A 57,376-nucleotide genomic window follows, 5' to 3' on the forward strand; every position below is an offset into this window, starting at 1 on the left:
GGGTGAAAGCCATTATCAGTTTTACGGAAACCGGACGTACACCGCTGTACATGACCCGCATTGATTCAGGCTTGTCTGTCTTTGCTTTTACCGACCATAAGCGCACGGAAAGTCGGCTGGCGTTGTATCGCAGCGTGGTACCCGTAACCTTCGACACCTCAAGCATTGCACCTGAACAGCTGAATCAGGCCGTTGTGGATGAGTTGGTAAGACGTGAAGTGGTTACCCAAGGTGACTTGGTGATCATTTCCAAAGGGGACTTTCTGAACGTCCATGGCGGGACGAACACGATGAAAATTGTTCGCGTTGGGGACATGATTCGATAATCGGTTCGGTGTGATCCAATTGAAGAAACCAGCCTGCAGATATTGTCTGGAGATTCCCAAAGCCCATCAGTGATGGGCTTTTTTACTCTCTTTCCAGCGCATCGACAGTCTCGGCAAACCCGAAGAACGGGTTGAATGACTTCAAAAGTAGAGTGTATAGCCTTATGGGTGGCCGGGGTTTGGCCTTTAATGACTTTAATTTGCTCGTTTGTGTATCTGAGGCAGGCGGCAACGGTGTCACTTACGGTAGACTGGCTGCATAACCTGTACAAATAGTGATCCAAATCGGGTAGAATACCCGCCACGGAAACAAGGCTGATTTTAATAACCAAAAAAGCCCACCATAAAGTTGTGGGCTTTTTTGTGTCCAAAATTCAAGACCCTGCTGGTAGTTTGTTTGCAAGAATTGTTCAGGAGCCAAAAATGCGTAAGGTTGTAAAACTCGTGATTTTTAACCACCGGGTGGTCACTAAAGGGAAGATCGGTGGGAGGATGAATCTTGAAGGCCAGCGTTCAGGAGCTTTTTGGTTCTAGCCGTCTTGTTTGAGGTACATATCTATCTCAAAAGAGCTGAACGTTGACATACAGTAAAATAAAAAAAGCGAGGGCGTAAGCACCTCGCTTTTTTATGGTGTCTGCATTCAGAGATTTCGCAGAGCTTTCTTAAAATGTATAGGCGGCACCGACAGAGAAGTAGTCGATATCCCCGTCATCCAGATCAAACATTTCATATTCACCACGGATGGCGAAAGAGCCGAGCTGGAACTTCATTCCGATTCCATACATAGGGTCTGTACCTGATTCCGAGTCATCAAAGCCCAAACCGTCTACGTCACCATCCCAGTCGATAACACCCAGTTTTCCAAAAACGCCTATGGGCCCAAAGTTAAAGCCCACCAAGCCGGCTGCGCTCCAGCCAGTGGTGTCAATATCAACACCTTTGATGTTGTTGATTTCACCATTTTGAGAGCCAAAATCGATATAAGAGCCTTCTACAGCCAAATCTATCAGGGGAAGCAAGCCAAAGTTATAGCCAATAAAAGCCTTGTAAGCGGTGTCATCGTCATTGATATCAACTTCAATATTTCCGAATTCCGGAAAATCATTGGAGTAATCCACATCGGCCTGGCCAACGGAGCCACCGATATAAATCCCGCTGTCTTTGCCTGCGTAAGCCATTCCTGCTGAACATGCCAGAGCAGTAGCAGATAGAAGAGTGAGTAAGCGTTTCATTCTTGTCGCCTCAATAATACTTTAAGGTAGGGGTTAATACTTGGATGCTAAAAGGAGTCCCAGAATATTTTATGGTTGTAGCCGGGGTGCCAGTGGTTGCCCGGACGGTTTCATGGTAAATCCTGCCAGCAGACTGAATCACTCGATGTCCTGTGGTTCCAAGAGTAACAACGATCCTGGAAGTGACATTGGTTGTAGAAGTGACAATAAGTCTCTCATTGAAAATAGACACCTTTTATAAATATGTCTATAAATGGCACGACTATTATCTTCAGGTTGAGACTTGGGTCATTTTGTCATCTATTTCGAGGGTGATTTGATAGACTATCCCAAACTCTGGGTGTTAAAGCGAAGTTAGCGTTCCAGAGAGTAAGTGTGGAGTAAAGGGTGGCTGTGGATCGCTAAATCGGAGAATTTCCCCCAAAAAGCCTCTGTGGCAGGATTGAGTGGAAAAAATGAGTGCAGCTGTAACTCGCCAATGGCTGCATTGCGTTCCGGTTCTATGCCGGTCACTAACGTTCGGCTGGCAAAGATTTCTTCATGCTCTGTTGTCTGATATTGAATGTCGTAGAGGGACAGGCTGTGCGCCCCCATGGCACGTTTGGCCCAGTTTGCCGGCAACCCGGGGTATGCCTGAAGCCAGGTGCTGAGTTCTGCAAGTTTGGGGTTTCCGGTCAGCAGGTGCTGTTCCTTGATACGCAACAGTAAAAAACAGGCCAGATCTTCCCAGTTGGCAATGTGTTGTCTTAATCCCGCCTCAGAAAAGTAGAAATCGAACAGGTTGGCTCCCGGTTGGTTAAACTTTTCCTCCAGGCCTGCAAACTGGACCATTGCCAACCAACTGCGGTTGCACAATAAAACATCCCCTACGCTGTTCAGGATCAGCGCGGGGTAGGGATCGTGCTTTTTCAGCATCATGCCAAGGCTGCTTTTCAAGGCTCTGTTTTCGGCGGCATGCAAGTTTAATGGTGAAGGTTCGTGAGTGAAACCGGTGGAAATCAACAGGGTGCCAGTGTCTCTTTCTCCCAATTGCAATGCTTCTGCCAGCCGTAAAACCATTTCACGAGTGGGGTTGGAACGACCCGTTTCAAGAAAACTGATGTGGCGGGGCGCGGCTTCTACTCTGTCAGCCAGTTGAGCTTGGGACAGTCCCTGGGTTGTACGCCAGAAGCGCACCAATTGTCCAAACGCATTCTCACTGGGTAGTGGCAATGCGGCGGACATTTCAGTTTTGCCCGTTTTGTTGGACGAATCTTTGATAACAATTATCCCGGCAGGTTGTTTTTTAAACGATGCTTATTTAGGCGACGTTGATTGGAGTCTGGAGTGTCAATTGAAAACGGCGTCTGTTTGAAAAAACCGTTTGGTTTGGATGCATAGTCTCGCGATGCTTCCCTGTGAGGTAATTGCTGCTGATTATAGGCTGTGTCAAACTGAGGCTCAATCGTCATATGACAGACCTAGGGAATGGGCTTGGCCCATAAAATTGCCCAATGACAGCACCAGAAGAAATACCAGAAAGTTTGTTGTTGAACTCCGAAAAACCTTTAAACATCTGTCTGCTGGGTTACCGCAGCCACCCGTTTGTTGGGGGGCAGGGTGTGTACCTCAATTACCTGAGTAAGGCGTTGGTGGATCTCGGACATCGTGTAGACGTTATGTCAGGTCCACCCTATCCACAGCTTGACCCGCGAGTCACTTTGATCAAAGTGCCCAGTCTGGATCTGTTTGAAGCTCCAAACCATGTTACAGCTCTACGCCCCAGGCATCTCACATCATGGTCGGATTTCTTCGAATGGTGGTCGATGCTCACGGGAGGTTTTGCCGAGCCTTATACCTTTAGCCGTCGGGTTGCCAAGCTGATGAAGCAGCGTGGCCAGCAATACGATATCGTGCACGACAATCAATGTTTGGGATACGGCCTGCTGGAACTGCAAAAACGAGGCATTCCAACGGTGGCGACAGTCCATCATCCGATTACTCGGGATTTGAAACTCGCTCTGGATGCTGCACCCAACTGGCGGCATCGCCTGCTGGTTCGACGCTGGCACTCGTTTTTGGGCATGCAGAAAAAAGTTGTGCAGCAGTTGAAACACATTGTCACGGTATCTGCCTGCTCACGAAATGACATTGCCGAAGCCTTTGAGCGACCAGTGGACACCATCAGTCTGATTCACAACGGTATTGATACTGACACGTTTCAGCCAAGGCCACATATCAGAGCCAAACCCTACCGGGTAATGACGACAGCATCGGCTGATCAACCTTTAAAGGGGCTGCGTTATCTTTTGGAAGCTGTGGCAGAACTGAAGTCGCGTTTCCCTGAGATTGAACTATTGGTTGTTGGCAAGTTGAAAGAAGGCGGCCAAACCGAAAAACTGTTGGCCAAACTGGATCTGAAAGACAGTGTTCAATTTGTCTCGGGGATTAGTACAGAGGCTCTGGTGGATCATTACTCAGAGGCTTCTGTTGTGGTATCTCCTTCTCTTTATGAGGGCTTTGGCTTGCCCGCAGGAGAGGCAATGGCCTGTGGCTGTGCGGTGATATCATCCGATGGCGGGGCTCTGCCCGAAGTGGTTGGTGATGCTGGTTTGGTGGTTCCCGCCGGACACAGTCGTGAATTAGCCAAAGCCCTGGAAAGAGTGTTATCTGACGATGGCCTGAGAAAATCCATGCAACTGAAAGGGCGGCAGCGCATTCTTGAGCAGTTTTGCTGGAAGGTCGCTGCTCGTGAGTTCACTGAGTATTACCATCGAATTCTTGGGACATCAGGAACTGATAACGCTGCTTCGGAAGTTGATCTACCAGTTAAACCATTGAATGCTGAAGGAGGACTGGTTCGTGCAGACCATTGATTTTGATCGTCTTCAGTTGCGCAGCGGAGACCGCATACTTGACGTGGGGTGTGGCGAGGGACGTCATACCATTGGTGCGTATCTCAGCGCCAATGTTGACGCCATCGGGGTAGACTTGAGTGAGAAAGACCTGCAGACCGCGAAAGAGCGCTCTGCGGATTTTGAAGAGAAAGGTAATTCTCTCAAAAGCCTGACGTTTCAAAAAGCCGATGCACTGGCGTTGCCTTTTGCTGATAACAGTTTTGACAAGGTCATTTGTTCAGAAGTATTGGAGCACATCCCAGATTATCAGGGCGTGTTGGCTGAAATTAACCGTGTGTTAAAGCCCGACGGGTTATTGGCAGTCAGTGTTCCCCGTGCCTGGCCGGAAGAGATTTGCTGGCGCTTGAGTAAGGCTTATCGAAAGGTTGAGGGTGGGCACATCCGTATTTTTAACGCCACCCAGCTGCGCAACGATGTGGAAGACTTGGGGTGGAAACGCTATTCACGCCATTGGGCACATGCCTTGCATGCCCCGTTCTGGTGGTTGAAATGCTGGTATTGGGAGAAAGAAGACGCCAGATTGGTGCAGTGGTACCACAGTTTTTTGGTCTGGGATTTGATGAAGCGCCCGTGGCTGACACGCAGTCTGGAATGGCTCCTGAATCCGGTGATGGGAAAGAGCGTCGTTATGTATTTTGAGCGGGGAAAAGATCTTGATTAATCACCACAGGAGCGGATTGCGTTATGGATAGCCTGCTGCTCAGTAAGGGCATATTTCCGCAAAAGTTTCTGCGTAAAACAGTGGATTATATTCTATCTGTGCAGAGAGAAGACGGTTGTATACCCTGGTTTGAAGGGGGAAAGGCTGACCCCTGGGATCATACCGAAGCCGCCATGGGGCTCAGTATTGCCGGAGAGTATGCCGCAGCTGAAAAAGCCTATGAGTGGCTGCAAGGCACACAGTTGCAAGACGGCAGCTGGTATGCCAATTATCAGGATGGAATGCCTCTTTACTGTGATAAACGGGAAACCAACTTTATTGCCTACGTTGCGACTGGTGTTTGGCATCACTACCTGATTTCCTCCAATCGCGACTTTCTGGCGCGTAGCTGGCCCATGGTTGAAAAAGCCATTGAATTTGTTTTACGGCATCAGTCTCCCACCGGGGAAATCTACTGGGCCGTCAGTGAAGACGGAAAGCCGCTTAAAGATGCGTTGGTCACCGGATGTTCTTCTATTTATAAAAGTCTGGAATGTGCAGTAAACATTGCTGTTGTGCTTAAAAAAGATAAAACCCATTGGCGCAAAGGCTATTCCAGTTTGGGTAATACCCTTCATCATCATCCAGAATGTTTTGATCGCACCTGGGAAAGCAAAGAACGTTATTCAATGGATTGGTTTTACCCAATTCTGGCGGGTGTCTATAAAGGCAAACAGGCAAAGGATAGGATCCAGCAACGCTGGGATACCTTTGTGAAAAAAGATATGGGGTGTTTGTGTGTCAGTGACGAACCGTGGGTCACTGTCGCAGAGTCCTGTGAATTGACCATGGCTTTGCTGGCGGCTGGCGAACACGCCAAAGCGATCCGTTTGTACGGCTGGTTGCATCAGTGGCGGGACGGTGAAGACGGCGGTTACTGGACAGGTTATCAATATGTAGAAAATATAATCTGGCCGGAGGAAAAAACCACCTGGACGGCAGGAGCGATTCTGTTGGCAGCAGATGCGATTACCGAACATACACCCGCAGCGAAGTTATTTTTGGAAAATCGATTGTTGTCTGAAATGGACGAAGCAGAAAGTTCGCAGGAGGTCAGGGCGTAAACCGATTGTGAATTTTTTCTCACAACCGGTTTGCTGATTTCATTTTCGACGAAACAGCCCAAGAGTGTTTACTGTCGGCAGTTCTTCAAAAAGGCCTGAGGCTTTGGCGAGCTTCCATATGTTGTAAGGAGCCTGGCCGCCGTCTTCGGGATTGGGAAAGATGTCGTGAATCGCCAGAATGCCGCCGGGCTTGATGAATGTAGACCAGCAGCGATAGTCAGTTTGAGCCGCTTCTTCGCTGTGGCCGCCATCGATAAAGACCATACCCAGCGGTGTAGCCCAGTGACGTGAAGCAATAGCAGAGGATGAGACGATCGGTACTACAGTGTCTTCGAGCCGGGCTTCACGCATGGTGGTGCGAAAGGTTTTAAAACTGTCCATTAATTCTATGCTGTTGTCGTACAGATCCGGATCGTGATATTCCTCGCCCAGTTGATGTTCTTCTGAGCCGCGGTGGTGATCCAGTGCATACAAAATACTGTCGTTCTGCTTGCAGGCGGTAGCAAAATAGACCGTTGATTTGCCGCAGTAGCTGCCGATTTCCAGGCATGGTCCCAGTTTGGAAGCTTCCAGAGCATATTGATAAAGTGCCAGCCCTTCGTCAGCGGCCAGAAAGCCTTTAACGTTATTGATATCGATAGGAAGATTTAATTCAGTGGACATGATCCGACCCGTTTAATGTTAATGCGCAAGGCCAGGATAGCGGCCAACAAAAGTGACGACATTAGCGAGGGCGTCAAAAAATAACAAGGCTTAACTGCCGGTAATTGTAGATAAAAAGAAAGGAAATTGGATTTGCGTCGTAACCATAGCCCCTATGCTGTCAAACGGATAAAAGGATGGTGGAATGACCTGTTGGTCAATCACTTTTTTGTAAAGCATTTTGATCGTTTGGGGCAACACCCAATGGTGGTTGAGCCTTTGTCGGCAGAAATCTTTGGTCGCAACATCGAGGCCGGTGATTATCTTCACCTGATCAGCTCCAAAGACAATCCTGTTCGTTTAACCACTTGGAGTGGTAAGGGCATGGACGGCAAGATCACGGTGGGGAATTACTGCTTGATGTCTCCGGGTACTACCATCACAGCGGCTGACAGCATCACTATTGGCGATAATTGTATGTTTGCCGCCAGTTGCTACATTGCCGACAGCGACTGGCATGGTGTTTACAACCGGCTGCGCCCCTTTCGCTGTACAAAACCCATTGTACTGAAAGATAACGTCTGGATTGGTCATGGCGCAAAGGTCGGTAAAGGTGTGACTATTGGTGAGAACAGTGTGGTAGCTGCAGGTGCGATTGTGGTTAAAGACGTGCCAGACAACGTGGTTGTCGGTGGCAATCCTGCCCGGGTTATCAAAACCATCAACCCAAACCGACGAATGTTAAAGCGGGAGCGGTTGTTTGAAGATGGAGAGTTCTATTTACAAAACCAAAGAGATCTTGATCGTTACGTGCTGAGTGGCAACACCTGGTGGGGGTGGCTGCGATCAATGCTGTTTCCAACCCGGGAGGATTAACGGTGGGAGTACTTCCCTGGCTTTGTCAGTGTCCAAGTTGGTGCTTGAACGCTGTTTCAAACTCGATAGCCAGCCGCAGCCGTTTAATGTCATTAAAGAACTCTTCTGCAGCCGGGTATTCCCGTCGTAAATAAGATAGCCACTGTTTGATACGATTACCCAGAAATTTATGCGGGTAGAGATCTTTGGTCGTTTGATAGTAAGCAAATAACATTTCAGCTATCTGAAGCCAGGTCATGGCCTGGTGTTCGTCTGTCTGATGTTGCTGTGAGAGGTATTCCGCGCGAATGGCCAGAGCCAGATCCGGCCGTGCCAGCAGGCCTCTTCCCAACATAAAGTCTTCGCAGCCGGATTGTTCACGGCATCGGCGCCAGTCTTCAACGCTCCATATCTCTCCATTGGCGATCACGGGTATGGAAATAGTCTCTTTGATGCGACCAATATAGTCCCAATAAGCTGGGGGCTTGTAGCCGTCCGCCTTGGAGCGGGCGTGAACGGTGAGTTCATCGGCTCCGGCCTCAAAGATGGCCCGGGCATTGTCCAGATAGGCGCTGCGGTCTTCGAAGCCCAAACGGATTTTGGCGCTGACCGGAATATGGTCGGGTACCGCTCTCCGAACAGCCTGCACAATATTGAAAACCCGCTCGGGCTCGCGCAACAAGCTGGCTCCGCCATCGCTGTTGTTGACAGTTTTGGCGGGGCAACCGAAATTCAGATCAATGGCTGTAGCGCCAACCCGAGAGGCTTTGGCGGCGTTTTGTGCCAGCGCTTCCGGGTTGCCTCCTAACAGCTGCAGGCGCACAGGCGTTCCAGCCGGAGTTTGGCAATGGTTTGCCAGTTCCGGACAAATTTTCTGAAACACCCGTTCTGGCAGGGTTTGAGGGCCACTGACTCGAACAAATTCGGTGACACATATGTCGATTCCACCAATTCGGGTTAATAAATCCCGTACATGGTGGTCAACAACACCCTCCATTGGAGCAAGAAACAGTCGCATACGATGAGTCAAAAGTCGGGTAAGTGGTGGCCAGGAGCCTATCTGAGCGGTTAAAGGTCAGCGGAAGTGGCGTTTAATGCACGATTAAATGCGAGGTATCTGATAAAATCGCCCCAATCGGCAGACATTTTAGCTGTCTGGCAGTGCGGAACCAAGCGGTTCCGTCTGTATTTCGGCTATCAATTCGAGCGAAATTGCCAGACTAGCAGTGCGAGATTGGTAGACCCGGCAAAGATAGCCATAATCAAGTAGTGGCAACAGCAGCCTGAATGGGCAGCTTGAAATAGTTGGCTAGTATGTAGATTGGGACTGTCTGACACGACATTAATCAATTAAATAACTACGGAAATTTGCCTGAACAGCGGCGGCACGATACATTCCCGCCCCAGCTAACAGGTGATGGACATATTGATCATGCAAGAAAGTATTATCCAGCAGGGTGTCGACCTGCTGATCTTTGGAATGGGAACCGTTTTTGTGTTCCTGACGGTTTTGGTTATCGCGACCTTGGGGATGTCGTCGTTCATACGGCGTTTTTTTCCGGATGCTGTCGCACCAGTAACTGAGCCGGCACCGACAACACCTTCCAATTCGGTTGATCCCAGACATTTGGCGATCATAAAAGCAGCCATTGAGAAGCACCGAAACAAGCAGTAGCTTCTCATCCCTGCAACAGCGGGGCAGACAAGCTGCCGGCAAAAGTGAGTTATTCAGCCACTTTGCCCTCTGACGAACACTTTTTCTGACAGATATAAATCAAGGACTTTCTCATGAGTGAGAATAACAAACCCCTAGGCATTACCGATGTTGTATTGAGGGATGCGCACCAATCTCTGTTTGCGACCCGCATGCGCCTCGACGACATGCTGCCAATTGCGCAAAAATTAGACGATATTGGTTTCTGGTCATTGGAAACCTGGGGGGGCGCTACCTTTGACGCCTGTATTCGTTACCTGGGGGAAGACCCTTGGGAGCGTATTCGCGAACTTAAAAAGGCCATGCCCAAGACTCCGATGCAAATGCTGTTTCGAGGTCAGAATATTCTGGGTTATCGCCACTATGCAGATGATGTGGTTGAAAAGTTTGTCGAGCGTTGCGCCGTTAACGGTGTCGACGTCTTCCGCGTATTTGACGCGATGAATGATATGCGCAATATCGAGACAGCGTTGAAAGCCGTTAAAAAGCAGGGTAAGCACGCTCAGGGCACGATTGCCTATACCCTCAGTCCTGTCCACGACATTGATATGTGGGTAGAGCAGGGCAAGCGCATCGAAGACATGGGTGCCGATTCTATCGCCATTAAAGACATGGCGGGGCTGTTGAAGCCTTATGTCGGTTACGAGCTGGTTTCACGCCTTAAAGCCAGCTGTGATATTCCAATCCACATGCAATGTCATGCCACCACCGGTTTGTCCACGGCTACCGCCTTAAAATGCATCGAGGCTGGGATCGACAATATTGATACCGCCATCTCTTCGATGTCCATGACGTATGGGCATAGTCCCACCGAATCCGTTGTTGCCATCTTGCAGGATACTGACCGTGATACAGGTTTGAATCTGGAAAAGCTGGAAGAAATTGCCAATTACTTCCGTGAAGTGCGCAAAAAATACGCAAAATTCGAAGGGTCTCTGAAAGGCATTGATGGTCGTATTTTGACCGCCCAGGTTCCTGGCGGCATGTTGACCAACATGGAAAACCAGCTGCGCGATCAGGGCGCTGAGGATAAATTTGGTGAGGTTCTGGCCGAAATTCCACGAGTCCGTGAAGATCTGGGCTTTATTCCTCTGGTTACACCCACCTCGCAAATTGTGGGCACTCAGGCCGTTCTTAACGTATTGACCGGCGAGCGCTTCAAATCCATTTCCAAAGAAACTCAGGGCATTCTCAAAGGGGAATACGGCGCTGCACCAGCACCGTACAACAAAGAGCTGCAAGCGCGTGTACTTGATGGAGCAGAAGCGATCACCTGTCGTCCCGCAGATCTGCTCGAGCCGGAAATGGATAAATTAACGGCTGAGTTGCAAGAGCTGGCTCAAGAGAAAAACATCAAGCTGGAAAGTGGCGAGCGAGAAATCGACGATGTACTGACCTATGCTCTGTTCCCGCAGGTTGGCCTGAAGTTTCTGGCGAATCGCAACAACCCTGACGCTTTCGAAGCGGCCCCGACGGGCAAAGAGAGCGCAGTAGTCACCAATGATGCGGGTGAAGAGGTTTACACCGTTGAAGTGGAGGGTGTTTCCTATACGGTTACCGTCTCCAGTGGTGGAGATCTGACGGGTATCGTTCCCGTGGGTGGCGCCGTGAGCGAAAGCTCGGCACCTGCTGCCGGAGCTGTTCCAACCGGTGGGGATCCGTTGCCAGCTCCTTTGGCGGGTAATATCGTCAAGGTATACGCAACTCCAGGTCAAGCTGTACAGGATGGTGACCTGCTGTTGGTTCTGGAAGCCATGAAAATGGAAACCGAGGTGCGCTCACCGAAAGCGGGTACCGTTGGAAGCGTGAATATCAAAGAGGGCGATTCTGTCGCTGTTGGCGATACTTTATTGACCATTGCTTAAGTCCGGGAGTGCAGATACATGGATAACTTACTAGGGCTTTGGCAAGAATCAGGTTTGTACCTGATGACTCCAGGGCAGATGGTCATGATCGCAGTGGGCTTACTGCTGCTGTTTTTGGCGATTAACAAAAACTTTGAACCCCTGCTGCTGGTTCCTATTGGCTTTGGTGGCATTCTGGCGAATATTCCCGGTGCCGAACTGGCCTCATCGGCTGTCGATGCGGCGCTGCATGGTGCTCACCCCGATGTCTTGGCAGCCTTTGCACACACTCTGGGGCTTGAGATTGGAAGTTCACTGGAGGCGGTAAAGGATGCCTATAACCATGCTTCGGTCAGTGTGCAGTCTCAACTGTCGCTGCAAGCGGCGGATTTTGGTTACTCAAACGGCATGCTCTATAACTTTTACAGTGTGGCCATTGCGTCCGGTATTGCTCCTCTGGTGATTTTCATGGGCGTTGGGGCGATGACTGACTTTGGTCCATTGCTGGCAAATCCCAAGACCCTGTTCCTGGGAGCTGCAGCCCAGTTTGGTATCTTCGCCACCATCATGGGGGCAGTGGGTATGAGCTATCTGGGCTGGATGGACTTCTCCATCGCTGATGCCGCTGCCATTGGTATTATCGGTGGCGCTGATGGCCCGACGGCCATTTATGTGTCTTCATTGCTGGCGCCTGAACTTTTGGGTGCTATTGCAGTCGCAGCTTACTCGTATATGGCTCTGGTACCACTGATCCAGCCCCCAATTATGAGGGCTTTGACGACAGAAGAAGAGCGCAAGATCAGCATGACTCAGTTGCGTGTTGTGTCCAAGCGGGAGAAAATTGCATTCCCGATTGTGGTGCTGATTCTGGTTGCGATGCTGTTGCCTTCTGCTGCACCGCTGCTGGGTATGTTCTGTTTCGGTAACTTGATGAAGGAATGTGGTGTTGTCGACCGCCTGAGTGACACTGCTCAGAATGCGTTGATCAATATCACCACCATCTTCCTGGGGCTATCCGTAGGGTCAAAACTGGCGGCGGACAAGTTCCTGGACCCCAAAACTCTGGGTATTCTGGCTCTCGGTATTGTGGCCTTTGGTATTGGTACGGCGATGGGGGTCCTGATGGCTAAGCTGATGAACAAATTCAGCGAGCACAAGCTCAACCCTCTGATTGGTTCTGCAGGGGTTTCGGCTGTACCGATGGCTGCCCGGGTTTCCAATAGAGTGGGGCTTGAAGCCAACCCGCAAAACTTCCTGCTGATGCATGCCATGGGCCCAAATGTGGCCGGGGTTATCGGGTCGGCGGTTGCTGCCGGGGTTATGATTTCCATGGTTCAATCTATGGGTGGATAACAAGAGGTGCACTGTGCTTAAGTACAAAGCCGAATTACTGGCTGGAACGAAGTCACAGGATTGAGAAATAAAAGCCCTGCCGGCGACGACAGGGTTTTTTCTTGTATTTCAAAGACTTATAGTGTGCCGTTGGGCACCGCTGGATGTTGAGGAGTTACAATGGCTTATAAGGTACTTGGTATTGGAATCAGTATACTGTTCCTGACCGGGTGTGAGACTTTCTTTGGCTCTCAGCAATCAACACAAGCGCCCCCTGAGACGTTGCAGTGTCCAGTTGTGGAGCCGGTTGTTTGTCCTGAACTTCCTCCCGCTCCCGAAGTAAAACCTGAACTTCCAAAGCCTGAAGTGAAACCTCCCGAGCAGGTTGTGGATTGCACAAAGCCTGTGGAGTACAACAGTAAATACCACCGTTTGGGGCAGGTCGAATATGTGGACATCATGCCCATGGGGTTTCGTCAGAAAGCGCGAATAGACACCGGCGCCGAGACGACGTCCATTGATGCCATCAATATCATTGAGTTTGAGCGGGATGGCCGTGACTGGGTACAATTTTCGGTCAAAGACCGCAATACTGACGAAAGTGTGATGATCAAAGCCCCCATTAAGCGGACCGTTTTGATTAAACAACATGGCAGTAAGGATATTCGCAGGCAAGTGGTGTTGCTGACTTTGGCCATTGGTGAACTCAAAGAGGAAGTGGAAGTGACTCTCGCAGATCGGGAAAACTTTGAGTACCCCGTACTGATCGGACGTAACTTCCTTCAAGGGCGTGCACTGGTGGATGTCAGTCGCAAGTTTTTGTCCTTAGAATAGTGTTGTCATTGAGACAGTAATGGGTTGCGTCATGGAGAAATGGCATGCTTTCATCTGCTAGACAAATTCAACTCCTGGTTGGATTGCTGTTTGTTGTAGGGTTTGGTGCAGCCGCATACAAGCATTTTGCGCTGGGCTTTCCGTTATTGGCTTCCGAAACAGAAACAGTCTGGCAGCTAGAAGGGCGTATTGTCTTTGAGGCGGGTGATGGGCCAGTGGAGGTGCGTTTAAACCTGCCCGATGATAATTCTGCCCGCAGGATTGTGTCTTCAGACTATATTGCGCCTGGCTTTCACTATGAAGAAATTGTCGAAGATGGGGTGGCTCTGGGGCGATGGACAGCACAAGAGGCAGTAGGCACGCAAATCATCTATATGCGTTCGCAAAGTTATTTTGCGGACACTGAAGAGGAAGCCGAAAAGCCATTGCGGGCTCCCATGAAGGTCAAGCTGGATCCTGCGCTGAAAGCCACTGCGGAATCTTTTCTGCAGGGATTTGATAAAACCCTTGATGAAAAAAATGCCCTGAAGTTACTCAGACGGCTCAATCGTCGCGGTGATGACCAGGTTGACCTCCTGCTGAGAAACTACTCCAGCCCACTCAAACGAACCCAATTGGCCGGTCAGTTGATGACCATGCTGGGCTATTCAGTTCAGCCGGTTCGAGGTGTTTTCCTGGATGATAAAGCCCGCAGTCAATCCATTTACAATTTTCTGGAAGTGGTGGTCGGCGATCAGAAAGTATTGATGGATGCCCGGGAAAATGTGGTCATTCCCTGGGATCGGGCGCTGTTGTTGCAAAAGGGTACCGAGCCTTTACTGGAAGTGTTTGGTGGTTCTAATTCACGTATCACATTTGCCACAACAAAAGTCCAGCGCGCTGCGTTCAGTTCTGCCATTGCAGCCGCGGGACATGCCCAAAACCCACTGATCGATTTCTCCATTTACAGCCTGCCGTTATCTGACCAGAACACATTCAAGCTGTTGCTGGTCATGCCGCTTGGGGCCTTGGTTGTTGTAATCCTGCGTAATCTTGTGGGTATTCGGACGTCCGGTACCTTTATGCCGGTTCTGATTGCCCTGACGTTTTTGCAGACCTCACTATTGGTGGGTCTGATGCTGTTTGTGATCGTTGTCGGCGTAGGTCTGATCATGCGTTCCTACCTCAGCTCTCTGAATTTATTGCTGGTGCCGAGGATTGCGTCCGTACTGGTATTTGTCATTATTCTTTATGCGGCCATTGGCGTTTTGAGTACCAAAATGGGATGGCAGGGCGGCTTGAAGGTGACCTATTTCCCGATGATCATTTTGTCCTGGACGATCGAGCGGATGTCCGTTTTGTGGGATGAAGCCGGTGGTCGCGATGTGATGGTCGAGTGTGCCGGCAGTTTGTTGACGGCATCCCTTGCATACTTGTTGATGAGTAACACCTTTGTGTCGGATACCGTATTCCTGTATCCCGAGCTGCTGCTGGTGCTGTTGGGTGTGATCATTGCCATCGGCAGTTACAGTGGTTTCCGGTTGTCGGATCTGCGCCGGTTTGCGCCTCTGGAGCGACACTGATGTCATCCTTCTTTTCGATGTTGGGAATGGCATCCCCCAAGTTTTTGCGGGCAAAAGGCATTGTTGGAATGAACCTGCGCAATGTGAATTACATTGCCCGCAATAACCCTCGCCATCTCTACCCGAATGTTGATGACAAATACAAAACCAAGTTGCTGTGTGCCAAGCATGATATTGCGGTACCGGAATTACTCGGTGTTTGTCGGGTTCAGGGACACATCAGCGAACTCAAAGAGTTTTTAAGCCAATACCGCTGCTTTGTCATTAAGCCCGCCCAGGGCAGTGGCGGCAAAGGTATTCTGGTGATCTCCGGTCGTGATGGCGAGTATTACCTCAAGCCCAATGGCAAGAGGGTGACTCATGACGAACTGTGTCGCCACGTTTCCAATATTCTCAGTGGTCTGTTCAGTCTCGGTGGCAAACCGGATGTGGCCCTGATTGAAGATCAGATCAAATTCACAGATGACTTCGAGGGCTTCTCCTACGAAGGCGTACCGGATATTCGGGTGATTGTTTACAAAGGCTTCCCGGTGATGGCGATGACTCGCCTGTCGACCAGTAACTCAGACGGCAAGGCCAACCTCCATCAGGGGGCTGTTGGGGTGGGCATTGATATCACTACTGGTGAAGCCCTGCGGGCCGTACAGTTTGATCGGCCTATTGAGCTTCATCCTGATACCGGCAAGCCCTTATCAACTCTCAAAATTCCATATTGGCAAGATGTGATGTTGTTGGCAGCCCGCGGTTACGAGGTTAGTCAAATGGGGTATCTGGGGGTGGATATAGTGCTCGATGAACAGCGCGGTCCATTGCTGCTGGAATTGAATGCTCGTCCTGGTCTTGCAATTCAGATTGCCAATGGCGAGGGACTGGTGCCGCGACTCAACTTTGTCGATAAATGTCCGCAAAACCTGTCACCCCAAGAGCGGGTTGATCGTATTTTGGAGTACTGGAATTAATTTTCCGGCAGCCCATGAACCAACGTATCGAAATCAGACAGGCAAACTTTTGCGAAGCTGCCGATCGGCAGGCCTTACAGCGATTGATGCAGGAGTACGCTTCAGATCCAATGGGGGGGGGGCATCCACTGCCTGAGTCTGTAATCGAAGCCCTCCCTGACAAGCTTCTGCATTACCCCGGTGCGTTTTCTGTGATTGCCTGGAGCGATGATCGTCCAGTGGGCCTGATCAACTGCTTTGAAACCCTGTCCACGTTTAAAGCCAAACCCTTGGTGAATATCCACGATGTCGTGGTTAGTGCTGACTACCGAGGCCTGGGTATTGCATATCAAATGTTGGAGTGTGTGGAGAGAATTGCCAAAGAGCGTGATTGCTGCAAGCTCACTTTGGAAGTGCTGCAGGGCAACGAGCGGGCCCGACAGGTCTACCTGGCGTTTGGGTTTGCAGGTTACGAGCTTGATAAGTTCTATGGGCAGGCGAGCTTTTGGGAAAAGTCTCTGTAGTGTGTCTCGTGATCGGCAGACTTTGAACCGGGTCCTTTCAGTTAATCTTTGTTGTTCATTCCCTTTTGAATTAGCCCTTTCTGGTATTGTCCCGGAGAGAGCCCGGTCCAGCTTCTGAATGCGCGGATAAAAGAGGGTGTCTCGGTATAGCCCACTTTCTGGCCCGCCTCACCAATAGAAATACCTTCCTGACTTAACCAGTAAATGGATTGATCCCTGCGCAGATCGTCTTTGAGTTGCTGAAACTTACTGCCTTCGGCGGTCAATTTGCGACGCAGTGTGCGGGAGGTCATATGCAGTTGAGTGGCAATGTCTTCCAGTGTGGTTTTGTGGACATCCTCTGCCTGTTCCAGCAGTTGCATGACTCTTTCGGTTTGATAATCAGTGAATCGTTGTTTACGGAACCATTGTAATGGCACCTGTGCGAGGTAGCGCTTAAGTTGTTCCATGTTACGGTGTATGGGCAGATCGAGAACCCCCTTGGGCCAGATAAGAGTGTTGTGTGATTGATCAAAGTCACGGGGAGCGGGGAACAACAGTCGGTACTCTTCGACGTGCTGGGGGGCAGGGTAGCTCAGCTGGATTCGCGTTAATGGAATCAATTGGCCGATCAACCATGAAGGAAATCGGTGCCAAATCAGCAGCAGTAACTCAATCAGGACGTGATGTTCATCGAGTTCAGGCTGAGTCAGGGTAATCGTCACCCGCACCTCGCTGTCTGTTTCTTCCACGTCAAATTGCAGGCTGCGGCTAATCAACCCATAAAAGCGCTGGGTTTCGCGCATGGCTTCCCGCAGGGTTTTTGTGTGGATCAAGTGTTCACACAGCAGTGCAAATACCCCAAAGCGGCAGGGTTCTGCCGTCAATCCGAGCAGTTCATCATCGGTATCCCGCATGATTTTCACCAGCAAGCGTGCCAGCTGCCGGGGCGCAAGTCTTGCGCCTTCCTGCTGCAGCAACGCTGGTGACAGGGCGGCAAAATCCAGCAGCTCTTTTTCATTCAGACCCTGCCGCAGGCCGTTTTTCAGGTGCGCCCGGGCAAAGTAGCTGGATACAGTGTGTCGGGTATCATAGGTATCCTGCATGAGATTTTTGTCCGTTTCTGATAATGATTGGCTGTATTTGAAGGGATTTTAGCATGTTGTTGGGTGTTTTTAAGACTGACTTGTCCGAATATGTTAGTTAAATGGCAGTATTGAACATTGCTGGACGTCGGGTGTGAGCTCACAATGCTGGCCACTATTTTGAGATATTTCATGACGTTCAATCACCATGACTACGTCAAATGACATCGAGGCCCAACATGACCGATCAAGCTGTGAGTAACGAAGAATTAGAACTGTTCCGTGATATGGTTCTGCGTTTTTTCGAGCAGGAAGTCCACCCTTATTACGAGCAGTGGGAAAAGGACTGCATCACTCCTCGTGAACTGTGGAATACCATGGGGCAGGCTGGTCTGTTGTGTGTGGATATGCCGGAAGAATATGGCGCGGCTGGCTCCGCATTTGAAATTACTCAGATGATTCAGTGGGAAATGTCCCGTCTGGGTTACGGTGGTCTGGGAAGTAACTACAACATTCACGCCAATATTGTAGCCCCTTATATTTTCAATCTGGGCACCGAAGCCCAAAAGAACGAGTGGCTGCCCAAGCTGGTCACCGGTGAGGCCGTAGGTGCTATCGCCATGACTGAACCGGGTGCAGGCAGTGACCTGGCCGGCATGCGCACGACCGCAACTCGTGATGGTGATGATTACATCATCAACGGTTCCAAGGTGTTCATCACCAACGGTATCCACGCAGATCTGGTCATTGTCTGTGCCAAAACCGATCCAAATGCCGGTTCCAAAGGGGTCTCACTGTTCTTGGTGGATGCGTCTTTGCCTGGATTCTCCAAAGGCCAGAAGATCGAAAAAATTGGTCAACACTCCAGTGATACTGCGGAATTGTTCTTTGACAATGTCCGTGTACCGGCGACAGCGTTGTTGGGTGGAGAAAACAAAGGCTTTATTCACCTGATGGAAGAGCTGCCTCGTGAGCGTCTGGGTTGTGCCACTCAGGCAGTTGCTCAGGCTCAGGGTGCCTTTGATCTGGCGGTAGAGTACGTACAGGAGCGTCAGGCCTTCGGTCAGCCTATTGCCCGTTTCCAAAATACTCGTTTCAAGTTGGCTGATGTGAAAGCGGATATCGCCCTGAGCAAGGCTCTGCTGGATCAGAATATGGCCAAATTCAAGGCCGGCACCATGACCGTTGACGATGCAGCCATCCTGAAGTTGACCACCACTGAAATGCAGTTGCGCGCTGTGAATGAGTGTCTACAATTGTTTGGTGGCTATGGTTACACCACGGAATACCCAATTTCACGTTTCTATGTCGATGCCCGTATCCAGACGATATACGCGGGAACCTCAGAAATTATGAAAGAAGTGATTTCTCGTGGTATCCTAGGTCGTTGATTTACAGAACACAGGATTCCAGACATCTTCAACGTTAATAGAGTTGACTGGAATCAACCGAAGATAGGCTGCTAAGGGCGCAAGCTCGGAGAGATTAGCAAGTCCTATGCGCCCGCCTTGTGCGGGCTTTTTTTTGTCTGCTATTTTTGAATCGTGCTTGTATGTCAGCAATTTGGCTGATTTGGACAATGTTCCAAAAGAGTGGCTGGTCAATAATGACCCCCGGAAACAGAATTACCGACAAAGAGAGAGTCTTATGACTGACTTAGTGAAATACGAAATAGATGGCAATATCGCTACCATTACCTTCCAGAATGGCAAGGTTAACGCCATGTCTCCGGATCATATGCAGGCAATCAATGACGCCCTGGATAAAGCCGAAGAGGCGGGAGCCGTGGTTATGTTAGTGGGGCAGCCAGGCATCTTTTCAGCTGGATTTGACCTTAAGGTCTTCCAGAAAGACCCGAAAGCGGGTGTTGAGATGGTTACCATGGGGTCTAGGCTTTGTCATCGTCTTCAGTCATTCCCGACACCGGTAGTAGGTGTGTGTACTGGTCATGCGATTGCACAAGGCTGCTTTACGCTGCTGTCCTGTGATTACCGTATTGGTGTGGAAGGCCCATTCCAACTGGGTTTGAACGAGGTGCAAATTGGAATGACCATGCACCACGCGGGTATTGAAATGGCCAGATTCCGTTTGACGCCATCGTTCTTTCAGCGCTCTGTAATCAATGCTGAGATGTACGATCCGGCGACTGCCGTGGCGGCTGGCTTTCTGGATAAAATCGTCCCGGCGGACGAGTTGATGGCCGCAGCCAAGGCTGAAGCGACCCGTTTGGCCGGTCTGAACATGCCGGCTCATAAAGGGACCAAGCTGAAGACACGCGCGGAGCAGCTGGAGGCACTGGATAACGCGATTGCTACCGATTACAAAAAACAGATGGCAGCACTGGGCGGCTAACTCTCAGAGCTGACTTTTCTGCATAAAAGGCTGCCGGTTTGGCGGCCTTTTTTATAGCCATTGGCTGGTTATTTATTGGAGTCATGTTTTAAATGACTCGGCTGATGTGGCCGTAAATTAATCATTTCGGTTAAATCGCCTGATAATGTCTGAATTACCCATTTATTGTCGTTATATCACCGCATTAACGAAATAAACTTACCTGCACTCATTCCCTGTGCTTAGATATCTCTATTACAAGTAAGGTATATCCCTGCAACGAAAATATACCCATACAAGAACAAAAATAGTCATCCAACATTGCCTGTTAAAGCGGAGAGAAGCATGACTGATTCAACCAGTTTGCCTGAAGTTATCACCCACCATCGAGCCTGTCATTTGTGTGAAGCGATCTGCGGTCTTGAAATCAAGACTCAGGGAGATCAAATACTCTCCATCAAGGGAGATAAAGAAGACCCTTTCAGTCGTGGTCATATCTGTCCTAAAGCCACAGCCTTACAGGATTTACACTTTGACCCGGATCGACTGAAGCATCCGGTCAAGCGAGTGGGTGGAGGGTGGCAGCAGATCAGCTGGGAAGAGGCCTTTGATGCTGTGGCGGAAAATCTCGTGCGGGTTCAGCAGGTGAGCGGTAATAATAGCGTTGCCATCTATTCCGGTAACCCTAATGTTCACAATTACGGCAGTATGACCCACGGCGGTATTCTGCGAAAAGCCCTGCAAACCCAGAGCAACTATTCTGCGACGTCACTCGATCAGTTACCCCATCAACTGATCTCCTACGCCATGTATGGCCATCAGGCGTTGATTCCGATTCCGGATATTGATCGCACTCAGTACATGCTGATTATTGGAGGCAACCCGCTGGCCTCCAATGGCAGCATCATGACCGTGCCCGATGTCACTAAGCGTTTGAAAGCGATTCAGCGTCGAGGCGGAAAATTTGTCGTAGTCGACCCTCGTCGCACAGAGACAGCCGCCATTGCCGATGAGCATCATTTTATCCGTCCCGGCAGCGATGCTTTTTTGCTGATGGCGATCATCAATACGTTGTTTGAGGAGAATTTGGTGACAACGGGTCACCTGACTCCGGTATTGGACGGGCTGGAGGCGGTCAGGCAGTCAGCTGAGGGATTTACCGCCGAAATGGCATCCGAGCAAACCGGCATTGCAGCGAATTCCATACGGCAGATGGCAAGGGACATGGCTGCTGCGGATGGTGCGGTATGTTATGGCCGTATGGGTGTTTCCGTGCAATCGTTCGGTTCATTGTGTCAATGGGCCATTCAGATCATCAATATTCTGACCGGTTCACTGGATGTGCCTGGCGGCGCACTGGTGACGTCTCCTGCGTTTGGCTATATCAAGCCGGGAGAATCCGGAGCAGGCAGCTTTGGCCGTCGACACACCCGTGTGAGAGGTTTGCCGGAATTCAGTGGTGAATTCCCCAGTTCAGTGCTGGCGGAAGAAATTTTAACTCCGGGTGAGGGACAGGTCCGGGCATTGATCACGCGGGCCGGTAATCCTGTGTTATCTGCCCCTAATGGTAATGAGATAGACAGGGCTCTGGAAAGTCTCGACTTCATGGTTGCAGTGGATTTCTATATCAATGAAACCACCCGCCATGCCGATATCATTTTGCCACCAACAGGCCCGCTGGAGCATGATCACTACGATATCGCGTTTCATCGTCTGGCCGTTCGTAACACAACTCGCTATAACGAACCCGTGTTCGAACCCGAAGCGGACACGCGACACGACTGGGAAATTTACAACGAGCTCTCGGCGCGTATATCAGCCTTGAAAAACCTGGACTTCAAGCCTTTGCCTTCTCCTGACCTGATGCTTGATAGGGCTTTACAGCATGGGCACTATGGTAAGGCCGCCGGAGCCGAGCAGGCGTTGTCGCTGGATGTGTTGAAGCAATATCCACATGGTCTGGATTTGGGGCCGTTGCAGTCAGGTTTGGCTGAGCGATTGTGCACTGAGGACGGTCGAATACATATGGATGTGGATTACTTGCTGGCAGATGTTCAGCGCCTGCGTGAAACCCGTGTCGACACCGATACAGACGAACTGTTATTAATTGGCCGACGTCACGTTCGCAGTAACAATTCCTGGATGCATAATTTTCAGCGGCTGGTCAAAGGCAAGCCTCGTTGGCAGTTGTTGATGCACCCTGAAGATTTGAAAAAGCATCAGTTGGTTGATAACAGTCTGGTGACCATTCAATCCAGAGTGGGTGAAGTCACCACGACGGTTTCAGCCAGTGATGAGGTGATGCCCGGCGTGGTCAGTTTGCCCCATGGTTGGGGGCATAAGCGTAAAGGGGTGCACATGAGCATTGCCGCAGAACAACAAGGCGTTAGCTGTAATGACCTCACGGATGATGGTCGCTTTGACCCCGTGAGTGGCAATGCGGTTTTGAATGGCGTGCCGGTCAAGGTGTTTGCGGCAGCTCCGTAATCGGGGAACGAGCTAACTCCGATGTGAATTCCGCCTGCAATTGCTCGACGCTTTGCCGGTAATGCTGATCGGTTCTGATAGCGCTTACCACGGCTACGGAACCGACTCCGCATTGCACCACACTTTTCAGATTCTGCCGGGTGATGCCTCCAATAGCGACCAGCGGAAAGTGGGGGCCCAGCACTCGACTCCAGGCTTTGAGGTTATCCAGCCCGATGGTGTGTACGGTTTTGGTTTTGGTAGGAAACACCGATCCCATGGCAATGTAGCTGGGTTTGAAATTGGCCGCTCTCAGCCATTCGTACTCACCGTGAGAGCTTAACCCCAACCGCAGACCACTTTGTTGTATTTCCTGCAGTTGTGCCTCATCCATGTCTTCCTGCCCCAGGTGAACACCATAAGCCTGATGTTTGATAGCCAGTTGCCAGTAATCATTGATAAACAGTCGAGCGTCATATTGTTTGCCCAGTTCAACGGCTCGTTTGATGATTAAGTCCAGATGGTTGTAATCAATATCTTTTACACGCAGTTGTATTGTTTTGATGCCCAGTGCTAATAATCGCTCCAGCCACTCCAGAGAATCGACGATGGGATAAATACCCAGTGCCTGAGTATCGCAACTGGCAAATGCCGGTTGGTCAAAGCCATCTATTGATGCGGCAATGGCAGGGTAGTAAGAAAAATCTGAGGGCCAGCCTTTATTGCCCAATAAGCCGTTGCCCTGACCAATGGCAAAGCCGGAGTGAATCCCCTGATGAACATAAGCATTGGCCAGTACGACGGCATCCATCATGGGTTTTCCCTGTGCGACAAAGCTGGCAATGGCAGATGCCAGAGCGCAACCCGTTCCGCGGGTATTGACTGATTCCAGTCTGGTTTGTCGCAACCAGAATTGGTGTTCGCCATCGTCAAAGTAATCGTAGACATACCGGTTATCTGGACTTTGGCCTCTATGACCGCCTTTGAGCAAAACCGCCTTTGCGCCCATGTTACGCAGTTGTATTGTTGCCGCGATTACGTCCTCGTCGGTGTTAAGTACTGTGCCCAGCAGCTTCTCCGCTTCGGGAATATTGGGGGTAAGCAGGGATGTCGAAGCCAACAGGGCGGGGTAGGCGTTTAACAATTCGGCAGAATTAAACTCTGTGCCAGTGGTCGATGCCAGAACCGGATCCACAATTACGTCGCCGGAAAACGAATCTGCAAACGCTGCAGTTTGCTCGACCTGATCGGCGGACAGCAGCAGTCCGACCTTAACAGTCTCAATTGAAATGTCATCGGTTAGGGCTGACATTTGAGCGGCAAAACTTTGCGCAGACGTTATCTCAACCTGTGATATCGTCCGGGAGTTTTGCGCCGTCAGACCACTGATGACGCTAACGCCATGAGTCCCTAAATCCTGCACAACCCGCAAGTCGCACTGATGCCCGGCATGGCCACTGCTGTCTGAGGCAGAGATACAACAGACCACGGGCTTCTTTAGACAGTGAGAGGGTGTGTTCATTACGTTTGATGCCAAAAGGGCTGACCCAGTGTTGGGGTTGATGGACTGGCGGTTTGGCTTTTGTGGATCAAACCAGAAAGATAGGCTTCACGTCCGGCTTCAATGGCTTTTGCAAACGCGTGAGCCATGCCGATCGGATCATTGGCCTTTGCCACTGCGGTGTTTAATAAAATACCATCGTAGCCCATTTCCATGGCCTCGGCAGCTTGAGACGGAGCTCCAAGGCCTGCATCTACAATAAGTGGAATATCCGGCAGACGTTCCCGCAGTGTTCTCAGGTTGTATCGATTCATCAGTCCTTGGCCTGTGCCGATGGGCGCTCCCCAGGGCATCAGTACTTCGCAGCCAACGTCCAGTAGTTTTTGTCCGAGAACCAGATCGTCTGTGGTGTAGGGCAGAACTTTAAAGCCTCGTTTCACCAGTTCGGCTGCCGCCTCCACAAGACCGAAAGGGCAGGGTTGCAGATTATAGTCGTCACCCACGACCTCCAGTTTGAGCCAGTCGGTGTTGAATATTTCGCGACTCATTTCCGCCAGATTGATGGCTTCCCTGGGGGTTTTACAGCCAGCGGTATTGGGCAGCAAGCGACACCCGGAATCCCGAATGTACTGCCAGAAGGTGTCCCCATCCTGTTGGCTGCTGTCCTGAGAGACAGAGCTCGGGGTGTTGGGGTTTTGTCGACGCAGCGACAGTGTCACCATGCTGGTGTTAGCGGCAGCGATGCTGTCGCGCATGGATTGTGGTGACGGATACAGTGCTGTCCCCAGAATAAAACGGCTGCTCAGGGTTTCACCGTAGAGAACGAATGGTGTATCGGTCGATGTTGCATGTGATTGCACTGACATTCTCAGCCTCCTCCGACGGGTTTGACGATATCGATGGTGTCACCATCGTGCAGCGTCACAGTAGTGTATTGGCTGCGGGGTACAAACTCGCCATTAATGGCGGCAGCAGCCATGGCATTACACAGCCCCCAGTGCTCCATGGCCTGACTCAGGCTCATGGGTTCAGGAAGCGTGTGGGGTTCATTGTTCAAACTCAGAGTTAACATAAGGCAGGCTCTTTGATCATGATCTGCTCGCTGTAGGGGGCAGATGCATTGTCGAGTACTTCATTGACGATTGTTTCAACCACCGTCGGTGCCAACAGGTAGCCGTGACGATACAGGCCATTTGCCCGAAGCAAGCCTTTGCATCTTTCGATACGGGGCAAGTTGTCCATCAATGACGGACGTAAATTAACATCCGTAGCGGTAATGCGTGCTTCGGCAAACGCCGGATTGAGCGCATAGAGTGCGCTGGACAGTTCCAGATTTGAGCGCAGGCTAATGGGTGAGAGGTCTTCGGATTCAATTTCAGTCGCGCCAATAATAAACTGGTGGTTGGGTTTGGGAACCACATAGAGTTTGTAGCGTGGGTGCATAAAGCGAACCGGGCGCTGCAATTGCACTTCACGGGTTTGCACCCAAAGCACTTCTCCTCGCACGCCACGCACATCGTGGATGTCAGGTTTGGCACCGACACCGCGACAGTCAATCACCTCGTCGAATGTAAAGCGTTGGTCTTCTGTTTGAACCTTGTGTGAACTCACTTCAACAGCGGGCGTGTATTCAAAGGTATGCCCGCCGAGAGCGTGAATATCGGACAGTAACTGATCCAGCAGCGCATGGTTGTCGAGACAGGCTTCGGTGTGAAGATAGAGGGCGCGGTGAAAATGGCTGAGATCACGTTCAATCTCGGCTATTTGCTTTTGATCCAGCCATTGATAACTGGCATCACCGGCGTCGCCGATGTGGTGACGCAGCTTGGCAGCAAATTGCGTGAGTTGCGAGGCGTCCTGAGTGTGTGCCACGACCAGAGAACCCTGTTCCGAATAGGTGATCGGCTGACCCAGCTGCTGATTCCAGGCTGGCCAGAGTTTTAACCCGGCCATTCCCATATCATAGATAAGACGTTCACTGTCGACCACTTCAGACAGGGGTGAAATCATGGCTGCGGCGGTGCGAGCCGCGCCAGGACAAACCTGCAGCGAACCTGCTTCAAACAGGGTGACATCGCAGCCTGCACGCAACAAGCGCCAGCTGCTGAGGCGACCCAAAAGGCCGCCGCCCACAATTCCGATCTTCTTCATAGGCATTCAGTCTCTGCGGTACGTCAGACTTCTTTGTAGAGCTCGCTGCCTTGCTCTTTAAACTGACGAGACATGGCCGCCATGCCTTCTTCGGCTTCCTCTGCAGCGTTAGCCGCCTGACCTTCCGAATCCAGTTTTGCAGAGTAATCGCGAACTTCCTGAGTGATCTTCATGGAGCAAAACTTTGGACCACACATGGAGCAGAAGTGAGCAACCTTGGCGGAATCCTTCGGCAAGGTTTCGTCATGGAATGCGCGGGCCGTGTCCGGATCCAGGCTCAGGTTAAACTGATCTTCCCAGCGGAACTCAAAACGGGCTTTCGACAGGGCGTTATCGCGAATCTGGGCGCCGGGCATGCCTTTCGCCAGGTCACCCGCATGGGCGGCAATTTTGTAGGTGATAATCCCTTGCTTCACATCTTCGCGATTGGGAAGACCCAGATGCTCTTTGGGGGTGACATAGCAGAGCATGGCACAGCCGAACCAGCCAATCATGGCGGCACCAATCCCGGAAGAAAAGTGGTCATAGCCCGGGCTGATATCAGTAATCAGTGGTCCCAAGGTGTAGAACGGAGCTTCGTGACAGTGCTTCAACTGCTCGTCCATGTTCTCTTTCACCATGTGCATGGGGACGTGACCGGGGCCTTCGATCATGACCTGTACATCGTGCTTCCAGGCAATCTTGGTGAGTTCACCCAGCGTGTGCAGTTCAGAGAACTGGGCTTCGTCATTGGCATCCTGAACACAGCCAGGACGCAGGCCATCGCCCAAAGAGAAAGAAACATCGTACGCTTTCATGATTTCGCAGATGTCTTCAAAGTGAGTGTACAGGAAGTTTTCTTTGTGATGCGCCAGACACCATTTTGCCATGATGGAGCCGCCACGAGAGACAATGCCGGTCAAACGCTTGGCGGTCATCGGTACATAGCGCAGCAGAACGCCCGCGTGAATGGTGAAATAATCCACCCCTTGCTCGGCCTGTTCAATCAATGTGTCGCGGAAAATTTCCCAGGTCAGGTCTTCTGCCACACCGTCTACTTTTTCCAGCGCCTGATAGATCGGTACGGTACCAATGGGTACAGACGCGTTACGCAGAATCCACTCGCGGGTTTCATGAATGTGTTTGCCGGTCGACAAGTCCATCACGGTATCGGCACCCCAGCGGGTGCCCCACACCAGTTTTTCCACTTCTTCTTCAATGGACGAGGTGACAGCAGAGTTACCGATATTGCCGTTAATCTTGATGTGGAAATTGCGCCCAATAATCATGGGTTCCAACTCAGGGTGGTTGATGTTGGCTGGAATAATGGCGCGGCCTTCAGCCACTTCTTTGCGAACGAATTCCGGCGTGATTTCCTGAGTCACATTAGCGCCCCAGGTCTGACCGGGATGCTGATGCTTGATGACCTCGTCTTGATTAATCTGAGCGCGGGCAATGTTTTCCCGGATGGCAATGTATTCCATTTCCGGAGTAATGATGCCTTGGCGGGCGTAGTGCATTTGACTCACATTTTTTCCGGCTTTGGCAATGCGTGGTTCGTGAGTACCGTCGAAGCGCAGATTTTCCAGAGCGATATTTTGTTCGCGAATTTGAGTGTATTTGGAACTTGGGTTTTTCAGAACTTCGGTGTCGTCGCGCTCCAGAATCCAGTTCTGGCGCATTTTTGGAAGCCCTTTACGCACGTCAACGTCGATATTGGGATCGGTATAGGGGCCGGAGGTGTCGTAAATGCGGATCGAAGGGTTTACTTCCAGAGAACCGTCAGACAGGTGAGTAGGGTCCAACTCAATTTCGCGCATGGGAACCTGAATATCAGGGCGCGAACCTTCGATATAAATTTTTTTGGAGGCCGGGAAGGGAGCAGTTGTAAGCTCTTGAACCTTTGCAGTTTCACTTAATTTTGAGCCCAGAGGCTTGGTCTGAGCTTGGTTGTTATCGGTTGTGGCGCTAGTCATGGCTGTGATTTCCCTGAGTGGATTCAATGATCGTCGGGGGCTGCCTGATATTGATGCCTGGAGAAACCAGGTTGTGCTGAAGGCGGGTCTGTCGCTGTAAGAACAGCTCGGGTACAGACTTTAGAAACTAACGGGTGTTTCTATAACTAAGTGGTGTTTCTATGAATATCACACACTTAACATGCCTAGCGGACGACTTGATTCCTACGCAGGTGCTAACCTGATCAGGTACAGCGGGTTTCTTTTGATCTCAGCCTGGAATGTTGATTAAAACACTCTGGCACCCCGACAAGTGACGAGCAGATTAACGGGGATTGAATATGGGTGCAAGGGGGAGTTCTTGAATTGTCATGTTTTGGTTAAAAAGTTCTCAGAAAGACAAGTCTTGATGCCCGATGCTAATCATAAGCTTTCTACGACTTGCCTTGTTGTTCTAAGAGGGTTTGCAGCTTGCTCTCACAAAGACCGGTAAGTTCGGATTCTTTAAGTGTCAGCCAAAGCCATTCGGTAAAACGAACCACAACACGAAAATCCTGCAAAGCGGTTAGGTGTTGCTCAGTGTTTATGCCTTGCCAGTAGCAACTGGAGAGCTGTCTTGTCTGAAGGTCGGAAAGTGCATAGAACTCAACGATCGTGGCCAACTCAAAGTAGGGCGAGTTGTTGCAGGCGTATTCCCAGTCCAGAAATACAAAACGATCTTCCTGCTGCAGGATGTTGTCCGGATTCAAATCGTTATGGCAGAGGCATTGCTCGGGATATTGTTGCAGGGTTTGCTGGAGGTGAGCCCGACATTGTTCAAACAGCTCAGTGGTGTGTTTTTTCACAGTGAACAGTTTGTGAATATTTTGCCAGTATTGGTCGCAGTGTAAAAGCAAGTCAAATCTGGCGACTTTTGAGTGTGTTCGATGTAACTGATGAAGTGACTGACAAAGGACTTCCAGCTTCTCCAGTGGTTGCCAGGTTGCGCCGTGTATAAATCGCGTGACCAGTGTCCTATGATCACTCCAGACAATCTCTGGTGCCAGTGAACCGGCAGATTCCATCAGCGCGATTTCCTGGTTTTTGCTCATGGCCAGAGCACGGCTCTCGGGGCTTTCGACACGCAGGGCAAAGTGATCGGCATTACTGCTAACGAGGTAGGTGCTGTGACTGAGGCCGTTATTCAAGGCGTTTATCAGGCGTGGCTTTTCAACGAGTGATGCAGACCATTGAGGCCATGATGCCAGCGCTTGTTGCAAGCTTTCCCTTGCCTTGTCAGTGGCGTGATCAGCCATTGCTAACAGCCAGATCCGGATCTTGAAGATGCTGGCTTGCACGCAATTGTTTTTGCCAATTGAAAAAGCCAAAGGTGCAAATGACCAGATAGGCAACAAATAATAACGCTGTCAGATACAGGCCGCGATCCCAATATAAAAAGATGGATATGCCGTCAATCACCAGCCAGTAAAGCCAGTTCTCAAGTACTTTCCGGGTGACCATGTAAGTGGTGAGAATGCTGCCCCAGGTGGTAAAGGAGTCAACGTAAGGCCAGGCTGCGTTGGTATTTTGTTCAAGCAGATAACCACTGCATGCTGCGGCTAATAGTGTTCCTGCCAAAGCCATCCCATGTTTGCCGGGGCTCCATGTGTGGATCTGAACTCCTTCATGGTCTTTTGTTCCATATTTCCAGGCATACCACCCATAAACCGCCATGCCGAGGTAATAGATTTGCAAGCCGGATTCCATCAGCAGGCTCGCATCCCAAAACAATACAGTGAAGATCAGTGTACTGACAAAGGCGGCATACCAGCACCACAGGCTTTCTTTCATGGCCAGCAACAAGTAGGCAACCGCAAGGATTACCGCAATCATTTCCCAGCCAGACATGGCTTGCCATGCGGCAATGATGGAATCTTGCAGATCCTGCATTTACAGTGCCTCGTAAGCAGGCAGAAACTTGGTGACAAACACACCCATTCCATGTTTTTCACGATGGGCTTTCATTTCGACTTTTAAAATATCCATAACCCGATCGAAATCTCCCATTACCACGGTTGAGGTGGGGAAGGTTTGAACCTGAATGTCAGTATGCTGATTCAATTGATCAATAAAGTCCTTAATGGGTGGGATAAAGTCTTCCTGATTGGGGTAAAGACTGATGTCGACACTGACTTTCATGTTGATCCTTATTCTCGGGCTGCTGAAATAACGATAGCTGATTTCAATTATACGTCATTGCGAGTGCAGCGCGGCAATCCATTGTTGTCACTAAAGCATTTTGTTAAGTGCCAGTAATGGATCGCAGCGTTCCTCGTGATGTGAGACTTATAAAATTCTTGGCCTCATTGATTAGAAACTGTAGCTGCCTCTAACACCTATAATGCGAGGTTCACCGTACTGATAGTAAGGTTCGGTGATATAGAATTTTCGAGGGTCGTTGGGGAAGCTGAAACCTCGTACTTGATACTCTTCGTCTAAAAGGTTACGACCCCACAGGGCCACTTGCCAGTTGGCTTCGGTATAAGTCAGGTTGGCGTTCCAGAGTTCGTAGGAATCAGAACGTTCTTCGTGGCTGTCAGAAAAGTAAAAGCTATCTTTGCCTTCGACTTCCAGGCGCGCACTGAGCTTATCAGTAAAGTAATAGGTGCTGGCCAGACTGAACTGATAGTCGGGTGCATGAGCCTGTTCTCGTCCGTCCAGGTCGTCACCTTCAGCATTAACAAAATCTTTGAGTTCAGTATCCAGGAGGCCCAGACTGCCTTCAAATTGCCAATGATCGCTGGCTCTCCATTGAATTTGTGCTTCCAAACCATAGTTATTGCCCTTGGCCGCGTTATCAAAGGAATCGATAAACTCTGTTGAGAGGTCACTGTTTGTAATCAGGATGGATTGTTTTACCTGAACTTCGTCACGCAGCTGGTAAAACAGTGCAATCTGAGTTTGAAGTGTGTTGTCGAGTAAGCTCCATTTGGTGCCAAGCTCATAGTTCAGCATGTGTTCGGTGTCATAGCTGCGGCGACTTTCGGGAAGCGCAGGGTTACTGTTAATACCTCCAGTTTTAAAACCTCGCGATACCAAACTGTAGATCATGCCGTTATCGTTTAGTTGATATTGGAGTGCGACTCGACCACCCCACAGGTCTTCATCATGGTCGAAGTCTACGGCATCATTATCTTGGTAGTCACTGGTGTATCGCTCCAGTCGCAAGCCAGTAATGAGGGTAAGCTTTTCACTTAGGTGAGTTTCGAGTTGTCCGTAGACCGCACTGCGATCAGTAGCGTAATCACTGATAAAGTCCTGACTTTGATAAGTGTATTCGCGTTTCAGATCTTCGCTTTGATCCTGGTAGTAAAGGCCGAAAAGCCAATCTGTAGTTTCATTAAACCAGCGGCCATCTGCTTGAGACACTAACCGAAAGTCCACCGTTGCTGTTTGGCGATCTCGAATGTAATTATCAAAGCTGCTGTATTCCCAGCCATCACAGGGCTGACCTGCACAAATGTTGCTGTAGGTCCAATCTTCGTCGTACCCATATTCGATATTACTATTCACGTAGCTGGTAACCATCTCGACATTGAACACGGAGTTAATCTCGTATGTCGCTTTTATACCCAGTGCGGTAGTTTCCTGGCGATCATGCCCAGGTTCATCCGACAACGTATGGCGCGTATTGTCCAGAGAAAAGTCATCGTAGCCATTGTCGATATCGCTGTAGATCAGGGTGGTGTCAATGGTCAGTTTGTCGCTGGCATTCCAGCGTAGTTTGCCGCGCAAAATCTGTTCATCACGATCGCTTGTGTCATCGCGATTCAGGAAATCATTCTCGGTATAGCCATCACTACCTTGTTGTTGTATCGCCAGTCGATAGCTCAAAGAGTCGCTTAATGGACCACTGACAACAGCGCTCAGTGTGTAAGTGTCATACTCAGCTACACTGGCTTCCAAGCGGGCTTCAGGAGTATCCGTTGGATCCTGGCTTTTGATATTTATGAGACCGGCCAGTGCGTTTGCGCCATATTGAGTCCCTTGGGGACCACGCAGGACTTCTACCTGATCTATGTCCAGCAGGGTGCCTGCGTTTCCGAGGCCGCTGAAATCGATGTCATCAATTATTAAGCCTACAGAAGGATTAAGCGGTTCGACGAATTGACTGCGCTCACCGATACCGCGGATTTGGTAAAACCGGGCTCTAGAAGCGCCGCTGGCGTAATTTACATTTGGAGCCAGGCTCAGGATTTCTTCCAAATGCTGAGCATTGCGCTGTTCGATAACGTGCTCACCAATTACGGAAATACTGGAAGGAATGTCGTTGATGTTGGATTCACGAAATTCTGCTGTCACTGTGACAGAGGGCAAAAGCGCTTCGGACTGGGTGTCTTGCTCGCTTGCCGCTTGAGGCGTCGAAGCAAACAGGGCACTGGCAAAGGCCAGTGAGAGTGGACGGAACGTGGTCATAGTCGGTCTCCAAATATGTCAGAGACCCGGATTTAATGCGTATTGTCAGGTTGCTACCTTCCCTGGGCTGCTCCTATCCCTACGCCGGCATTGTCCGGATCAGGTTCAAAGGGTCTGCAGTCAGACTGCATCTCAGGTTAAAACCACCCCTTAGGAAGGCCGCCATTGTAGTGTCTGAGCTATCTGCTCACAACCTGTTTTGGTCAGTGTTGTTGAGTGGACGTATGTCGCTGATTTTGGGTTGTGCACCAATATGGGTTTTGCGGGATCGTTGTGGTGCATCATGGCGCATTTATTTGGTGCTTGGTTTTTGGTGTGGTCCTGATAGGCAAGTCTTATCAGTGGGTGTTTTTGCTGTTTATCAATCTTTTTGTTATTTGGCGCATAAATTGCTTTTCTCGATGGCAAAGAGGGAGTGATTTTATGAATATGTTAAAAAGCCAGTTAATGAACCTGAGTCCTGCTGAGCGCCGTTGGTTGCCTTGGTTTGGTGGTACGGGAAAGCTGGCAATGTCCTGGTCCTGTTTCCTCAATAGAAGTACTTATGTTTCGGTTGAGCAGGCGTTTGAAGGGGTTGCAGCCACGAGGGTTAAGCTGCTGGAGCGCTGGGTTAACAGCCAGTGGGAAGATCTCGAATTGATGGCACAACGCATCGCCGAGGGTGAACTGGAACATAACCCTTCCTATCTCAAGAATTGTCTCACTGCTGCAGGGGATGTTTCCGAGTATTTTCTCATCGATGTCTCCGGCAAGGTTACGGACTCTACCTATCAACATAGAATCAATGCCACGGATCTGTCTGGCAAGGCTGTGAGTGAAGGGGTGAATAAACCGTTTCTGCATGGTCCTTATGTGGACAGAAATACGCTCGATATTGGTGCGTCCAGTTCCCGTTTTCATGACGCTGTGACACTCATGTTTTACCAGCCGATTATTCAGGGTGGTGTCTCGGTAGGTGCTGTTTGTGGACGTGTGCCCAACGATGTCATTGGTGATCTTATTCAGCGAGAGGCGGGGCATATTTACCCGGAATCCGGTGACAATTACATCTTCATGGTGCATTCCAACTTTGATCCGGCTATTCAGGTGGGTACTGCGCTTTCTCGTTCCCGTTTTGAAGACGATACCTTCTCCCATGGGGAAAACCTGAAAAGCGGCATCACAACCCAATGGGGACGAGTCAAGGTCTCGAATCATACGGAGCTGGAATTAAGATTTACCGATCCTGCCACCGGGCAATTGCACCCGGGTATCAGGGAAACGATCAGGAAGGGTGAAAACCTGTTTATCACCTATCCGGGGTACTCCGATTATCGCCACATACCCGTGATCGGCAAAGGGCTCACCTTCCAGTTAAAAGGCTCCCCCGACCGCTGGGGGATGATGTGTGAAGGTGATCTGGAGGAGGTGTACCGCCGCCGCTCTGTGAATCTCGGTTTGATGAAAGGGTTTGTGCTTTCGTCGGTGGGCCTGCTGGGTATCAACAGTGCATTGCACCGATTTACCGATCTACCGCAGCTGGCCATTGATGGGGCAAGCCTTGCCGCCGTGGGTTTGATTGCCTGGTTATTCAAGAAGTTCAACACCAATAAACTGGCTTCGCGATTAACGGAAATGACCGAAGTTATCCGGACTATTGCCGAGGGCGAAGGGAATTTACGTCAACGTCTGGATACGCAAAATATGGCGGCTGATGAAACCGGGGATATGGGCCGTTGGATCAACAGTTTTATCGATAATCTGGATGGCGTGGTGGGAGAGGTGATTTCCGCCAGTCACAATGTCAGCCAAACCAATAATGTCATGCTCGATACGCAGGATGAGGCATATCAGGCGTCGACAGAAGTTACCCGCGCGATGAAAACCATGCTGGATCTGGTGGAAGCTCAAGTGGCTGATATCGGCCAGGCTTCTACTACTGCCGTCGATTTGAAGCAGGCTATGGAGGATGTCGTCAGTGCCGCCCGCGAGCAGTTCGAGACCGCCCGTCAGGGAACGCATGCGATTCGGGATGTGGTGCAGACTTCGGCCAGTACGATCCAATCCTTGCACAGCCGAACGGCAGAAATCAGTAACATCATTAACGTCATCTCCGAGATTACCAATCAGACCAATCTGTTGGCCCTTAATGCCGCTATCGAGGCTGCCAGAGCAGGAGAGCACGGACGGGGCTTTTCGGTGGTTGCAGAGGAAGTCAGAGGGCTGGCTTCGAAAACCGCTGGCGCTGCCGAACAAATCAAAACCATGATTGAAGGCATGCAGGAGGAAACCAATTCCGCCGTGACGTTTATGGAGTCCGGGGTGAATGATGTGGATATCAGCTTGAAGAAAACCGAGGAAACGTCAACTGAGAATACGGAGTTACATCGTCTGGTGGAAACGATGTTCTCGACCATTCAGCAGTTGGACAAGAACAGCCAGAGCCACGGTGAGACCGTCCACAGCGTTGGAGCTTCTGCGGAACAAATGCATCATTCTATTGCAGTTTTGCAAGAGCGATCCTGGTTGGTGAAAAACACGGCACAGAAACTGGGGTCCCTCGTCGGGGAGTTCCAGGTGACGTCCCGATAATTCAGTCCGCTGTGCTGGCGGTTCGGTTTTGCCTGTAATCCTCAAGTGCTGAATACAGCCAGTCCCTGGATGTCAGGTTTTGACCGTCTGCAGTCACCACAGTGTAGGCTTTGCCGCTGAAGGAGCTTTTACTGGCCAGGTTGTCTATGAAGTCTTCAGCGGTTTTGGCGTAACGCGATGCCCGGCGGTATTTCATCGCCATATGGTCCGCTGCGTCCTCGGCTGAGTGCTTGTCACCGTTACGAATAAAAGTGGCTCCGCTGGTGGCAACGTATTGCAGCAGATAATGAATTTCCTGTTCGGCCTGAGTTTTTGGAGCATCAGCAGAGGCAACCGTGCTGATCATCATGGCGGCAATAAAGAAAAAAACTGGCAAGGGATTAATTTTCGATAACATTGAATGAATCCTCCTGCGAGTTGGCATTGTCAGGTTGAACACTGGCAATCGTATTGACTGATCTGGCGGAGTCTTCAGGGACCGGGGAGTGGTTCATGTTAAAACTCACCAGTATGGGGTTGTGATCAGAGCTGGACGATACGGGCACTTCTGTACTGTTGATGTTGATACCCCGGACCCAGACAGAGTCCAGTGGCTGTCCCCAGAAGCGGGTACGGTTGTCCTGATTGAATGTGGCGGCTTCCAGACCTACCGACTTTAGTCTTTCGTCCAGTAACTTGCCCCGTCTTAAACTCCAGCTATTCAGATCGCCGGCAAACACCACAGGGCCTTTGTGGTGCTCAATAATGGCAATGGCATCGTCCAGTTGCTTGCGGTAATCCTCCAGTCCAAAAGAGAAGTTGATCGCGTGCAAATTGATGGCTAAAAGACGTTGGCCATCATGCATGAGGTACTCAACGACATTGGTGGCTTTGGGGGTGCGTAACCAGGGTTCCACATGGGCAAAATGGCAGTGCACGGTTGCCGGCCAGCGGCTTAACGTCAATACCCCCGATTGCAGCTCGCCACTTTTGTAACCTGGAGCAAAGCGCCAAAACGGTTTCAGATTGACCAGGTCTTCATTGAGCAGCGCCTCTTGCAATAACAGGATGTCTGTCGACGAATTCAAGTGGGCTAGGTCACTGGCAAGATTCTGGTGTTGAGCCTTGTAGATATTCCAGCTGACCAGAGACACTTCGTCAGGCAACGCGTAATGATCGGGGTAGGATTGATGCTGGCTTTGCTCAAGGCGCGCAATACAACTGTCAGGCGTTACTTCAAGATCAGTAAGACCGGCCCGCTCGTCGGAGATGAATCTGGTCAGAGGGGTGTTTGAACTGGCTGCAGCCATCTCCAAAGAGTTTATTGCAGGTACAGGTGGCTCCAGCAAGGCTGCTGTATTGGAATCCGTCACGGTGCAGCTTGTCAGACCTATCAGGCTGAATAAGGAAATGCACGTCAGGTTCGCAAGGTTGCCAAGTGTCAACGGGAAGTCCCCAAGTCAAAAGTAGGAATGTTAGAGTTTATTTCACTGGCTTTGGTTCCCCTAAGAACGATTAATTCTAGTTGAGGGCGTTCATTGGGCTACGGGGTATAGAACCTGTATTTGATCTGGCTGAAACGCCTAAACCCGTCCGGCTTGTCGCTTTTTTCATCCTTTTTCGCAAGGTCGTATGGTCGGAAGGAGAAAATCAGGTTTTTTCAGGCAAGTTTGACTAGCCTGATGTTGTACAGGCTGTCATTCAAAGCTGTTCATTTGCGTCTCTCACTTCGAAATGGAAAACACGTCAATGTATGAGCGTTTATGTTTTATTGCTAATCGAATACGTGAACGGTTGTGGGTAAAACCACTCTTGATGTGCGTGCTGTCCGTTGCGGCAGCGTTTTTGGCCAGGGCGGCAGATAATACATACCTGAAAGATATCGCCCCCGATATCTCAATCGATTCTCTGGAAACGCTGTTAAGCATCATTGCCTCGAGCATGCTGGTGATTGCAACTTTCGCAGTTGGCTCAATGGTGACCGCCTATGCCTCAGCCAGCAATACGGCGACGCCTCGATCCTTTGCTTTAGTGGTCGCCGATGACGTTTCCCAAAATGCGCTATCCGCGTTTGTTGGTGCCTTTATCTACAGCATTGTGGCGTTGATTGTCTTGCAAAACAGTTATTACGATAGCGGTGGCCGTTTTGCTTTATTTGCGCTCACGCTGTTCGTCTTTACCGTCGTGATATTGATGTTTGTTCGTTGGGTTGATCGTATTGCCAGATTGGGGCGAATGGGCTCAACCATTGAAAAAGTGGAACAGGCAACAGCTTCGGCTCTTCAGCAGTTTATGGCGGCGCCAACTCTGGGGTGTGAATCCGTCCAGCCTCGGTTGGACAATGCTCAGGCGGTTTATGGTCATACCATAGGTTATGTGACGCGCATTGATTTGCCTGCGCTTCAGTCTTTGGCGGAGGAGGCGAAGGTGCAAATCGAAATAGCTGCACTTCCCGGCACCTTTGCTTCGCCGGGGCGACCATTGGCTTTTGTCTCTCGATCTGAAATGACTGAAAAGGATCTAACTCCGGATTTGTCTGAAGTGGCAAACACTTTCCTGATTGGCAGAAACCGGACGTTTGATGATGATCCCCGGTTTGGTCTGGTGGTGTTATCTGAAATCGGTAGTCGGGCCCTGTCGCCTGGGATTAATGATCCCGGTACGGCCATCAATGTGATTGGCAGTTTTATTCGATTATTCAGTCTCTTGTGTGAATCAAATGGTTCTTCGGAATGGGAAGGCTCATCAAAGGGCAAAGTCCATTCTGTTAAGGAATCCGATCAAAACACCGCTTCAGTGGACATAAAGTACAATCGATTGTCTATGCCGAATCTCTCGATGGATGATTTGTTTGATGACGCTTTTGGTGCAATTTGCCGCGATGGTGCAGGGCATATTGAAGTGGTCACGTGGATACTAAAGACCTTTGAATCATTAATTCTGGCCGGTGATCAAACCATGAGAGAGGTCGCGGTTAAATACGCGCATAACGTCTTGCAGCGGGCTGAAGCTACTATGGAGTTTGAGGTGGATCGACAGCATGCAAGATCCGCAGCGGCTTTTCTGGATTCACCGGCTATAAAAGTTTCATCTGTGGAGTGAACAGACTCACGCTATCTCCCACGTTGATTTGTCCGGTTTGCAGGACTTTGCAACACAGGCCTCCGTGACCGAGCATGGCGGCCAGTCCGCCTTTTCCCAGTGCATGTTCCATTCGCACACAGGGGTGGCACAGGGCTGTGGCTTCGAAGATGGCATCCCCAATCTGAAATTTCTGGTAACGCAGGGCGTTGAGATTGATGTTCTTTACCACCAGATTGCGGCGTAGCAATTGGGGATCAATAGCGGTCTCACGCTTCAAAAAGTGCGCGGTTTGCTGGATAAACTCTTCACTGATGATGGTCACCTGACGAGCGGACCCCGGAGTCTTTTCTGTGCGGTGATCACCCTCCAGCCCTAAACCTTCCAGTGCCTGAACGGTATCAACAGTTTTCATCTCGGCTTTACGCTCGGGTCTCAGTCCTATCCAGGTTAACTGGCCTTCGGGGAGATGAGTCACAAAGCGAGAGAATAGTCGTTGCTGACTGTTCATATAAGCTGTCCTTTAACACAAGAAAGTAAATTCACAAAAAACATTATCGAATGTAGGAGCAGGGTAGGCCAGAAGCTTATGGGCAGGTGAGGTTGTTCCACGTTGCCTGGTAAATATCCAGTATGCGTTGTGCCTCTGACGCTTTGTCACCCAGCGTACGCCGCTGATAATGTTTAATCAATTTCGTCAAGTAGCGATGGTGTACATCGTTGGTTAAATCCCAGTGATTCCCGGTCTTGGATACCTGTGGCAAATCACTGGATTCAGAATTCCAGCGTGCGCCTATCACTTCGTAATCCCGGCCTTTTTCGGTCACCATGGTTTCGTGCAGCAGCGCGAAGCGTTGCTCATGAAGATATTCGCGCAGATCAAACTGGGTTGTCGCCGGGCAAAATAAAAAGTCCAGTGATTGCTCTGGATGCTGGGGAAGTATTTGCCGAAGGATCTCGACACTGTTTTCACCGCCCACACCGGCAATAATAATCAGGTGACGCTGCTGATCAGAAAATCGCAACTGGCTGGCATCGGCGGCCAGCGTCTGGTAGCGCCCGGTAGGGTAATAGGACAAGCGCTGTTGCAGGTTTGTGATCAAGTGCGGGATCTGATCAACAAAATGTACCCGTTGGCAGAGCTCTCTGGCGAGTATCTTGATGCCTAAATAGCCGTGATCACAGCAGCAGTCCCAGATTTCATCGTATGCCCCGGTCTGCTGAGCGGCCTCAATCCACTGATACAGTGAGCGCAGGCGTGCTCCCAGATAGGGTAGCTTGGGGATGGTGTTGTCGCTGTGGCTTGAGGGTGATGGCATGGCAGAAAAATCGACGATGACGGCTGAAAGCCTGAGGTGGCGCCATCTTAAGGAATCTGGTCAGCTTTCGCCACTGGAGGGTTCATTTGTTTGTGGTTCAGGTATAAAACTGACTGCGTTAGCGCATACTGTGTATAGACTCATTGATATCCAGTACGTTATAGACTCATTAAAACCTGCTGGTATAGTTTCGGTGTTGATATGCCAAGAGCGGTTATATAACCACAGAACAATCATGGACAAAACGGACGGATAAGGATGGCGGGCACAAGTTTACTGGCGTTGTTGGATGATATAGCCAGCATGCTGGATGATATTTCAGCAATGACCAAGGTGACAGCGGGCAAGACCGCAGGGGTGCTCGGGGATGATTTGGCTCTGAATGCCAATCAGCTGACCGGTGTCAGGGCAGAGCGCGAATTACCGGTGGTCTGGGCTGTGGCCAAGGGATCGTTTGTTAATAAGTGCATTCTTTTGCCTTTGGCGTTTCTGATTTCGGCGTTTATTCCCTGGTTGATTCAGCCTTTATTGATGCTGGGGGGTGCTTATTTGTGCTTCGAGTGTGCCGAGAAAATCTGGCATCTGATTGCCCATCGTTGGCACTTACGTCATTCTCAGGGTGAGAAAGCAGAAGATCCCGAAAAGCACTCAGCAAAGCCCATGGTGACTTTAAAGTCCATGGTGACTATGACGTCGGAAGAGCTGCTGGTGTATGAGAAAGAAAAAATCAAAGGGGCCATACGCACGGATTTTATCCTGTCAGCTGAAATTATCGTGATTGCGCTGGGAACCGTACAGAGCATGTCGTTAACGGGAGCGATGATTGTGGTATCTCTCATCGCGCTACTGATGACCATCGGTGTCTACAGTCTTGTGGCGGGTATTGTTAAACTGGATGATCTGGGGCTATACCTTATTCAGAAAAATCAGGCGGATGATTCTCTGTCTGACCGTCTGGGACGCAGTATTTTGCGATTGTGTCCCTGGTTAATGAAGACACTCTCAGTGGTCGGAACCCTGGCGATGTTTTTGGTTGGCGGAGGCATTTTATTGCATGGCTTTCATCCAGTGGCTCATTTTTTTGAGCATTGGTTTGAAACGCACGATGTGGCCGTTTGGTTGTCAAAAGCAGGTATGATGATGGTATCCCTGATTCTGGGGTGGCTGTTGGGCAGTGTGGTGGTCATGCTTATGAAACTGTTTCAGCGTCCGGCTAAAAGCTGATCATTTCACATGCTGTAAGGAGATTATCGTGAAAAATATTATGCCGCGATCTGTGCGGTATGCCGCTTTACTCTTTAGCTGCATAACCTTGTCATGCAATACGGCATTGGCCGCTGAAAGATCCAATGCCCCTGAGATGACAAATATTTCGAAAACCGATGTGGAGACAAACACTTTGATGAATATTAATGCGATCAATCTGATGAACCCGGAGCCTGGTGTTTACACCAGTGGTCAGCCATCAAAAGAAGAATTGCAGGCCATGGCTGATGCCGGCATCAAGCACATTATCAATCTTCGCCCTGATTCCGAGATGGATTGGGACGAGCAGCAGTTCGTTGAGTCTCAGGGGATGACTTACTCGGTCCTGCCTATTGCGTCCGCAGCTGACCTGAATACCGACAACGCCGCTGCTCTGGATCAATTGTTGAAAAATAGCAACGGTGAGCCCACTCTGGTGCACTGTGCCAGTGGTAATCGCATCGGAGCCGTGATTGCTGTCCGTGAAGGGAAGTTAAATAACGTGGGGGTGGAACAGGCGGTTGAGACTGGCAAGCAGTGGGGGCTGACAAAAATGGAGCCTCACGTGAGGGAGGTGCTCTCCGCGCCTTGAGTCAGGCTGGGACATCTGGATTAAGAGTGTTTCAAATTCAGAGTCATTGGCGTTAAAAAATAAAGGCAGGTTCTACCTGCCTTTATTTTTAGGGGGACAGGGTTACGCCAGCTTGAAATTAATCCGCTTTTTGTCGAGATCAACCCGATCAATCAGAACCTGCATAGGCTGGTCCAGTACGAAGTTTTGTTCCTCTCCCTTCAGTGTCATGCGATCCGGGTCAAATTTGAAGGCTTTGGGATCGAGCTTCACAAATCCGTTAATGCCCCAATCCGTCAGTTTGACAGTAACGCCCTGTGACGTTACGCGAAATACCGTGGCATTCAGTACTTGCTCAGGGTGTTTCTGTTTAAACTCTTCCACAAACAGGCAGTATAACCACTGTTCCAGATCGCGGCTGGCTGCACGTGTGGTGCCAATCCGCTTTTGCATCTCGTTTAATTCTTCTTCGGAAGGCGCAATTTTTGAGGCGTCTCCACCCTCCAGAATAGTTCTCAAGGCGCGGTGATTGTAAAAGTCGTTGTAGCGTCGAATCGGGGAGGTCACCGTTGTGTAATGCTGCATGGCCAATCCCAGATGTGGCGAAGCTTCGGTCGTTAATACACCCGCTTGCAGCATAAGACGGAAGGCAGCCAATTGTGGTGCAGCTTCAGGCTTGTGGTGCAGGGCATTAATCAGCTCGCGGTAGCCGTTGAGACTGAGCAGGTCCAGTTCGGCGAGCTCGGGGAAGTCCTCGGCGATAACTTTGCGGATATTGTCCAGACGTTCACTGCGGAACCCTTTATGCGAAGAGTAGATACCGCTGTTGGCATGGCTGGCAAAAAAATCACCCGCTGAGCGATTGGTTGCCAGCATGGATTCTTCAACAATTTGTTGTGCCAGATTGCGGCTCTGACGCTTTATGTCAGCAATATGCTTTTGATCGTTTAAGATCAGATCGTAGTCGTCACGCTCTTCCATCAACAGCATGTGTTCACGACGATAATTGTTCAGAGCCTGACTGCACTCCAGCAAAACCTTTAACAGCGCGTGACTGTCTTCAGGAACGGCGTCTTGTTGATCGTTTTCAAGGAAAGCCGCCACAGTTTCATAACTGAGCTTATGGGCAGATCGGACAATGGCAAACTCAAACTGTGTGCTGTCAATGGAACCGCTCTGACTGATTTGCATCTGGCACAGCAGTGCAGGGCGGTCTTCACCTGGCATCAGTGAATAGGCATTGTGAGACAGCTCTTCAGGCAGCATGGTAATGGCCTGACCGGGTAAATAGGCAGTATTCGCACGTTTATGGGCCGCCTTGTCCAGTGCAGACCCCTTCGGAATGGAGGAGGTTGGGTCAGCAATGGCCACTTTCAGTAACCAGCCCTGGTCATTGGCTTCCACTGACAGGGCATCGTCCATGTCCTTTGTGGTGGCCGAATCAATGGTGACAAACAGCGTTTCCTGAACCTTGGCCCTGGAGTCGTAATCACTGAGAGCAGTCAGAGGCTGCTGGCAAATGGTATCCAGTTGTGCTTGCTCTTCCTTGTTCCACTGGGTTGGCAGGTTGTGTTTATGACAAACAACTTTGTGTTCTATGCCCGCATCGCCGGGCTTCCCAAGAATTTCGACAACTTTGGCCTGGCCTTTGCCGTCTTCGAAAGGGTGACGCGTTAAACGACAGACCAGGAAGTCGCCTTCCTTCGCCTTGCCCCGCGCTTTGGGTGGCAAAAAAATCCAGCGGTTCAGTTGTGGCATGTCGATGGCAATAAAGTGACCCTTGCCGCGGACAAGATACTGACCGATCAACGTCTTGGTGGTGGAGCTGAGCAGTTTATCGAGTTCTACCTCGATCTTATTGCTGTCCGGATTGTCTTTCTTCTCCGTCACGCTCACTTCCACCCGATCGCCGGGCAGAACCCGAGCCATCTCATCGGGAGCCAGAAAAGCTTCTCTGCCGTCATCCAGAGTGACAAACCCAAATCGCCCCTGACTGCCACGTACAGTGCCTTCGGCCAGGTTTTTATCGGAGCGGATGGATTCTTTCAGCTGGTTCAGTTGTGACAGGGCGTTGAGATCAAGCATGAGTGGGAGTCATCTTATGGCAGGTCGAAGTAAAACTCGCGGCGGGCGGGTCGTTAAGGCGGCCATAATAGCAAATTCACCCTGCAGATAAAGGGATAGCTTGAAGTATTGACCACTTGTTGAGCGACTATTTTCCTGGGCGGGAGAGAAAGATCGGGTGGATATCCGGTATAATCGCCTGCTTACCCAGAGCGCAATGCGATAAACGGATACAGGAAGGTTGTCACCTTTATGAAGATTCAAACAGCAATCACCCAAAAACTCGAACAACATTTCTCTCCGGCGCATCTGGAAGTGGTTAATGAAAGCCACATGCACAGTGTGCCACCGGGATCTGAGTCGCATTTCAAGGTGGTTTTGGTCAGTGAGAATTTCGCAGGCTTGCGACAGGTACCGCGCCATCAGCAGGTGTACAAGGTTCTCGCTGACGAAATGGCAGGAGAGGTACATGCGCTGGCCCTGCATACCTACAGTCCTGAAGAGTGGCAGGCTACTGGTATGGCGCCTGATTCACCTCAATGCCTGGGGGGCTCCAAAGCTGATCAGTAATCAGAGTGTTGGCGCTTAATTGGTGGTGTTCAAAAAAACACCAATTGGCTACAATGTCGCCCTTTTTGATGGCCAGCTTGCAGAGCTGGCAGTTTGTCCGCCTATTTCATCGAAGTTGAGTTAATTAGACGCTATGAGTCAGTTTGTTATTGCCGCCCTCTACAAGTTTGTGTCTCTGCCGGATTATCAGGAGATGCGAGATCCATTACTTGAGCACTGCCTGCAGGCCGGTGTGAAGGGGACTCTGTTACTGGCCAGTGAAGGTGTTAACGGCACTATTGCCGGTACCCGGGAAGGCATCGACAGTGTATTGAATTACCTGAAAGCCGATGAACGATTAAAAGAGTTGAGTCATAAAGAGTCTCTCGACGTCGAAATGCCGTTTTACCGCATGAAGGTAAAACTGAAGAAAGAGATTGTCACCATGGGGGTTGAGGGCATTGATCCCCGTCGCGTGGTGGGAACCTATGTTGCCCCAAAGGACTGGAACGAGTTGATTTCTGATCCCGAGGTCGTAGTGGTGGATACCCGCAATGACTACGAATACGAACTGGGCAGTTTCAAGGGGGCCATTAACCCGAATACCAAATCGTTTCGTGAGTTCCCTCAGTATGTCGCAGAGAATATGGATCCGGCCAAGCATAAGAAGGTCGCGATGTTCTGTACTGGCGGCATCCGCTGTGAAAAGTCTACTGCGTATATGAAAGAGCAGGGCTTTGAAGAGGTCTACCACCTGCATGGCGGTATCCTGCAATACCTGGAGGATGTTCCGTCTGAGGAGAGTCTTTGGGATGGCGAGTGCTATGTTTTCGATAATCGTGTCAGTGTCGACCACGATTTGCAGCCAGGCAGCTATGACCTTTGTCATGGATGTCGTGAGCCTATTACTGACGCGGACAAACAGTCTGAAAAGTACATCGAAGGGGTGACCTGCCCGCGTTGTCATGACACACAAACTCCTGAGCAACGGGCGAGATTTATGGAGCGTCAGAAGCAAATGGAGTTGGCTCGTCAACGCAATGAGGTTCACATTGGTGCCTTGCCACCAGAGCGTCAGTCTTCGACCTCCGAAAAAGCCTAGCCGCACCGCTGCGATCACATTACCTTTTCAGTTGGGAGAAAGATTCACTTTGGCTGATTCCGCCAGGGTGTTGACTGTTAGTGCTCTATGATGAGGTCTTGATCGCAAAAACTCTGGCTGTTGATGTCCGATACCAGGCACATTACGTATGATGGAAACCGCAGTATATTTCGGTTTATTTGAACTCTAAAGCTGTACTGACGTCCCATTTAATGGTGTAATCTGACGCCAAAGTCGTACAAATAAACCGTATATATAGATTTATCTATGAATTGGAGTTGGTGTTAAATCAACCGGTGCCACCAAGTACGTCGCTATTAACAGGCTTGGTTGTTCCAGCCTGACATATTGTGATTAAGTCTGATTAGTTGTAGAGAAGTAATGAATTTAGAAGCCTGGACCGTTGATTTAAAGAGCCTCAGCGCTACGCATGAAAGTGGATTTCGATTGGAGATTGAAGGAAACCCCAGAGATCCAAGCGCCGTACACCCGGGAAAATTTCCAAAAGGCTTGAGCAGTATTGATCAGGTGCGCTTGGTGCGTCTGGGTGTTGAAGCGATTACCCGGGAAGCTAAGAATAGCCGACAGCCCAAGCCTGCGGCGAAAAAGCCTGCCTATATTCCCCCGGTCAACAAGCCCAAGCGGGCAACTCTGTCTTTGAAGAAAAAGCCGTCAGGGGATGCGCCTGCCTGAAGTCAGGTTTTGATTTACAAGAGGATTCTTACTTTTGTAAATGGGGGCATTAGATAGGGATAATGATCTTTATAAAGAAGAAAAAGGCGCAATCTGCGCCTTTTTTGTGAGTTCTCTCTCAAGTACCTACCTGCGGCATCTTATCGATACACCACCTGACCTTTGAGCAGCATCATGGTCTGATGATCATCGACCAGCTTGAACAGATGATCGAATTTCTCAGCTGCCACGTCGGTGGGCTTGCCCCCTGAATCCACAGAGTAGGTGACACCGCTGATCAGCGAGTTCAATTCCGAAGTGACCGCATCCATCGCATCGAAGATGGATTTGGTGGTGGGCTCATCCTGAAACACGCGTCCATTCTGGGTTTGGCTAAGGTATTGATCACACTCTTTTAGCCACTCCTCGCGTTGGTCGAGATATTTGCGGATGTTGTTCATGCCGCCACGGTGCTGGCTTTCGAGCTGTTTGTCCCGGTAGGATTGCAGGCTTTTAATGGAAGTGGTTATGAAGTCGAGTTTAATGTCGTTACAGTACTTTTCATTTAAGTAGCTGGGAAAGTCACCATCTGCAAGAGTGCTACCAGCCCAAAGTAGTACAAAAGGCGCAAAAAGCATTTTGATTTTCATAATCGGCTGCCTGAATTGTTTTATGGTTATTAGTGCCGCACTGCTTAGATCCCTAAGCGGCAATTCACGCTACATCTGTGATATACGTCACGGGTGAGTCGCCTGTCAACACTACTTTGGCGCGAACAAGCACATTAGGCCGCATATGACCTAAAATAGCCCATTTTTAACCATTTCAGACTTAATTACCAGCCAATTGAACGGAGGCTTTAATCAATGATTAATCAAAGCCTTTATCAGTTCATGCTTATGGTTTGGGGAGGGTTTAGATGGGGTCTGGCCGCTTATCACCAAAATGACCGAGAAGAGCGGGAATGAAGCGTTGGAGGGTTCCGGTCATTAATGCAAAATCCGCATCAAACTGCGCGGCCTTGTCCCCATCGGCGCTGTCCTGAGCTTCGCTGATTAATTCTTCCCCAAATTTCAGGCGCTTGATGGAGAGATCATCGGCAAGCATGTATTGCAGGCATTCATCCCAGTGCAGTGCCAATTTAACTGCTTGTTTGCCGGCGTTTAGGTGCGGTTCGATTTCCAATCCGAGCAGTTCCTGCTTTTTGCAGCGGATAATACTGCCGTCTTCTCTTTGTTCTCTGAGTTCACATTCGTCTCCCAGTTCAAGATCTTCTGGCAGGGGCTCACCGCGCAACCAGCTGGTCATTACCACAGCCGGTGATTCAGTCACCTGAACAGGGACAACCGGTAAGCTGCCCAGCGTATCACGTAGCAACTTCATCCATTCCTCGGCTTTGTTATAGGAGCCGCTATCGATACACAGCCAGCCATTTTGTACATCTATATAACCGAAGGTACGGTGAGACTTGGTGAAGGCCTGCGGCAGACAGTCAAAGATGATTTCTTCCTTGAGTGTTTCTTTTTCTTTACGGTAAACCCGGCGGTCTTCCTGAGCTTCGATGAATTTGACCTTGTCTTCTAGCTTTTCACGAATAACGGAGGCGGGAAGAACTTTTTCTTCTTTGCGGGCACACAGCATCAGGCAGCCGTTTGCACTGTGGTAAAGCTCCTGGCTCAGATCACCCATTGGACTCACCCAGCCGTAGCGGCTGGTTTCCTGCCGCCCACAGGGAGTAAAAGCCTGTGGTTGCAGACGTTCATTGAGTTGTTCGGGATCGGTGTCAAAAGGACTGGTAAAGCGATACAGCAGAAGATTTTTAAACCACATAGATAACCTGTTTGAACATCTTGATGGCGCCGGAGCGAAAGGGCCGCGCATTATGGCCCAGCCCGTAATTGACTACAACCGACCCGAGCGCAGAGCTTCTGAATTGTCATCCAGTACAAAATAAAGCAAAAGGAATGGGTTAAAAAATCACCACAGCGTGGGTTTTTCGATGGCAAGCAAAGCCATGCTGGTGACACAGGTTAATGCCAATATGCAACAGAAAGTGCGCCATTGTGGTGGGGCATAATGCAAGCCCAGCGCTCCCAGAAATATATACCCGAGCAACAGCAGGAGTTTGATGGCAAGCCAGCTAGTGTTAAAGGGGGTGAAGTGTGTTAGCGCCATCAATCCCAGCCCGCTGACTAACAGAAGACTGTCGATGGCATGAGCAAGGCGAGACAGCCAACCCTTTGGCTTTCTGAATGATGTCTGGTCAAGCTGGGTGCATCGCACCCAGATGGCTCGCAGCATAAAGCCCGCAACGCTGATGCTTACCAGGGTGAGATGTACGTTTTTTAGTATCAAGTACACGTTGCAAGCTTTACTAACCGTTCAACGCCTTGCCCACTAATGTAGCCATGGTTTCTGAAAGAGGCAGTTTCAATGCCGCCGCATGGCCTTCCTCTGACATTTTATTCCAGGTTTTGCGAATGATATCGATGATTTTTTCTTCGCTGTGTTGTGAGGCGAAGTCCTCCAGATGGTAGGTCAAAAAGACAAGGCAGGCGATATCTTCAAGGGTCTGTGCTTCCGGGTCGCGCTTGAGTTGTTTTTTTTGCAGCAGACTTTTCGCTCGTTCCTGTTCTTCCTCGCTGTACCCGCTCTCGGACATCAGCTCGGCTGTTAAGGTCGCGTGAAACTTTGCCAGTTCGGTGCGCCAGCGTCTGTATCCCGGACGATCCATGGGGTAATCACGGCGGGCTATAGTCCAGCGTTGTATGTGTTGTGCCCGGCAGGCGATTTGAAGTATCTCGGAAGCGTCAGGTTGAAATTCTGTCAGACATTGCGTCATACGTTGCCCATAAAGCCACTCTTTGGCTACAAACTCACCCTGATGTTCTACAGTATGAGGATCTTGTTTGTTTTTTTCATCGATGGCACTGAAAACCTGTTGTAAACGATCTTTCTGGTTCATGTGTTTTCTCTGACGGTATTTGACTGGATTGGATTGTCGCTCAAAGTAGGGATAGCGACTAAAAACTGCTGTTGGAGAGTATTTTCGAGGTTTTTCTTTTACTTGTAAAAGATTTAATCCAGATCAAGAACTTCTGCGGTTGGTTCGGGTGTAATAGCCGCAGATAAGATACTTCATCCTACTTAGAGGGAATAAACCATGAAAAAGGCTTTACACATCGTCTCCCTGGCCGCGGCTTGCACAATGGCTTTACCGGCTTTGGCCCAAACTTACCAGGCTGGTGACTGGGTTGTGCGTGCGGGTGCTACTCAGGTTGCTCCGGCCGAAAGCAGCTCGCCACTAACGCTGGATGGTACAGTGCTTCCCGATCCATTGGGTGGAACGTTAAAGGTGGATGATGATACCCAATTGGGATTAACCCTCGAGTACATGGTCACCGACAGTTGGGGTATTGAGCTGCTGGCTGCAACACCGTTTTCGCATACTGCAACTGTAACCGATGCGATGGCTCTGCAAGGGCTGGACGTAGCAGATGTAAAACACTTGCCACCGACTTTGAGTGCGGTCTACCACATTGATCTGGGAAATAACTTCCAGCCTTATTTGGGGGTTGGGATTAACTACACCGTTTTCTTTGAGGAAGACACCACCAGTGCCGCAGATGCTACCTTTGCGACTTTGGGGTTAGTGGGTGGTGATGTTGAGATGGACAATTCCTGGGGCGCCTCTTTTCAGGTTGGTTTTGACTATCACCTGAACCAGAACTGGCTGATCAATGCCTCTGTTCGCTGGATCGATATTGACTCAACGGCCACCATCAAATTCGATAATGGTTCCGAAATTGAGTCGGATGTTGAGATTGATCCTTACGTGTACACCCTCTCTGTGGGTTACAAGTTTTAAGTCATGACCGAGTGATGTAGTGGTGTAAAAGGGAAACCAATAATAGAAAACCCGAACAGTCGGGTTTTCTATTTATTCAGGAAGGTGTTTACTGGATGGTCTGTAGCTTGCAGATTGATTACAGGCATTCAGTCTCAACATGCGCAATTCTTTTAAGTCCGTCCATATCCAGGATCTGGATATCTTTTTTATCGACTCGAATCAATTCGCTTTTTTGCAAACGTCCCAGCACGCGGCTAACGGTTTCAATTGTCAGGCCCAGGTAGTTTCCGATATCAGAGCGTGACATGGGTAGCTGGAATGACGTTGCGGAAAGGTGGCGATGATGGTTGCGTGTCGAAATACTCAGCAGCAGTGAGGCGATGCGTTCGTCGGCACTGTTTTTACTGAGCAGGGTAATCAGTTGCTGATCAGAAGTGATCTCTTTGCTCATCAGCTGGAAAAAGTGTCGCTGCAGTGTAGGCAGTTTCAGGCTGAGACCTTCCAGTTGTGAAAACGGGATTTCACACACGGCGGAGGTCTCAAGGGCAATGGCCGAATTGCTGTAGCGATTCTGGGCGATCCCATCCATCCCAAGCACTTCGCCCGGTAAATAGAAGCCTGTGACCTGCTCCTGTCCGTCATTCGTGATGTTCAGGGCTTTAACCGAGCCGGAGCGAACCGCATACACGGACTGAAAGGCATCACCAGAGCGATAGAGATATTCCCCTTTTTGAAGAGGGCGGCCGCGTTGAATAATATCATCCAGCTTGTCGATATCATCAATGTGCAGGCTAATTGGCAGACAAATAGCGTTCAGCCGACAATCACCGCAGGAAACCAGCGGGTTGTGATGGCACTTCTTTTCGTCGTCGTATGCGGTTGGAATCGTGTTGCTCATAAAATCAGCTCGGGTAGGATCACACAGAATGACTCATCCTCAGGAATGGCGGTATTGTCCTACAGGGCTGGATACAGGTAAAGGCTCTTTTTGGAGCAAAGCCCCGCTAGGAAAGTTGGCTGTGGAGAGCCATGCAGAGGGCGGATAAGTGCAGAACACCGCTGTTGGTCAGTGTCAGTATGTCATCCTGAACCCCGTAGAGAGGTGGAGTGCTCTCCAGGTAAGGTGTCATTGTCAGGGTGTCCCGAATTCGCTCTGTTTCCAGCTCATAATGCTGCCTGAAATAAGCCAAATCCAGTTGGTGATAGCACAGCAGCTGATCCACCATCTGCTTGGTGGCGGTGCTGACAGGCTCTATTGTGTACTGGTTAAACTCACACTTGAAGTAGGTGTCCAGCGCCTCCGGGTTGGTCATACGAATTTGGCCTGTGGCACTTGTGTTGCCAGGCCCCAATCCCAGCACATCACTGACTGCCTGGCAGTTGTAGCCCCGAAGGTTTCTTACCAGGTGATGATCCTTGCGGGCACTGGATAGTGGAGAGCCCGGAATGACAAAGTAATCATTACCCAGAACCTCATAACCGAGTGCTTTTAAATCCCAAAACAACGCTTGGAATTGTTGGCTATCATCGACTCCGAAGCTGGCGGTTGGTCGGAAAGTAATGGTGTCTGGTTGCCGACCGCCCGAATGGAACGTCTCATGAAGTGTTTTGGCGGCCTCAGGGGGTGGTGCTTGTAGTTGTAATCCAAAGTGCTGGAAGTGGAAGCCCTGAGCCAGTGATGAGCAATAGTTGAGAGTTTCAGAGTTAAAGGCATCGTCGTGCTCAAAGACAAACTCAATGGCATTAAAACCCAGGCCTTTGAACAGGGCCAAACGTTCTGCATCCAGCTCTTTCAGTGCAAAAGAAACACAGTAAAAATTGTCCCTCCGGTCACTGAGTTGGAATTGACGCCCGATAAAATACATTAGCTGGGTAACGTCGGTATTGTCGAGGAGATCGTGAGGAATCTGCCATTTTAGCCAGGGGCTTGTACGCCCTTTAAATTCTGCCTGCCGATGATTGATTTCACGCAGTAGACCATCCAGCAAACTTGGGTTGGAAGTAGTTTCCAATGAGGGGGCGGGAATAATGTAGCCAGGAGCTGCCAGGTTTAGCCCCAGTGGCGAGCGATTGCGAAGGCTCACCGTGGAGGCTGTTGAAGGCGCTGCCTTCACAGATTCATTAAGCAGAGTGGCTTCCCAGCAATAGCTGGCAGGCTGGCAATTTCCGGCAAATACAGAGTCGGGCGAGAAACTGGTCTGCTGGCTGCATGCGCTCATAAAATCACTCAATGTCAGTGGACAGGTTAGAAATGAGTCTATGGGAGCGTTGGCTGCAGCGTCTTGATACAAGTCAAGAGATGGTCGGGAGCCTTAGTGTCAGTGGTCGAAGCGGGGAAGATCAAGGAGTATCAACTTATTCGTAATCAGCAGGGGTTTACTCTGCATCAATTTTCAAGCATGTTGAGTGTGTAGAAATTGTTGGTGTGGCGTGAATTTCTTTTTGATTGACGTGAATCAACAGCAATTTCTGAAGATGGACTACACTACATTCACACGATTACGTTTAGGGAAGTCTATAAAAATGTCGAAACCGGATACATTGTTTGTTGTTGTTGATCCCACCCAAAAAGAACATGTTGCTTTAGAGCGTGCGGTGATCACCTCGCGCTTGCGTGATGTCAGCCCCAAGCTGAAGGTCTTCGTCGCGGTGGACCCGGCGGCCGTGTCTCTGGATGCCGAAAATCCGGATCTGTACCGCACCAGTGAGTGGTTTGAAAAACTCGAGCAGCCCATGAAAGACGAAGGCCTTGATTTCACTTTGGTGATTTGCTGGTCAACGCAATGGCATGAGGCGGTATTGCAAGGTGCAAAGCGCACAGAGGCAGATTTAATCTTAATGCCTGACTACTCGAGTAAAGAGAGCCGCAACCGTTTCAGTGATGCCAAGTGGCAGGTGTTACGTCATGCGACTTGCCCGGTATTGATTTGTCGTCCCGGTGCGGACAGTCAGCGGAAAGTGGTACTGGCGGCGGTCAAAATGCAGGATTCTTCACCCCAGTACACAGAACTGTGCGACAAGGTCATTGCCCGTGGGAAATGGATGGCAGAACGCTATGGTGCAGATTTCCAGGTGGTTAATGCCTATTCGGATTCTTTGAACTACCCTGATCGCGGCAATATGGTGCGCAAGCTGGGTATTGATTCCGACAAAATCCATGTTCGCCAGGGACCTCCCGACGAGGTGGTGGCTGAAGTCGCTCAAGAAGTGAATGCCGATATCATTGTTGTGGGAACCTTGCGTCGCCGCGGTGTGATGTTGGCCATGCGTGGTAACACTTCCGAGCAGGTAATGGGCCGAGTCAAGCAGGACATTATGACGCTCAACTAACAGAAAGCGTATGTGAGACACAAAAAAAGAGGCGTTACGCCTCTTTTTTTGTGTTCAGGTGTTAATTTCCGGGCTATCAGCTTGGGAAAGAAAACTGAACGCCTTCACGGACACCACTGGAAGGCCAGCGCTGAGTGATGGTTTTACGGTTGGTGTAAAAACGAACACCGTCAGGCCCGTAAGCGCTCAGGTTACCAAACAGTGAACGTTTCCAGCCACCGAAGCTGTGATAGGAAACCGGTACCGGCAGGGGAACGTTAATACCCACCATACCTACCAGAATGTTGTCGGTAAAGTAGCGTGCAGCTTCACCGTCACGGGTAAAGATACAGGTACCGTTACCGTATTCGTGATCGTTAATCATTTGCATGGCTTCGTCCATGGTTTCTGCGCGAACGACCAGCAGTACCGGACCAAAGATCTCTTCGTCATAGCACTTCATACCTGGTTTGACGTTGTCGATCAGCGTACCACCAACAAAGAAGCCATTTTCAAAGCCGGCAACCTGAGGGTTGCGACCATCGACTACAATGGTTGCGCCTTGTTCTTCAGCGCTGTTGATATAGCCATTGACCTTGTTTTTGTGGGCTTCGGTAATGACGGGACCAAAGTCATTGCTGGCGTCGCTGTAGGCACCAACCTTGAGATCTTTCATGGCTTCGGTCATTTTTTCAATCAGGCTGTCTGCGGCTTCATCGCCCACACAAACGGCAACGGACAGTGCCATGCAACGCTCACCGGATGAGCCAAAGGCAGCACCAGTCATGGCGGCAACCGCGTTATCCATGTCGGCATCAGGCATGATGATGGCGTGGTTTTTCGCGCCACCCAGAGCCTGGCAGCGTTTGCCATTGGCGCTGGCAGTTGCGTATACGTACTCGGCAATTGGTGTTGAGCCTACAAAGCTTACAGCTTGAACACGTGAGTCGGTCAGCAGGGTGTCAACGGCAATCTTGTCGCCATTAACAACGTTCATGACACCGTCAGGCAGACCGGCTTCCTGCAGCAATTGTGCAACGAACAGAGTGGAAGAAGGATCGCGCTCTGAAGGCTTAAGTACAAACGTATTGCCGCAAACAATAGCCAGTGGATACATCCACAGAGGCACCATGGCCGGGAAGTTGAACGGAGTAATACCGGCAACAACACCCAGTGGCTGCATTTCGCTCCAGGAGTCAATGTTAGGGCCGACATTACGGCTGTGTTCACCTTTCAGCAGCTCGGGGGCGTAACAGGCATATTCTACGTTCTCGATACCGCGAGTTAATTCGCCCATGGCATCGTGAGAGATTTTGCCGTGCTCTTCGCCGATCATTGCACAGATTTGCTCAGCGTTTTCTTCCAGCAGCTGCTTGAAACGGAACATGATCTTGGCACGTTTTGCGGGCGGCGTATTACGCCAGGCGGGATAGGCAGCCTGGGCAGCGGCAATAGCTTCTTCAACGGTATCTTTAGAGGCGAGAGCAACCTGCTTGGTGACTTCTCCGGTTGCAGGGTTGAAAACGTCTTGAGTCCGCTCGGCGGCCTCACTCAGTGTTCCATTGATCAAGTGTCCGACAATATTCATAAATACCTCTTGGTTAAATTCTGTCTTGTTAAGTCGAGCCATGCCCAGTGACCTGGGCATGGCGTGTGACGGGTTTTAGCCTTTGGCAACTTCGTTGATGCTGTCGCCCAGAGCGCTGACCAGAGTGTCGATTTCTTCTGGTTTGGAGATAAATGGCATGCCCAGCTGGATGGTATCGCCGCCGTAGCGAACGTAATAACCCTTGTCCCACATGTTCATGGCAATTTGGAAAGGACGCTTCAGAGGTTCACCTGGAGCCGATTCAATGGTGAATCCAGCGGCAACACCGCAGTTGCGGATATCGGTGATCAAAGGCGTGCCTTTCAGCTGGTGCACGCGGTCTTCCAGAATCACAGCCAGTTCCGCAGAGCGCTCGATCAGGTTTTCATTTTCCAGAATATCCAGTGCAGCCAAACCGGCGGCACAGGCAACAGGGTGAGCAGAGTAGGTGTACCCGTGGGGCAGTTCTACCGCATACTCAGGGCCACCTTGTTCCATAAAGGTATCGTAGATCTCTTGCTTGGCGATCACGGCACCCATAGGCACAGCCCCGTTGGTGAGCTGCTTGGCCGTGTTGATGATGTCTGGTGTTACACCAAACGCTTCAGCGCCGGTTTTGGCACCCATACGACCGAATGCGGTAATAACTTCATCAAAGATCAGCAGGATATTGTTCTGATCGCAGATTTCGCGCAGGCGTTGCAGATAGCCTTTTGGTGGCGGCAGTACACCGGCAGAACCGGCCATGGGCTCGACAATAACCGCCGCAATGTTGGATGCATCGTGCAGGGCGATCAGTTCCAGCAGTTCGTTAGCTTGCTCGGCACCTTCTTCAGGCATGCCCTTAACGAATTTGTTTTGTGGTAAAACGGTGTGCGGCAGGTGGTCGGCTTCTACGGCATTGCCAAACAGGGCACGGTTGCCGCCAATACCACCGACACTGATGCCACCAAAGTTAACACCGTGGTAACCCTTGGAACGACCGATCAGTTTGGTTTTGGTAGGCTGACCTTTTTTACGCCAGTAAGCGCGGGCGATTTTCAGAGAGGTTTCAGCCGATTCAGAGCCGGAACCGGTAAAAAACACGCGGTTGAGGCCTTGTGGCATAAAGTCGGTGATTCGCTCTGCCAACTCAAAAGCTTTGGTGTGACTGAACTGGAATGCGGGAGCGTAATCCAGGCTGCTCAGTTGCTTGCTGACCGCTTCAGCGATCTCCGGACGGCAGTGGCCTGCACCACAGGTCCAGAGACCAGACAAACCATCAAAAATCTGACGGCCATCGGCACTGGTGTAGTAACAGCCCTGTGCACCAGTGATGATACGGGGGTCTTTCTTGAACTGACGGTTACCACTGAATGCCATCCAGTGGGCATCAAGCTGTGACTGACTCAGTCCGGCTAGCTTGTCACTCATCTCTTAAATCTCCAGAAGTGGTTAGATCGTTACCTGATGAGACAGAGAATAGTGCAAACTCAATGTTTCAAAAATATTGAAGTATGAATCCTTAGGTTCATATCAGTGAAACATAATGGCTGAGGGGATCAATTTCCCCCCCCCCCCCCCCCCCCGCGCGTCTGGATCAGGGGGGAGGGCATAGATAGATTGGGGGCAATGGACGAGCAGATGGAGATGGCGCTCAGGGAGTGGATTTGGCGACCAGACTGTCCTCAAGGTATTGCCGGTTCAATTTAAGGTTTTCTCGAGCTTTGGCAAAGTAGACCGGTGACGCACTGATGGCCTTTTCCAGATATCGCTCAGCGATCAGGTATTTGCCACTGGTCATGCAGAGGTAACCCACGGTGTTATAGGCTTCAGGCTCTTTCATCAGTCGGGCAAAGGTATCGGTGGCCATTTCGTACTTTTCCATCCGGACGTACAGCAACCCTATGTTGTACCAGGTCTGAGAGAAGTTGGCGTCCTGCTCTATCGCACGGTGGTAATAGAGTTCGGCCTCCGGCCAGTTTCCGGCCAGGTAGTAGGAATAGCCCAGGTTGTTATAGGCCGATGGGCTGGCTGGCTGGATCTTGATGGCCAGCTGATAGTAGCTTTGGGCTTCTTCAAAGCGGTTTTCAAGATCCGCCAAAACGCCCAGATTGTTGTAAACGGTATAAGGCGATTGCCTGTCTACACGGAGAACAGGCTTTGTTGATGTTTCAGCGACAGATTCTGCTTTCATACTGGACTCGCCTGTCTCTTCCGGGACTGGTTTGGGTTGCAACAGTGGTTTAAAGCGTTTCTGATCTACATCCACAGCTCGCATAAGGTAGGACTGGGCCAGCTCTCGCTGTTTCTGACGCAGGTGTATTTTTCCGAGGCCAGTCAACGATTCAATATCGTCAGGAGCCTTGTTTAAAGCCCGTTCAAACGCAGCCTGTGCCAGATCGAGGTTGTTCAGATGTAGATGAATTTGTCCTATGCGTCGGTATATTTCAGGTTGTTCTGGGTCTTTGGCCAGTGACTGGACCAGATAGAAAATGGCCTGATCCGTGTTGCCGCTCTGCAGGGCGCTTTGAGACTCGCTGTTAAGTTCATCGATGGAGGCGTTTTGGGTTTTACTTTTATAAGCGAGGGATCGTGAGCCTTGATACAGATCGCTATTATCTTGTCCGCCCGCGCTGTGATTATTCATGCTGGAACAACCGCCCAGTGTCAGAACACAGGCCAATACAATCACTTTTGAGGGGCCTGGGAATATCATAGAAAGAGACATATCCTTTTCCTTATTTGAAGGCTTCAATAACCTGGAGAATGGCGGGGCCTATGGCAATGACAAAAAATGAAGGCCAGATAAACATCGTGAGTGGAAAGATCAATTTGGTACTGATTTTGGCTGCCGCTTCTTCTGCCGCCTGCATGCGTTTATCCCGGAACTCTTCTGCATAGGTGCGTAACGCATCGGCCACACTGGTGCCAAAACGCATGCTTTGATCCAACAGGGTTGCAAGACCTTTAATTTCCGACAGCCCGGTTCGTTCCGAAAGATTTCGGAAGGCGTCTGAGCGCGGTACACCCACCATGATTTCCTTGTTAATTAACGCCAGATCGGCAGCCAATTCAGGGTGGGTAATGTTCAGTTCCTGAGCAACCCGGGCAATCGCGCTGGTTAATC

53 protein-coding genes and 2 riboswitches (2 of these 55 only partly in view) are annotated in these 57,376 nt (G+C 50.2%); of the genes, 24 read left to right on the forward strand and 29 right to left on the reverse strand.

The window, feature by feature from the left end:
• Positions 1-326: the 3' end of a pyruvate kinase gene (gene pyk, locus KOI40_RS16530; RefSeq protein ID WP_216098655.1), read on the forward strand. It extends 1,120 nt beyond the left edge of the window; only the last 326 of its 1,446 coding nucleotides appear in the window; the start codon falls outside the window, past its left edge; the stop codon is at positions 324-326.
• A 663-nt stretch (positions 327-989) separates the two neighbouring features.
• Here pyk and KOI40_RS16535 read toward each other — a convergent pair.
• On the reverse strand, positions 990-1,559 hold the full coding sequence (locus KOI40_RS16535) for an outer membrane beta-barrel protein (RefSeq protein ID WP_216098656.1): 570 nt from the start codon (positions 1,557-1,559) through the stop codon (positions 990-992).
• 354 nt (positions 1,560-1,913) lie between these two features.
• A complete protein-coding gene (locus KOI40_RS16540) occupies positions 1,914-2,783 on the reverse strand; it encodes a helix-turn-helix domain-containing protein (RefSeq protein ID WP_216098657.1) in 870 nt (289 codons plus the stop codon).
• Between the two features lie 269 nt (positions 2,784-3,052).
• Here KOI40_RS16540 and KOI40_RS16545 point away from each other — a divergent pair, with 269 nt between their 5' ends.
• Genes KOI40_RS16545 through KOI40_RS16555 form a run of 3 tightly spaced genes read left to right on the forward strand, consistent with a single transcriptional unit; the run spans position 3,053 to position 6,220 of the window.
• Complete coding sequence (locus tag KOI40_RS16545) at positions 3,053-4,414, forward strand: glycosyltransferase family 4 protein (protein WP_216098658.1); 1,362 nt, start codon at positions 3,053-3,055, stop codon at positions 4,412-4,414.
• The gene (locus KOI40_RS16550; RefSeq protein ID WP_216098659.1) at positions 4,401-5,117 is read left to right on the forward strand and encodes a class I SAM-dependent methyltransferase; all 717 of its coding nucleotides are present in this window, start codon (positions 4,401-4,403) and stop codon (positions 5,115-5,117) included. The genes KOI40_RS16545 and KOI40_RS16550 overlap by 14 nt, the downstream gene beginning before the upstream one ends.
• Before the next feature lie 23 nt (positions 5,118-5,140).
• Complete coding sequence (locus tag KOI40_RS16555) at positions 5,141-6,220, forward strand: prenyltransferase/squalene oxidase repeat-containing protein (RefSeq protein ID WP_216098660.1); 1,080 nt, start codon at positions 5,141-5,143, stop codon at positions 6,218-6,220.
• Positions 6,221-6,259: 39 nt separating this feature from the next.
• Here KOI40_RS16555 and KOI40_RS16560 read toward each other — a convergent pair whose 3' ends face one another.
• Positions 6,260-6,883 (reverse strand): class I SAM-dependent methyltransferase, encoded by a 624-nt coding sequence (locus KOI40_RS16560; RefSeq protein WP_216098661.1) that lies wholly within the window; start codon positions 6,881-6,883, stop codon positions 6,260-6,262.
• Between the two features lie 132 nt (positions 6,884-7,015).
• Between KOI40_RS16560 and KOI40_RS18775 the strand changes: the two genes are divergently transcribed.
• Complete coding sequence (locus tag KOI40_RS18775) at positions 7,016-7,738, forward strand: acyltransferase (protein ID WP_304504243.1); 723 nt, start codon at positions 7,016-7,018, stop codon at positions 7,736-7,738.
• Between the two features lie 25 nt (positions 7,739-7,763).
• On the opposite strand, the gene KOI40_RS16570 is transcribed toward KOI40_RS18775, so the two are convergent.
• Positions 7,764-8,735, reverse strand: a complete 972-nt coding sequence (locus KOI40_RS16570) for a tRNA dihydrouridine synthase (RefSeq protein ID WP_216098662.1) — start codon at positions 8,733-8,735, stop codon at positions 7,764-7,766.
• Positions 8,736-9,149: 414 nt separating this feature from the next.
• Between KOI40_RS16570 and KOI40_RS16575 the strand changes: the two genes are divergently transcribed.
• The 7 genes from KOI40_RS16575 to KOI40_RS16605 all read left to right on the forward strand — a co-directional run bounded on the left by KOI40_RS16575 (position 9,150) and on the right by KOI40_RS16605 (position 16,465).
• Positions 9,150-9,392 carry an OadG family protein gene (locus tag KOI40_RS16575; protein WP_216098663.1) on the forward strand — a complete coding sequence of 81 codons (243 nt, stop codon included), beginning with the start codon at positions 9,150-9,152 and terminating at the stop codon, positions 9,390-9,392.
• A 113-nt stretch (positions 9,393-9,505) separates the two neighbouring features.
• A complete protein-coding gene (gene oadA, locus KOI40_RS16580; RefSeq protein ID WP_216098664.1) occupies positions 9,506-11,296 on the forward strand; it encodes a sodium-extruding oxaloacetate decarboxylase subunit alpha in 1,791 nt (596 codons plus the stop codon).
• A gap of 18 nt (positions 11,297-11,314) precedes the next feature.
• The gene (locus KOI40_RS16585) at positions 11,315-12,628 is read left to right on the forward strand and encodes a sodium ion-translocating decarboxylase subunit beta (RefSeq protein WP_216098665.1); all 1,314 of its coding nucleotides are present in this window, start codon (positions 11,315-11,317) and stop codon (positions 12,626-12,628) included.
• A 159-nt stretch (positions 12,629-12,787) separates the two neighbouring features.
• Positions 12,788-13,441 carry a putative ATP-dependent zinc protease gene (locus tag KOI40_RS16590; RefSeq protein ID WP_216098666.1) on the forward strand — a complete coding sequence of 218 codons (654 nt, stop codon included), beginning with the start codon at positions 12,788-12,790 and terminating at the stop codon, positions 13,439-13,441.
• A 44-nt stretch (positions 13,442-13,485) separates the two neighbouring features.
• Positions 13,486-15,003, forward strand: coding sequence for a UUP1 family membrane protein (locus tag KOI40_RS16595; protein WP_216098667.1), 1,518 nt, complete (start codon positions 13,486-13,488; stop codon positions 15,001-15,003).
• On the forward strand, positions 15,003-15,962 hold the full coding sequence (locus tag KOI40_RS16600) for an alpha-L-glutamate ligase-like protein (protein ID WP_304504244.1): 960 nt from the start codon (positions 15,003-15,005) through the stop codon (positions 15,960-15,962). Before KOI40_RS16595 ends, KOI40_RS16600 begins: the two co-directional genes overlap by 1 nt.
• Before the next feature lie 14 nt (positions 15,963-15,976).
• Complete coding sequence (locus tag KOI40_RS16605; RefSeq protein WP_216098668.1) at positions 15,977-16,465, forward strand: GNAT family N-acetyltransferase; 489 nt, start codon at positions 15,977-15,979, stop codon at positions 16,463-16,465.
• A gap of 41 nt (positions 16,466-16,506) precedes the next feature.
• On the opposite strand, the gene KOI40_RS16610 is transcribed toward KOI40_RS16605, so the two are convergent.
• Positions 16,507-17,550, reverse strand: a complete 1,044-nt coding sequence (locus KOI40_RS16610; protein ID WP_216098669.1) for an AraC family transcriptional regulator — start codon at positions 17,548-17,550, stop codon at positions 16,507-16,509.
• Between the two features lie 218 nt (positions 17,551-17,768).
• Here KOI40_RS16610 and KOI40_RS16615 point away from each other — a divergent pair, with 218 nt between their 5' ends.
• From KOI40_RS16615 to KOI40_RS16625, 3 genes are all read left to right on the forward strand, one after another.
• Positions 17,769-18,920 carry an acyl-CoA dehydrogenase family protein gene (locus KOI40_RS16615; RefSeq protein ID WP_216098670.1) on the forward strand — a complete coding sequence of 384 codons (1,152 nt, stop codon included), beginning with the start codon at positions 17,769-17,771 and terminating at the stop codon, positions 18,918-18,920.
• A gap of 256 nt (positions 18,921-19,176) precedes the next feature.
• A complete protein-coding gene (locus tag KOI40_RS16620) occupies positions 19,177-19,881 on the forward strand; it encodes a crotonase/enoyl-CoA hydratase family protein (protein ID WP_216098671.1) in 705 nt (234 codons plus the stop codon).
• A 324-nt stretch (positions 19,882-20,205) separates the two neighbouring features.
• Positions 20,206-22,347, forward strand: a complete 2,142-nt coding sequence (locus KOI40_RS16625; protein WP_216098672.1) for a molybdopterin-dependent oxidoreductase — start codon at positions 20,206-20,208, stop codon at positions 22,345-22,347.
• Here the strand turns inward: KOI40_RS16625 and thiE are convergent.
• The 9 genes from thiE to KOI40_RS16670 all read right to left on the reverse strand — a co-directional run bounded on the left by thiE (position 22,322) and on the right by KOI40_RS16670 (position 32,367).
• Entirely contained in the window at positions 22,322-23,848 is a 1,527-nt protein-coding gene (gene thiE / locus KOI40_RS16630; protein WP_216098673.1) for a thiamine phosphate synthase, read from the reverse strand. The genes KOI40_RS16625 and thiE overlap by 26 nt on opposite strands.
• Positions 23,848-24,687 (reverse strand): thiazole synthase, encoded by an 840-nt coding sequence (locus KOI40_RS16635; protein WP_439653243.1) that lies wholly within the window; start codon positions 24,685-24,687, stop codon positions 23,848-23,850. The genes thiE and KOI40_RS16635 overlap by 1 nt, the downstream gene beginning before the upstream one ends.
• A gap of 8 nt (positions 24,688-24,695) precedes the next feature.
• Positions 24,696-24,899 (reverse strand): sulfur carrier protein ThiS, encoded by a 204-nt coding sequence (gene thiS / locus KOI40_RS16640; protein ID WP_216098675.1) that lies wholly within the window; start codon positions 24,897-24,899, stop codon positions 24,696-24,698.
• Entirely contained in the window at positions 24,893-25,978 is a 1,086-nt protein-coding gene (locus tag KOI40_RS16645) for an FAD-dependent oxidoreductase (RefSeq protein WP_233710348.1), read from the reverse strand. Before KOI40_RS16645 ends, thiS begins: the two co-directional genes overlap by 7 nt.
• 23 nt (positions 25,979-26,001) lie before the next feature.
• Complete coding sequence (gene thiC / locus KOI40_RS16650; protein WP_216098677.1) at positions 26,002-27,933, reverse strand: phosphomethylpyrimidine synthase ThiC; 1,932 nt, start codon at positions 27,931-27,933, stop codon at positions 26,002-26,004.
• Between the two features lie 184 nt (positions 27,934-28,117).
• Positions 28,118-28,231, reverse strand: a riboswitch (TPP riboswitch).
• A gap of 115 nt (positions 28,232-28,346) precedes the next feature.
• On the reverse strand, positions 28,347-29,207 hold the full coding sequence (locus tag KOI40_RS16655) for a phosphotransferase (protein WP_216098678.1): 861 nt from the start codon (positions 29,205-29,207) through the stop codon (positions 28,347-28,349).
• Complete coding sequence (gene pnuC / locus KOI40_RS16660) at positions 29,200-29,841, reverse strand: nicotinamide riboside transporter PnuC (protein ID WP_216098679.1); 642 nt, start codon at positions 29,839-29,841, stop codon at positions 29,200-29,202. The genes KOI40_RS16655 and pnuC overlap by 8 nt, the downstream gene beginning before the upstream one ends.
• Positions 29,842-30,090 carry a YkoF family thiamine/hydroxymethylpyrimidine-binding protein gene (locus KOI40_RS16665; protein WP_216098680.1) on the reverse strand — a complete coding sequence of 83 codons (249 nt, stop codon included), beginning with the start codon at positions 30,088-30,090 and terminating at the stop codon, positions 29,842-29,844.
• Positions 30,091-30,261: 171 nt separating this feature from the next.
• The gene (locus KOI40_RS16670; protein ID WP_216098681.1) at positions 30,262-32,367 is read right to left on the reverse strand and encodes a TonB-dependent receptor; all 2,106 of its coding nucleotides are present in this window, start codon (positions 32,365-32,367) and stop codon (positions 30,262-30,264) included.
• 59 nt (positions 32,368-32,426) lie between these two features.
• Positions 32,427-32,528, reverse strand: a riboswitch (TPP riboswitch).
• Positions 32,529-32,790: 262 nt separating this feature from the next.
• Here KOI40_RS16670 and KOI40_RS16675 point away from each other — a divergent pair.
• On the forward strand, positions 32,791-34,938 hold the full coding sequence (locus tag KOI40_RS16675) for a methyl-accepting chemotaxis protein (protein ID WP_216098682.1): 2,148 nt from the start codon (positions 32,791-32,793) through the stop codon (positions 34,936-34,938).
• 1 nt (position 34,939) lies between these two features.
• Here KOI40_RS16675 and KOI40_RS16680 read toward each other — a convergent pair whose 3' ends face one another.
• On the reverse strand, positions 34,940-35,335 hold the full coding sequence (locus KOI40_RS16680; RefSeq protein WP_233710349.1) for a DUF5329 family protein: 396 nt from the start codon (positions 35,333-35,335) through the stop codon (positions 34,940-34,942).
• Positions 35,319-36,290 (reverse strand): endonuclease/exonuclease/phosphatase family protein, encoded by a 972-nt coding sequence (locus KOI40_RS16685; RefSeq protein ID WP_369413200.1) that lies wholly within the window; start codon positions 36,288-36,290, stop codon positions 35,319-35,321. Before KOI40_RS16685 ends, KOI40_RS16680 begins: the two co-directional genes overlap by 17 nt.
• 376 nt (positions 36,291-36,666) lie before the next feature.
• Between KOI40_RS16685 and KOI40_RS16690 the strand changes: the two genes are divergently transcribed.
• On the forward strand, positions 36,667-38,019 hold the full coding sequence (locus tag KOI40_RS16690; RefSeq protein WP_233710350.1) for a DUF2254 domain-containing protein: 1,353 nt from the start codon (positions 36,667-36,669) through the stop codon (positions 38,017-38,019).
• Here KOI40_RS16690 and KOI40_RS16695 read toward each other — a convergent pair.
• The gene (locus KOI40_RS16695) at positions 37,994-38,509 is read right to left on the reverse strand and encodes an MOSC domain-containing protein (protein ID WP_216098684.1); all 516 of its coding nucleotides are present in this window, start codon (positions 38,507-38,509) and stop codon (positions 37,994-37,996) included. The two genes, KOI40_RS16690 and KOI40_RS16695, sit on opposite strands and share 26 nt — an antisense overlap.
• Positions 38,510-38,585: 76 nt before the next feature.
• Entirely contained in the window at positions 38,586-39,317 is a 732-nt protein-coding gene (locus tag KOI40_RS16700; RefSeq protein WP_216098685.1) for a tRNA (adenine(22)-N(1))-methyltransferase TrmK, read from the reverse strand.
• A 258-nt stretch (positions 39,318-39,575) separates the two neighbouring features.
• Here KOI40_RS16700 and KOI40_RS16705 point away from each other — a divergent pair, with 258 nt between their 5' ends.
• Both KOI40_RS16705 and KOI40_RS16710 read left to right on the forward strand, forming a co-directional pair.
• On the forward strand, positions 39,576-40,541 hold the full coding sequence (locus tag KOI40_RS16705; RefSeq protein ID WP_216098686.1) for a DUF808 domain-containing protein: 966 nt from the start codon (positions 39,576-39,578) through the stop codon (positions 40,539-40,541).
• Between the two features lie 178 nt (positions 40,542-40,719).
• The gene (locus KOI40_RS16710; RefSeq protein ID WP_216098687.1) at positions 40,720-41,154 is read left to right on the forward strand and encodes a protein tyrosine phosphatase family protein; all 435 of its coding nucleotides are present in this window, start codon (positions 40,720-40,722) and stop codon (positions 41,152-41,154) included.
• Positions 41,155-41,256: 102 nt separating this feature from the next.
• Here the strand turns inward: KOI40_RS16710 and KOI40_RS16715 are convergent, their stop codons facing one another.
• A complete protein-coding gene (locus KOI40_RS16715; RefSeq protein WP_216098688.1) occupies positions 41,257-43,218 on the reverse strand; it encodes a VacB/RNase II family 3'-5' exoribonuclease in 1,962 nt (653 codons plus the stop codon).
• Between the two features lie 231 nt (positions 43,219-43,449).
• On the opposite strand from KOI40_RS16715, the gene KOI40_RS16720 reads away from it, so the two are divergent.
• The 3 genes from KOI40_RS16720 (at position 43,450) to KOI40_RS16730 (ending at position 45,541) form a co-directional block, all read left to right on the forward strand.
• Positions 43,450-43,767 carry a BolA family protein gene (locus tag KOI40_RS16720; RefSeq protein ID WP_216098689.1) on the forward strand — a complete coding sequence of 106 codons (318 nt, stop codon included), beginning with the start codon at positions 43,450-43,452 and terminating at the stop codon, positions 43,765-43,767.
• A gap of 133 nt (positions 43,768-43,900) precedes the next feature.
• The gene (gene trhO, locus KOI40_RS16725; RefSeq protein WP_216098690.1) at positions 43,901-44,848 is read left to right on the forward strand and encodes an oxygen-dependent tRNA uridine(34) hydroxylase TrhO; all 948 of its coding nucleotides are present in this window, start codon (positions 43,901-43,903) and stop codon (positions 44,846-44,848) included.
• A gap of 381 nt (positions 44,849-45,229) precedes the next feature.
• Positions 45,230-45,541, forward strand: coding sequence for a hypothetical protein (locus KOI40_RS16730; protein WP_216098691.1), 312 nt, complete (start codon positions 45,230-45,232; stop codon positions 45,539-45,541).
• A 140-nt stretch (positions 45,542-45,681) separates the two neighbouring features.
• On the opposite strand, the gene KOI40_RS16735 is transcribed toward KOI40_RS16730, so the two are convergent.
• From KOI40_RS16735 to KOI40_RS16750, 4 genes are all read right to left on the reverse strand, one after another.
• The gene (locus tag KOI40_RS16735) at positions 45,682-46,170 is read right to left on the reverse strand and encodes a hypothetical protein (RefSeq protein WP_216098692.1); all 489 of its coding nucleotides are present in this window, start codon (positions 46,168-46,170) and stop codon (positions 45,682-45,684) included.
• Positions 46,171-46,435: 265 nt separating this feature from the next.
• On the reverse strand, positions 46,436-47,350 hold the full coding sequence (rdgC, locus tag KOI40_RS16740) for a recombination-associated protein RdgC (protein WP_216098693.1): 915 nt from the start codon (positions 47,348-47,350) through the stop codon (positions 46,436-46,438).
• 147 nt (positions 47,351-47,497) lie between these two features.
• Positions 47,498-47,881: a SirB2 family protein gene (locus KOI40_RS18940; protein WP_216098694.1), complete on the reverse strand. Its 384-nt coding sequence runs from the start codon at positions 47,879-47,881 to the stop codon at positions 47,498-47,500.
• Between the two features lie 13 nt (positions 47,882-47,894).
• Positions 47,895-48,485, reverse strand: coding sequence for a DUF4202 domain-containing protein (locus tag KOI40_RS16750; RefSeq protein ID WP_216098695.1), 591 nt, complete (start codon positions 48,483-48,485; stop codon positions 47,895-47,897).
• Positions 48,486-48,683: 198 nt separating this feature from the next.
• Between KOI40_RS16750 and KOI40_RS16755 the strand changes: the two genes are divergently transcribed.
• A complete protein-coding gene (locus KOI40_RS16755; protein WP_216098696.1) occupies positions 48,684-49,388 on the forward strand; it encodes an OmpW/AlkL family protein in 705 nt (234 codons plus the stop codon).
• A 118-nt stretch (positions 49,389-49,506) separates the two neighbouring features.
• On the opposite strand, the gene fnr is transcribed toward KOI40_RS16755, so the two are convergent.
• Together fnr and KOI40_RS16765 are read right to left on the reverse strand one after the other, a co-directional pair.
• Positions 49,507-50,268 carry a fumarate/nitrate reduction transcriptional regulator Fnr gene (fnr, locus tag KOI40_RS16760; protein WP_216098697.1) on the reverse strand — a complete coding sequence of 254 codons (762 nt, stop codon included), beginning with the start codon at positions 50,266-50,268 and terminating at the stop codon, positions 49,507-49,509.
• A gap of 106 nt (positions 50,269-50,374) precedes the next feature.
• Positions 50,375-51,589: a hypothetical protein gene (locus KOI40_RS16765; RefSeq protein WP_216098698.1), complete on the reverse strand. Its 1,215-nt coding sequence runs from the start codon at positions 51,587-51,589 to the stop codon at positions 50,375-50,377.
• Positions 51,590-51,893: 304 nt separating this feature from the next.
• Between KOI40_RS16765 and KOI40_RS16770 the strand changes: the two genes are divergently transcribed.
• Positions 51,894-52,700 carry a universal stress protein gene (locus KOI40_RS16770; protein WP_216098699.1) on the forward strand — a complete coding sequence of 269 codons (807 nt, stop codon included), beginning with the start codon at positions 51,894-51,896 and terminating at the stop codon, positions 52,698-52,700.
• A 76-nt stretch (positions 52,701-52,776) separates the two neighbouring features.
• On the opposite strand, the gene KOI40_RS16775 is transcribed toward KOI40_RS16770, so the two are convergent.
• The 4 genes from KOI40_RS16775 to KOI40_RS16790 all read right to left on the reverse strand — a co-directional run.
• Entirely contained in the window at positions 52,777-54,267 is a 1,491-nt protein-coding gene (locus KOI40_RS16775; protein WP_216098700.1) for a CoA-acylating methylmalonate-semialdehyde dehydrogenase, read from the reverse strand.
• Positions 54,268-54,342: 75 nt separating this feature from the next.
• Positions 54,343-55,680 (reverse strand): omega-aminotransferase AptA, encoded by a 1,338-nt coding sequence (gene aptA, locus KOI40_RS16780; protein ID WP_216098701.1) that lies wholly within the window; start codon positions 55,678-55,680, stop codon positions 54,343-54,345.
• 223 nt (positions 55,681-55,903) lie between these two features.
• Positions 55,904-56,977, reverse strand: coding sequence for a tetratricopeptide repeat protein (locus KOI40_RS16785; RefSeq protein ID WP_216098702.1), 1,074 nt, complete (start codon positions 56,975-56,977; stop codon positions 55,904-55,906).
• Positions 56,978-56,987: 10 nt separating this feature from the next.
• Positions 56,988-57,376 carry the 3' portion of a type II secretion system F family protein gene (locus KOI40_RS16790; RefSeq protein ID WP_216098703.1) on the reverse strand. 574 nt of this gene lie beyond the right edge of the window, so the window shows 389 of its 963 coding nt (coding positions 575-963); the start codon falls outside the window, past its right edge; it ends in the stop codon at positions 56,988-56,990.

The sequence above is a fragment of the Pseudomaricurvus albidus genome (assembly GCF_018863235.1).
GTDB lineage: Bacteria > Pseudomonadota > Gammaproteobacteria > Pseudomonadales > Cellvibrionaceae > Pseudomaricurvus > Pseudomaricurvus albidus.

Bases quoted from the DNA above. Each gene is read 5' to 3' on its own strand.
- KOI40_RS16535 (WP_216098656.1), bottom strand. From the start codon at position 1,559: ATGAAACGCTTACTCACTCTTCTATCTGCTACTGCTCTGGCATGTTCA.
- KOI40_RS16540 (WP_216098657.1), bottom strand. From the start codon at position 2,783: ATGTCCGCCGCATTGCCACTACCCAGTGAGAATGCGTTTGGACAATTG.
- KOI40_RS16545 (WP_216098658.1), top strand. From the start codon at position 3,053: ATGACAGCACCAGAAGAAATACCAGAAAGTTTGTTGTTGAACTCCGAA.
- KOI40_RS16555 (WP_216098660.1), top strand. From the start codon at position 5,141: ATGGATAGCCTGCTGCTCAGTAAGGGCATATTTCCGCAAAAGTTTCTG.
- KOI40_RS16560 (WP_216098661.1), bottom strand. From the start codon at position 6,883: ATGTCCACTGAATTAAATCTTCCTATCGATATCAATAACGTTAAAGGC.
- KOI40_RS16570 (WP_216098662.1), bottom strand. From the start codon at position 8,735: ATGCGACTGTTTCTTGCTCCAATGGAGGGTGTTGTTGACCACCATGTA.
- KOI40_RS16575 (WP_216098663.1), top strand. From the start codon at position 9,150: ATGCAAGAAAGTATTATCCAGCAGGGTGTCGACCTGCTGATCTTTGGA.
- oadA (WP_216098664.1), top strand. From the start codon at position 9,506: ATGAGTGAGAATAACAAACCCCTAGGCATTACCGATGTTGTATTGAGG.
- KOI40_RS16585 (WP_216098665.1), top strand. From the start codon at position 11,315: ATGGATAACTTACTAGGGCTTTGGCAAGAATCAGGTTTGTACCTGATG.
- KOI40_RS16590 (WP_216098666.1), top strand. From the start codon at position 12,788: ATGGCTTATAAGGTACTTGGTATTGGAATCAGTATACTGTTCCTGACC.
- KOI40_RS16595 (WP_216098667.1), top strand. From the start codon at position 13,486: ATGCTTTCATCTGCTAGACAAATTCAACTCCTGGTTGGATTGCTGTTT.
- KOI40_RS16600 (WP_304504244.1), top strand. From the start codon at position 15,003: ATGTCATCCTTCTTTTCGATGTTGGGAATGGCATCCCCCAAGTTTTTG.
- KOI40_RS16605 (WP_216098668.1), top strand. From the start codon at position 15,977: ATGAACCAACGTATCGAAATCAGACAGGCAAACTTTTGCGAAGCTGCC.
- KOI40_RS16610 (WP_216098669.1), bottom strand. From the start codon at position 17,550: ATGCAGGATACCTATGATACCCGACACACTGTATCCAGCTACTTTGCC.
- KOI40_RS16615 (WP_216098670.1), top strand. From the start codon at position 17,769: ATGACCGATCAAGCTGTGAGTAACGAAGAATTAGAACTGTTCCGTGAT.
- KOI40_RS16620 (WP_216098671.1), top strand. From the start codon at position 19,177: ATGACTGACTTAGTGAAATACGAAATAGATGGCAATATCGCTACCATT.
- KOI40_RS16625 (WP_216098672.1), top strand. From the start codon at position 20,206: ATGACTGATTCAACCAGTTTGCCTGAAGTTATCACCCACCATCGAGCC.
- thiE (WP_216098673.1), bottom strand. From the start codon at position 23,848: ATGAACACACCCTCTCACTGTCTAAAGAAGCCCGTGGTCTGTTGTATC.
- thiS (WP_216098675.1), bottom strand. From the start codon at position 24,899: ATGTTAACTCTGAGTTTGAACAATGAACCCCACACGCTTCCTGAACCC.
- KOI40_RS16645 (WP_233710348.1), bottom strand. From the start codon at position 25,978: ATGAAGAAGATCGGAATTGTGGGCGGCGGCCTTTTGGGTCGCCTCAGC.
- thiC (WP_216098677.1), bottom strand. From the start codon at position 27,933: ATGACTAGCGCCACAACCGATAACAACCAAGCTCAGACCAAGCCTCTG.
- KOI40_RS16655 (WP_216098678.1), bottom strand. From the start codon at position 29,207: ATGGCTGATCACGCCACTGACAAGGCAAGGGAAAGCTTGCAACAAGCG.
- pnuC (WP_216098679.1), bottom strand. From the start codon at position 29,841: ATGCAGGATCTGCAAGATTCCATCATTGCCGCATGGCAAGCCATGTCT.
- KOI40_RS16665 (WP_216098680.1), bottom strand. From the start codon at position 30,090: ATGAAAGTCAGTGTCGACATCAGTCTTTACCCCAATCAGGAAGACTTT.
- KOI40_RS16670 (WP_216098681.1), bottom strand. From the start codon at position 32,367: ATGACCACGTTCCGTCCACTCTCACTGGCCTTTGCCAGTGCCCTGTTT.
- KOI40_RS16675 (WP_216098682.1), top strand. From the start codon at position 32,791: ATGAATATGTTAAAAAGCCAGTTAATGAACCTGAGTCCTGCTGAGCGC.
- KOI40_RS16680 (WP_233710349.1), bottom strand. From the start codon at position 35,335: ATGTTATCGAAAATTAATCCCTTGCCAGTTTTTTTCTTTATTGCCGCC.
- KOI40_RS16690 (WP_233710350.1), top strand. From the start codon at position 36,667: ATGTATGAGCGTTTATGTTTTATTGCTAATCGAATACGTGAACGGTTG.
- KOI40_RS16695 (WP_216098684.1), bottom strand. From the start codon at position 38,509: ATGAACAGTCAGCAACGACTATTCTCTCGCTTTGTGACTCATCTCCCC.
- KOI40_RS16700 (WP_216098685.1), bottom strand. From the start codon at position 39,317: ATGCCATCACCCTCAAGCCACAGCGACAACACCATCCCCAAGCTACCC.
- KOI40_RS16705 (WP_216098686.1), top strand. From the start codon at position 39,576: ATGGCGGGCACAAGTTTACTGGCGTTGTTGGATGATATAGCCAGCATG.
- KOI40_RS16710 (WP_216098687.1), top strand. From the start codon at position 40,720: ATGAATATTAATGCGATCAATCTGATGAACCCGGAGCCTGGTGTTTAC.
- KOI40_RS16715 (WP_216098688.1), bottom strand. From the start codon at position 43,218: ATGCTTGATCTCAACGCCCTGTCACAACTGAACCAGCTGAAAGAATCC.
- KOI40_RS16720 (WP_216098689.1), top strand. From the start codon at position 43,450: ATGAAGATTCAAACAGCAATCACCCAAAAACTCGAACAACATTTCTCT.
- trhO (WP_216098690.1), top strand. From the start codon at position 43,901: ATGAGTCAGTTTGTTATTGCCGCCCTCTACAAGTTTGTGTCTCTGCCG.
- KOI40_RS16730 (WP_216098691.1), top strand. From the start codon at position 45,230: ATGAATTTAGAAGCCTGGACCGTTGATTTAAAGAGCCTCAGCGCTACG.
- KOI40_RS16735 (WP_216098692.1), bottom strand. From the start codon at position 46,170: ATGAAAATCAAAATGCTTTTTGCGCCTTTTGTACTACTTTGGGCTGGT.
- rdgC (WP_216098693.1), bottom strand. From the start codon at position 47,350: ATGTGGTTTAAAAATCTTCTGCTGTATCGCTTTACCAGTCCTTTTGAC.
- KOI40_RS16750 (WP_216098695.1), bottom strand. From the start codon at position 48,485: ATGAACCAGAAAGATCGTTTACAACAGGTTTTCAGTGCCATCGATGAA.
- KOI40_RS16755 (WP_216098696.1), top strand. From the start codon at position 48,684: ATGAAAAAGGCTTTACACATCGTCTCCCTGGCCGCGGCTTGCACAATG.
- fnr (WP_216098697.1), bottom strand. From the start codon at position 50,268: ATGAGCAACACGATTCCAACCGCATACGACGACGAAAAGAAGTGCCAT.
- KOI40_RS16765 (WP_216098698.1), bottom strand. From the start codon at position 51,589: ATGAGCGCATGCAGCCAGCAGACCAGTTTCTCGCCCGACTCTGTATTT.
- KOI40_RS16770 (WP_216098699.1), top strand. From the start codon at position 51,894: ATGTCGAAACCGGATACATTGTTTGTTGTTGTTGATCCCACCCAAAAA.
- KOI40_RS16775 (WP_216098700.1), bottom strand. From the start codon at position 54,267: ATGAATATTGTCGGACACTTGATCAATGGAACACTGAGTGAGGCCGCC.
- aptA (WP_216098701.1), bottom strand. From the start codon at position 55,680: ATGAGTGACAAGCTAGCCGGACTGAGTCAGTCACAGCTTGATGCCCAC.
- KOI40_RS16785 (WP_216098702.1), bottom strand. From the start codon at position 56,977: ATGTCTCTTTCTATGATATTCCCAGGCCCCTCAAAAGTGATTGTATTG.